Source organism: Caballeronia sp. 11_S32 (assembly GCF_056930355.1).
Window position 1 is genome coordinate 624,820 of record NZ_JBXOWH010000001.1, and the last position, 54,410, is coordinate 679,229.

The following is a 54,410-nucleotide window of genomic DNA, read 5'->3' on the forward strand; positions in this document are numbered from 1 at the left end:
AGCCTTGTTTACGGCAAGGCTGCGTGAAAGCTTGATCTCCCGCGCCGGGAATATTTGCGGGGTTTTCGCGGTACCGGGAGCATGGATTCGCTTCGGCGCCGCCAGAACATGTGTTCGCGCACGGCAGTCTTTCAGAAGTGAAAGCGTTGGCTCGCGCCCGACATTCGTCTCGCCGGCGCGTGGCTGAATTCGTGCCGAAGCTTGCCGCATAAGGGTTTCGCGAAACTGGCACGAGGCCTGCATTGTATGCCGACACCCGCCGCCTCAGCGACTCCCCGATCCAACCACGCAGCACGATCGCTCAGCCGGCATTTCACCGAACGACCCGTTGATGCAAGTGGAGCGAATCATGTTGGGATACCTAATCAATATGACGAAGGACTTTCTGTTGCCGCACCTGATCTGCCGGACTCAACTGCTGCTGGATCGCGCGGAGCATGGCCGGCGCGATGCCTGGCTCGCATCGTCCGCTGATATCGGCGAGCTCGAGCGCCGCATGCGCTCTTGCGACATCGACGCCTGATCAGCAATGAAACGGGAACGCATGATGACGACTCTCATCGACGAACACGACGCCGCGCCGGTCATCGCACTGCATTGCTCGGGCGCGGGCGCGAATCAATGGCGCCAGCTCGGCGAAACGCTCGGCGCGCTCGGCGCGGACAAGATGCGCTATACGCTCATCGCGCCGGAGCATTACGGCTGCGATAGCGTCGGCCCGTGGAGCGGCGAGCACGCCTTCACACTCGCGGACGAAGCGGCACGCACGGTCGAGATCATCGACCGTCAGCGCGGCAAGGTGCATCTCGTCGGGCATTCGTATGGCGGCGGCGTTGCGTTGCGCGCGGCGCTGGAGCGGCCGCACGGCATCGCGAGCATCACGCTCTACGAGCCGTCGGCGTTTCATTTGCTGAAGCGCATGGGCGCGCGCGGCGCGGCGGAGTTCGCCGAGATTCTCGCGATCGCGGCGCGCACGGCCGAGGGCGTCGTCGCGGGCGACCTGCGCGGCGCGGCGAGTTCGTTCGTCGATTACTGGAGCGGGCGCGGTGCGTGGTCGGCGCTGCGGCCGTCCGTGCAGGCGATGCTGACGCGCTGGGTGCCGAAGGCGCCGCTCGATTTTCGCGCGCTGATTCACGAGCCCACGCCCGCGAGCGCGTACGCGAACCTGCGCATTCCCACGCTCGTGATGCGCGGTGAGCATGCGCCCGCGCCGACACGGCTGATCGCCGAGACGCTGCCCGATCTGATGCCCGGTGCGAAGCTGATCGTCGTTCCCGAAGCGGGCCACATGGGACCGCTCACGCATGCGCCGGCGGTGAATGCGGCGATCGCGCGACATATCGCGCAGTGCGAGGAGCGCGCCGCGAGTCTAGCCGAGTAGCCCGTCGCGCGACGGCGCACTCTCGCCCTGACGCTCGATGAGCCGCGCGCGAAACCAGAAGGTCCACGCGAGCAGTCCGCCGTAGATCACGTAGCTCACGACCGGCGATATGACGAGATAGCGCTCGACGGGCCACGTCCACGCGAACCAGAAGCGCAGCATGGTTTCGAGTGAAAGCCCGACGCCCCACACGAACGTCATGAGGCGCAAGGACGCGCGCAACATCGCGCTTTCGCTCCAGTACGCCTCGAAGCGCTCGGCGCCGCTTTCCTGCTCGCGCGTGACGGTTGCGCGCGCGAGATAGAAGATGAGCGGGCGCTCGAAGAAGAGCGAGACCAGAAATACGATGCCCGTCGCGCCCGCCGCGAGCGATTCGCGCACGAGCAGGATGCGCGGGCTGCCGCCCATCGCGAGCATGACGATCGACAGCGCGATGCCGAAGAGCACGAGCGCGGAGAGCGCATCGACGCGGCGCGAGCGCGCGAATTCGGCGATGCTCCACACGAGCGGCGGCGCGGCCGACGCATAGAGCGCGCCGACATCGCCCCAATACGGCAACGCAAGGCGATACGCGAGCCAGGGCAGCAGCAGGTTGGCGGCGAGTTCGAGCACGAGACCGGGCTTGATCTTTTTCATGGACTCAGGAATGTGCGCTATGTGCGCTTGGCCGTGAGCCAAGTATAAAAGATCGGATGTGGGCGAATGTACGCGCGCGAGCGGAATCTGGAGAGGGAAGGTTGCAGGCGCGACGAAACCGCCGCCCGATGCATCAGGCGGCGGCAGGAAAGCGCTGTATCGAAGACTACTTCTTCGGGGCGGCGGCCTTTCCGGCGTTCACGGCATTCGCGTTGGCGGCGGCGTTGCCCGTGTTGGGGTTATACGTCGAGTTGGCGTTGTAGCCCGGGTTGACCGTGTTCGCGGGCGGTGGGTTCGAATAAGCCGGCTGCACGGGCTTCGGCTGCAGCGTGTTATTGATGACGCCCATCTGCCCCATCTTCTTCGCGGCCTGACTGTCCGCGCTGGCTGCCGTGGCAAAGCACAGGCCGGCAGCGCCGGCGATCAGCGCAACTTGCATGGCGCGCCGCTGCGCGCGGTTGCGGTCTCTCTTCATGAGGGCCTCCCTGGCTCATGCGCGCCGCGCGGGTGCGCAGCGAACGCTTCCATTGTGTGCAAGGAAGGTGCCTGAATGTAAGAGGGTTTTGCCTGAGTGCATTTCGCTGCAAATTCGCGACCTTTTAACGCAGCGAAGTTTTGATATTCATCTAACAAATCGGTTCTTTCGCCCGGTAATATGTAGTTCGAAGCAATTGAATTTCGACCGACCGGAGGACCACGCCATGTTTCCCGAATACCGCGATCTCATCTCTCGCCTGAAAACCGAGGACGCACATTTCTCGCGCCTCTTCGAGCGCCACAACGCGCTGGACCATCAGATCCACAACATGGAGACGGGCGTCACGTCCGCGGATTCGTTCGTCATCGAATCGCTGAAAAAGGAGAAGCTTCTGCTGAAGGACAAAATGTACGCGGTCTTGAGAAGGGCCGGCGAAGCCGCCTGAAGCGCAGAGAAATCGCAGCAAGATCGAAGAGGAATGGATGAAGTCGATATCGCCAGATGAAACTGCCGAATCCAATGACGCCGATGTCGTGGCACGCGCAATGGCGGCCTGCATCGAACAGCAGGAGACAGGGCGCGCGGTGGAGGCCGCGCACGGCCTGCTGACGAACGGCATCGATGACGTATTCAGGCAATTCGCCGCGCAAGGCGCGGAAGGAACGGAATCGCTCGTCGATGCCGTCGAAACCCTGATCGGCGGCATGTCGCCGGATGAAATCGCGATGCTGCGCGCCCGGCTTTTCGACGGCGAAGCGGTGCTGCGAACGGCGGACGGCAAGCTCCATCCCGACGACGAGTTATCGCCTTCATGGCGCGAGGGCGGCTATCCGTATCGCAACCTGATGGCACGGCGCACGTACGAGAAGCAGAAGTATCGTCTTCAGGTCGAGTTGCTGAAGCTGCAGGCGTGGGTGCGGGAGACCGGCCAGCGCGTCGTGATTCTTTTCGAAGGGCGCGACGCGGCGGGCAAGGGCGGCGCCATCAAACGCTTCATGGAGCATCTGAATCCGCGCGGGGCGCGCGTGGTCGCGCTGGAAAAGCCGTCGGAACGCGAGCGTGGGCAATGGTACTTTCAGCGTTACGTGGAGCATTTGCCGACTGCGGGCGAGATCGTCCTTTTTGACCGCTCGTGGTACAACCGCGCGGGCGTCGAGCGCGTGATGGGCTTCTGCACGCCGCGCGAATACGATGAATTCATGCAGCAGGTGCCCTCGTTCGAGCGCCATCTGTCGCAAAGCGGCACGCACGTCATCAAGCTATGGTTTTCGGTGAGCCGCACCGAGCAGCGCCGCCGTTTCAAGGAGCGCGAAATTCATCCTCTCAAGCAGTGGAAGCTGAGCCCGGTCGATCTCGCATCGCTCGACAAGTGGGACGAGTACACCGAAGCGAAGGAAGCGATGTTCGCTCATACCGATAGCGCCGACACGCCCTGGACCGTCGTGCGCTCCGATTGCAAGAAACGCGCGCGCCTCAACGCGATGCGCTATGTGTTGCACAGGCTGCCGTATGCGAATCGCGATCACAAGGCGATCGGCGCGGTGGACCCGTTCATCGTCGGGCGGCCGTTTTAGCCTGCGTCCGCGCCGTCCATCAATGCGTGGGCGAGCAGGCGCGCGTGCGGTGTGAGCGCGTCGAAATCGCGCGCGCACAGATGCAGGCGGCGCGTCGCCCACGGCTCCGAAAGCGGCACGATGGCAAGCGCCGGCCTCTCCAGCATGCGAGCCGACGCCTCCGACAGGATCACGAGCCCGATGCCCGCCTCGACGAGCATGGCGACATTGTCGATGCTGCGCATGCGAATCCGATAGCTGATCTGCCTGCCGAGCCTGGACGCGCGCTCGGCCAGATGCATTTCGAGCGCGGCATCCGACAGCCCGACGAACGCTTCCCCGACGACTTCCGCGAACGCCACCGCGCTTTCCCCCGCAAGGCGATGGGCGCGGCTCGCCACCACCACCAGTTGATCCTGCGCGAGCAGATGCGTCTTCAGGCGGCCGAGGTCCGCGGTATCCGACACGACACCGAGATCGGCGCGCCCTTCGGCAATCGCCTGCACGATATCCACGCTCGGGCGCTCGTCGAGATCGATCGAAAGATCGGGGTGGGCTGCGAGAAACCGCGTGAGGCGCGGCGGCAGAAAGGCGGCGAGGGCCGCCGTGTTCGACATCAGTCTGATGCGGCCTTTGAGCCCGGTCGCGAACGAGCGCAACTCGCCGCGCATCTGCTCGACCTGGCCGAGTATTGCTCGCGCGTGTCGCACGAAGGCGTCGCCCGCGGCGGTCGCCTGCACGCCGCGCCGGTTGCGTTCGAGCAGCGGCGCGCCGAGCGCGGCTTCCATTCCCGCGATGCGCTCGCTCGCCGAAGCCAGGGCGAGATGCATCGCCTGCGCGCCCGCCGTGATGCTGCCGCGCTCGATCACGGTCAGGAAGAGCCGCATGTCGGTGAGGTCGAAACGCATCCGCATCCTTCGGTTTTGCCGAAGCCTCGCATTGGAAATGCCAGATTGTAAGCGGCGGGCGGCGTCGTTAGCATCTGTCGCATGCAACCCTTTCTTCTCGTTATCGGCGCGGGTTTTCTCGCGGGCGCGATGAACGCGCTGGCGGGCGGCGGCTCGTTCGTGAGCCTGCCCGCGATGATCGCCGTTGGCTTGCCACCGGTTCAGGCGAACGCTTCGAGCACCGTCGCGCTGTTTCCCGGCGGCGTCGTGAGCGCATGGGCCTATCGCGATGGGCTCGGTCCTGTCGGCTCGGTGTCCATCCGCAAGATGCTCGTCACGACGCTCATCGGCGGTTTCGTCGGCGCGGCGCTTTTGCTGTCCACTTCGTCGAAGACTTTTTCCTTCGTGCTGCCCTGGCTGCTGCTGTGCGCGAGCTTCACGCTCGCGTTCGGCCGCAAGCTCGGCGAGGCGCTGCGGCGGCGCTGGCATATCGGCGCGGCGGCGGTGCTGTCGATCCAGTTCGTGCTCGGCGTGTATGGCGGATATTTCGGCGGCGCGGTCGGCATCATGATGATGGCCGTATGGGGCCTGCTCGATGCGCGCGACCTGAAGAGCCTCAATGCGCCGCGCACGCTGCTCGTGAGCGCGGCCAACTCGGTCGCGGTGCTGACCTTCGCGGCGGCGCAGGCGGTGCGCTGGCCGGAGACCATCGCGATGCTGTTCGCGGCGATCGCGGGCGGCTATGGCGGCGCTCAGTTGGGCCGGCGCGCGCCGCCGCACTGGATACGCGCGGGCACCTTGCTGGTGAGCGCCGGCATCACGATCGCATTTTTCGTGAAGACTTACGGGCCGATAATGTCGCATCGATGATGCACACGCGAAGCACATGAACGCGCACGCCGACGTTCGGAGAGACCATCATGATTCCCGCCTTGCTCGAGACCATCGGTGCGCTGTCCTTGCTGCTGAGCGTCGCGGCGAAGATTGCCTTGCTGCGCGATGACGGCCTGGACGATGAGCCCGGGCCTTCGCAAGTCCGGCATGCGTGCGCCGCGTGTTTCCGGCGCAATGCGCGATGCGACGCGCTTCGCGGCGGCCGCGAGCGCTCGCCGCTCAGCGCGCGTTGCGCTCGAGCGGTGGCAGGCCGAGCGGCTTTCGCGCGGACTCGTAGGCACGGATGAAACGCGGATCGTCGTCGAGTTCGCGCGCCATCCACTTCGACAGATCCGCACCGCACGCCGGTTCGGCGATATCGCGGAAGCACGGCGAGTTCGCGGACATCATGGTCGCCGCCCAGTAGAAACTGAAGAGCGCCTGCTTCTCGGCGGGCTCCATGGAGATGGCGAGCGGGTCGGCGCCGGAGAACCAGCGGTCGAGCTTCGTCGAAAGGGACGCTTCGGTTTCGTGGCTATCGTAGGAGAAGACATAGCCGCCGCCCGCCTGGGCCGTGTGGAAGTCGTTCATCACGACGTCGGCGACGAAGCGCGCAGCTTTCGCATTGGAGGAAAACGTTTGCGCGTGCGCGTCCCATGTGAGGAACCAAAGCGCGACGAGCAATAAGTTTGTTTTATGCCGCATGCGTGCACGGCATTTTTTCCGATCGCTTGACGAGTTCACACGAATAAGAGGAAATAATTTCGCGCTGTCGCGAACCGGTATAACCTTGAATATTAAACAGATGCTGATAATTTATTAACTGCGGGTACGTCGCGGACGATCTTCGCGCCGGAGAATCGCTCATCGCACAGAGGAATCATTTGTTCGAAGTTCCGGCCTCACCAATGCAAAACGGCCCATGCGGGCCGTTTCGTGCCATAGGGCGAGGACGCTTGACTTACAGCGGCTGGATCGTCGAAGCCTGCTTGCCCTTGGGGCCTTGCTTGACTTCGAAGCTCACCTTCTGGTTCTCCTGGAGCGACTTGAAACCCTTTGACTGGATCTCGGAGAAATGTGCAAACAAGTCTTCGCCGCCGTCATCCGGCGTGATGAAACCAAAACCCTTCGCATCGTTGAACCACTTCACGGTACCTGTTGCCATTTTTTCCAAACCCTTTGAGACGAATTTCGTTGAAGTTTGCGCTTCGAATTTTTCGAGCGACACAGAGTTTTACCATGCCAGAACGCCGAGTTCAAATAAGCGTTTTTGCTAAGAGACGCGACATATGTGCGTCATACTACGTCCCGCGCCCGCCGTTCGGGTTGAAATCTTTTTTATCGGACAATATTTGCCCGCGCCTTTGATTATCCTCGACAATTCGGTCCGGCAAACGACAAAGGGCACGCTTCCATGGCACACACGCTTCCCAACGCCGCGCAACGCGTCACGTCCGGCACCCTTCGGCTCGATGCGCCCGAAATTCTGCAGGCGCGTCGCGAGCTCGCGGCCTGCTTCCGGCTGGCGGCGTTGCATGGCTATGAAGAGGGCGTCTGCAATCACTTTTCGGCGATGGTGCCCGGCCGCGACGATCTGTTCTTCGTGAACCCATACGGCTATGCGTTCAGCGAGATCACGGCGTCGCGTCTTCTGATATGCGACTTCGAGGGCAATGTCATCGAAGGCGAGGGCGCGCCCGAAGCGACCGCGTTCTTTATCCATGCGCGCGTGCATAAGCTGCTGCCGCGCGTGAAGGCGGCATTTCATACGCATATGCCGAACGCGACGGCGCTGTGCCTGCTAGAAGGGCCGCCGCTCGTGTGGGCGGGGCAGACCGCATTGAAGTTCTACGGCCGCACGGCCGTGGACGAGGAATACAACGGCCTGGCCCTCGACAATGCCGAAGGCGACCGCATCGCCCGCGCGATGGGCGACGCCGATCTCCTCTTCCTCAAGAATCACGGCGTGATGGTTGCAGGTGCAACTATCGCTGAGGCGTGGGACGATCTCTACTATCTCGAGCGCGCGGCGGAGGTGCAACTGCGCGCGATGAGCGCGAACCGGCCGCTCAAGCCGGTGCCGCACGAGGTCGCGCAGCGCACCTACGAGCAGATGCGCGCGGGCGATGCCGAGAGTGCGCGGGCGCATCTCGCGAGCGGGATGCGGCAGTTGCGCGCGAGAAGCATCGACTTCGAAGCGTGATTACTTGCGCGTGCCAAAGCGCCTGAACCATCCCCGCTTGCCCATATCCGCCTGCTGCAGAAACACGGCGATCACGATGATCAGGCCTTTGAGCACGAGTTGCGTATTGCTGTCGATATCATTGAGCAGCAGGATATTGCTCAAGAAGCCGAAAATCAGCACGCCCGCCACCGTGCCCGACACGCGTCCGACGCCGCCCGCAAGACTCGTCCCGCCAATCACCACGGCGGCGATCGCATCGAGTTCCCAGCCCATGCCGGCATCGGCCTTGCCCTGCCGATACTGCGCCGCGTAAAGCAGGCCGACGAGCGCCGACAGCAGCCCCGAGATCGCATACGCGGCCATCTTGTGACGCGCGACATCGAGGCCCGACACCACCGCGCATTTTTCATTGCCGCCGATCGCATAGAGATACTTGCCGAACACGGTGCGATTCATCACGACGCTCACCACGATGGCAATCACCAGAAAGAAGAGGGCGGGCACCGGCACCACGTTGAAGAGCAGCGCGCGCAGCGCCTCGATATCGGTCGTCGCATTGGTGCCGCTATAGATGGAATACACGGCCGTGTCCTGGCCCGCGATCAGGCGCGCGGCGCCGAGCACGCCGACCATCGCGGCGAGCGTCACGATGAAGGGCTGCATGCGTCCGCGCGTGATGATCCAGCCGTTGAGCGCGCCGAGCGTGAAGCCCGCGAGCGGCACGATCCACATCACCGCGAGAAGCGGCATGCGATGCCCGCCGTGCAGCGCGATATACGCGCACGCCAACGCCGCGATGACCAGCGCGATGCCGGCTTCCATTGCGATGGGCGCGCGACTCGCGGCCCGCGCCGCATGCGTATCGCGGGCGCGCATGATGCCGCGCACGACGCCGAGCGCCGCGAATACGATCGCGAACACCGCGACCGCATCGAGCACGAGCGATGCGTACACCGCGCGATTCCAGCCGTCGGTGGTGAGCAGCATCGCGGTGAGCACGCTGCCGAGACCCATGATCGCGCCGACCGACAGATCGATGCCCGCCGTGATGATCACGAGCGTCATGCCGATGGAAATCACGCCGACATTGGCGACTTGCCGGAACACGTCGGAGATATTCGCGCTCGACAGGAAGATGTTGCCGCCGTCGGCCGCGTGCGGCGACGTGAGCGCGCCCACCACGAGCAGCACGATGAGCCCCAGGTAGTACTTCAGATACGTGAGGAACGTGCTCAGGTGGCGCTGGCGTGCGGTGGCCGTTGGCTCGGCGAGTTGGTCCTGCGCGTGGAGCATGATTTGCGTCTCCGTTCATCGCTCAGGGCGATGCCATCCTGATGAGTACATCGCCCGAGAATTGCTCGCGTGTCAGCACACCGCGCGCGCGTCCTTCGCACATCACGAGGATGCGGTCGGAGAGCAGCATCAGCTCGTCGATCTCCGAACTCGCGACGATCACGGTCACGCCTTCGCGTGCGGCCGCGAGTATTTGCCGATAGATCTCGGCCTTCGCCGCGACATCGACGCCGCGTGTCGGCTCGTCGAGTAGCAGTATGCGCGGCTTCGTCATCAGCCATTTGCCGATGATGAGCTTCTGCTGATTGCCGCCCGATAAGGTGCTCGCATCCTGCGCGAGATGGCGGTGCTTCACGTTCGATGCCCGCGCCCGCGATGCGGCCCAAGCCTGCATGCGGCCGCGCCGATACAACGGAAACCCCGGCGCGCGCGAAAGCGAAGGCAAGAGCAGATTCGCTTCGAGCGACTGATCGGGCACGAGCCCGTCCTTCTTGCGATCCTCGGTGACGAAAGCGAGTCCGGCGGCGACCGCGCGATCGGGCGAATCGATCGTGCGCGCATTGCCCGTTACATGAATTTCGCCTTCGCGCCGATACTGCGACACGCCGAAGATCGCCTCGAGTATTTCGGTCTTGCCCGCGCCGAGCAGCCCCGAGATGCCGAACACTTCGCCTTGCTGCACGGCGAACGACACATCCGATACGAGCGCGCGCGCCGGTCCCCATAACGTGAGGCCGCGTATGTGGACCGCGAGCGGACGTTCCTGCGGCGCTTCGGCTTCGGTGCGCTCGGGCGGCGCGAAATCCTTTCCGATCATCATCGAGACGAGCGCCGAAGACGATTCCACCTGCCGCATCTGCAAGGTCGCGATGCGCCTTCCATCGCGCAGGACAGTCACGCGATCCGCGACCGCGAAGACCTCGCCGAGCCGATGACTGATCAGCACGATGCCCATGCCGCGCTCGCGCAACTCTTTGGTGAGCGTGAGCAGCGCTTGCGTTTCCGTATCGGAGAGGGCGGACGTCGGCTCGTCCATGATGAGCACGCGCGCATCGGCGAGCAGCGCCTTCGCGATCTCGACGAGTTGCTTCTCTCCGACCCGCAAGGTGCCGACGAGCGTATCCGGTGACGCGCGAAAGCCCAGTTGCGCGAGCATCTTCGCGGCGGCCGCATACATCGCGCGCCGATCGGGAAAACCGAAGCGCGTGCATAGCTCCTTGCCGAGAAAGATGTTATCGACGGCGGAGAGCGTATCGACGAGGTTCAGCTCCTGATGAATGATCGCGATGCCCGCGCGCGTCGCGTCGTTCACGCCCGTCATGCGCGTGGTCTCGCCGCGCACACGGATACAACCTGCATCGGGCGAATAAAGGCCGCCCAATATCTTCATCAGGCTCGACTTGCCCGCGCCGTTCTCGCCGACGAGCGCGTGTATCTCGCCCGATGCGACATCGAAATCGACGCCCGACAGCGCGGCGCTGCCATTAAACGAGATCGACAGGCCCGCGGCTTCGATGAGCGGCGCGCTCACGGTTGCCATCGCGTATCTCCGCTTCGCTCAGTGGCTCGCGATGTATTGCTTCGCGTTGTCGAGGAAGATGCCCTGCGTCGGCAACGTGACCTTCTTCGGCACCTTGTCGCCATGCAGCACCTTGAGCGACTGACGGATGCCTTCCGCGCCCGGCGTCGGATACATGAAGGTGCCCGCGAGCAGGCCTTGCTCGACCCACGTCGCGCCTTCCTGCGGCAAGCCGTCGATGCCGACGAACTTGATGCTCTTCTCGCGGCCCGCATCCTTCGCGGCGAGATACGCGCCGTAAGCCATAGGATCGTTGTGCGCGTAGACCACGTCGATCTTCGGTTGCACGCGCAGCACGGTCTTCATGTAGTCGTAAGCCTTGTCCTGCTTCCAGTCGCAATCGACGCGCTCGCCCACGCGCTTGATGCCTTTCTCCTTGCCGACGACCTTGTCCGCGCCATCGTGACGATCGTGCGCGGGCTGCGCGCCGAAGCCGCCCCAATATCTCGACGAGATTGCCTTGCGCCTTGCCCGGCCCGCCCATCAGCTTGACGATGAAGTTGCCCGCTTCCTGTCCGATCTGCACGTTATCGCCGCCGATGAACTGCGTGAACTGATCTCCGTTCACTTCGCGATCGAGCACGAACACGGGAATGCCCGCCTTGAAGGCTTTTTCGACGACGCCCGTCAGTCCCGCCGATTCCTTGGGCGAGATGAAGATCGCATCCATCTTCTGCGTGATGAAGTTCTCCATGTCGGCGTTCTGCTTGTCGGTGCGATCGCCCGCATCGGCAATGATCAGTTCGACCTCGGGATGCTTCGCGGCCTCGGCTTTCATATCCTTGTTGAACTGCACGCGCCACGGCTCGACCGTGGTGACCTGAGAGAACCCGAAGCGGTATTTCTTTTGCTGCGCGAACGCCGGCTGAGCGATGAGCGCCGAGAACGTGCCGACCGCGCCCGCCAGCGGTGCGGCGATGAGGCTCGCGGTGATGATGCGTCGTTTGCTGTCCATTGCGTCTCTCCTGTTATGGTTGCCAGCTTCGGGTCTGGTTTTCGGGTCGTGCTGTTGCTCTCGCTGGTTCCGATCGATGCTGATCGTCGATAAAAAATAAAACGTTATAACTTGATGCTAGCGATCGGCGAGCACGGCTCGCTTGCGTGTGCGCGCGGCGCCATGCGGCGCGACGCCGCTTTCTTTTCCCGATGCCTTGTACGGCGGCGCGGTGCTTTCGCGCACACGCAGATCCGCTTTCATGCGCAAATGCACTGGCTCCGGCGATGATTCGCCTTGCAACTGTTTATGCAGCAGTTGCCAGATCGCGCGGCCCACGGCCTCCACCGGTTGATGAATCGAACTGATGCGCGGATGCAGCACGGACATCCACGGGGCATCGTCGAAAGAGAGCAGCGAAATTTCTTCGGGCAGGCGCAATTCGGCATCGCGTATCGCGCGTAGTGCGCCAAGCGTTGCGACGTTCGCGCCGGTGAAGAGCGCTGTGGGGCGCTCGCGCTCAGACAGCAGACCGAGCGTGGCCGCATGGCTTTCGGTATCCGTCATCCCGCATACGACCACGCGCGCATGACGCGCAAGGCTCGCGCGCTTCATCGCGTCGAGATAGCCGTCCGCGCGCTCGCGGCTGTTGACGAGATCGAGCGCGTTGACAATGAATGTGATGCGCTTGTGCCCCAGCGCGATCAGATGCTCGGTGCCATCGCTCGCGGCGCGGCGGCTGTCGGTGGTGACGGTGTTCGCGGGAAAGCTGTTGTCGACGCGATCGGCCATGACGAGCGGCACATCGCATTCGCGCAGCTCTTCTATGGCGTGATCGTAGCCGTGACAGGGAATGATGATCATGCCGGCCACTTGCCGCGAGAGGACGAAGCGTATGCGCTCGGCTTCGCGCTCGGGATCTTCCTGCGCATGCGCGAGCAACAGACGATAACCGCTTGCGAGCGCGTGATCCTCGACCACGCACAGGAGTTGAATGAAGAACGAGTTCGTCAGGTCGGGCACGACGAAACCGATGGATGTCGAGCGGCTGCTGCGCAATTCGGCCGCGAGGCTGTTGCGCCGATAGCCGAGCTTGCGCGCGGCTTCCCATACTTGCTGGCGTCGCGCGGGACTCACGCCTTCCGCGCCCGCCATGACTTTCGACGCAGTGCCGAGCGAGACGCCCGCCGCATTGGCGACATCCTTGAGGGTGCAGGCCGGTTTTTTTCTCGAGTCCAAGGCGCGGTATCGTCGATATTCTGAAACGTTTCAGAATATTAGAAAGCGCCGACACGCGGAGCAAATGAGTGTTTTTACCGAGCCGGGCGCGCCGCCTTACATCGAGATGTCGTGCAAGTCCTTGACGACGGGCGGGCCGATCCTGAAGTCTGAGAAACGCACGGTGAGGCCGCCGCGCTCGGGCGTGCAGCACATTGGGCCGACGAGCCAGCGCGCATTCGCGCTGCTCGCCGGAAAGGGCGCGAGGCGCATGAGCGTCCAGTTGCGTTCATCGGCGCTGCACTGCACTTTCAATACGCCTTGCGCGATCGTCATGCGCAGGCGGAAGCGGTTCGTATCGGCGCGCGAGCCGAGCGACCAGTCGGAGAGTTCGTTCGTGAGGACGGTGCTGAACGTGAGGGCGCCGTCGTTGTATTCGGCGCCGGCCTTGATCCAGCGCTCGGCGCTTTCGCGCACCATCAGGCCGGCCTGGTCGTAGAGCGCGGAGAAGTCGCCGTCGACCGCGACATCCGCCGTGAAATCGCCATTCACGCTCGCCGCGAAAACGTGGCCCGAATCACGCACGAAGCCGTAATGCGTCTTGCGCCAGAAGTCCGTGTTCTTGTCGGTGGTGACGAAGAGCATGTCCTTTTCGACACGCCATTGCGCGGGCTCGTTGATCCATCGGCATTGCTCGAACATGGCGTCTCCTTCGCGAGGATGGGCTGCGCAAGTATGTCATGACGCGGCGCGCATCAGGCGAGTGACGGATGATCATATGAAACGCACGCGCGTTCGATGCGGCGCCTTGCGATCAAAGATCGAGGTCTTCCGCTTCCTTGCGCGCGCGGCGCTCTTCGTTCGCGCGCCGCGCGCGCAAGCGTTGACGCGACAACTGGGCGATCACTTCGCCCGTCGACGCGCCCGCCGGAATTTCATTGCGGATAACCTTGGGAACCATCGGCAAACCCATGCGCTGACGACGCAACGCGCGGGCAATGTTGGTGCGGCATTCCTGACCGTGACAATCCCATTCGTCACGGATTCGTTCACAGTAGGGACATTTTTCCATCCGTTCAGTCTACCGCGAAACGATAAGGGCTAACGTTCGCCTCACAACGCGTCCCAGACGCCGCCGGCCGCCGTGCGCCTTGCATAGTCCTCGAACGAGCGGGCTTCGCGATGCAACGCGAGACGCACGCCTTCGGCGGGCTCTGCATTGCGGCCATCGAGCACGGTGGTGAACAGGTAGAGGATCAGATCGGTCTCCGGCTTCGATACACCCGCTTCGAGCAGCCCCGCGCGAAACGCATCGGGCGGGACTGGCATGAGACGAAGATCGCGCCGCGACGCTTGCGCGATGCATTCGAGCGCTTCGGCGAAAGAGATCGCGTGTGGGCCCGTCAGCTCGTAGAGCCTGTTCTCATGGCCTGGCTGCGTGAGTGCGGCGACAGCGGCATCGGCGATATCTTCCGCATCGACGAACGGTTCCTTGATATCACCGACGGGCAGCGCGAGCGTGCCCTCGCGGATCGGATCGAGCAGGAAGCTCTCGCTGAAGTTCTGCATGAACCAGCTGCAACGCAGAATGGTCCAGCTCGCGCCCGAGCGTTGCAGCGCTTCTTCTGCCGCTTGTGCTTCTTCCTCGCCGCGTCCGGAGAGCAGAACGATGCGCTCCGTGCCGCTGGCAAGGGCCGTATCGAAGAACGCGCTGACCGTATCGAGTGCGCCGGGTATCGCGAGATCGGGCTGATACGTGACATATGCGCGCTGCACGCCCTCGAGCGCCGCACTCCATGTCGCGCGATCGTTCCAGTCGAAGCGAGGCTGCGTGGAGCGCGCACACGCGCGAACGTTTTGCCCTCGTGCGCGCAGCCGCTCCGCCACGCGGCGTCCCGTCTTGCCGTTGGCGCCGAGAACGAGGATGGGCGCGGCATCGAAGTCCGAATGAGCCATGACAGTCTCCTGTGTTAAAAAAAGTGAGAGTTGCTCACGTTTTAAACATGATAGATACTCACATTCGACTGTCAAGAATTTTTGAGCGCGCATTCGTGCGGCAAAGGAAGAGCCATGCAAGAGAAGCCGCCGCGAGTCGCACCGAAAAGAGCCGCCGCGCGCAGGCAACCCGCGCAACAGCGCAGCCGCGAACGGCTCGATCGCATTCTGGAGATCGCGCAACGACTCATTGCGGAGAAGGGCAGCGAGCACGTGAAGATGAGCGAGATCGCAGAACTCGCGGAGATATCGATCGGCTCGCTGTATCAGTATTTCCCCGACAAGCGCGCGATCGTGCGAACGCTCGCCGAGATCTACGCGGCCGAGAGCCGCCGATGTGTGCGCGATGCGCTCGAAGCGGTGCAGAACAAGACGCAACTGCTCGACGCATTCGGCGCGCTCGTCGATCAATACTATGAGATCGTGCTGGACAAGCCCGTGATGCGCGACATATCGTCGGCGCTGCGATCGGACAAGGAATTGATGAGCATCGAAATCGCGGAGAGCAAGGCGTGCGGCGCAATGCTCGCGACGGCCATCCGGCGCGTGACGCCGCGTGCGGACAGCAAGCGCGTCAATGCGCTCGCGTTCCTCATTTGGCAAATGGGCGAAGAAACGATGCGCCTCGCCGTCGCGCACAAGCGGGGCGAGGGCGCTTTGCTGGTCGACGCCTATAAACGGATGAGTTCGCGAGCGATAGAAGAGGCCTGAAAACTACGCTCGCAGGCCTGCGTTCATCCACTCAACGGGGACGTGCCCGGGCGCCGCTCCCGCTGATGATGATCGAGGCTGCGTTTCAATAGCTTCTTCACGAGGCCTTTGAGGAAGTGGATCGAGCGATCGGCGCGCACGTTCAGATCGAAGGGCGCGAGCTCGACGACTTCGCGCCCGCTGCGCTCGGTGAGTGTCGCGCGCGTCTTGCGATGGTCCACGGCCATGGCCGTGAGCGTCTCGGATGCCTGCTTGAACGATCCGCGATCCACGCGCGCGCAAACATGGCATGCGCGGCGAAACAGCTTGTCGAAAACGGTGAGCCAGAAGTCGTCCATGTCGCTGCCGTCGCAGCGCGCGAGTGCTTCCTTGCCATTGGCACGGAGATCCTGAACGTCACGCAGCGTAGCGCGTTGCGTGATGCTGCCGTAGCGCCGGCGATAGCCGATCAACGGCTTGGGAATGCGATAGAGACTGTTCGCGCGAAGATAGGTCGAGGGCACGATCGCCGCATCCTCATAGTGCCGTCCCACCGGAAACGGCGCAGCGTCGAACAGGTCGGTGCGATAGACGCGCGCCCACGCGAACGTATGAAAGTCTTCGGCGAATTTCAGCAGCGCCGCCCGGTCCATAGGCCGGCCGCCGCCCGAAGCGTCGTCGACCAGGCTGATTTGATCGAGCTCGCGCCCGTCGTCGTCGATAATCTTGACGTTGTATTCGACCACATCCCACTTGCGCTCGGCGAGAACCGGCATAAGCGCTTCCGTGAAGCCCTTCAGATAGATGTCGTCGCCGTCGAGAAAGCCGACATAGGGCGTGCGAACCGCGGTGAGCCCCGTATTGCGCGCGGCGCTCAGCCCCTGGTTTTCCTGTTGCATCAGTTCGATGTGCACGCCGCGATCGCGTTCGACGATCGCGCGTGCCGCCGCATAGGTCTCGTCGCGAGAACCATCATCGACCACGATGATCTTCATCGCGTCGATATGTGGCTGGGACAGGAGGGACTCGAGCGCTTCCTCGATGTATCCCTCGATGTTGTAAGCCGCCACGACGATGCTGAGCAGCGGGTTCGTGTCTCGCAAAGAGTCACTCTCAAGCGGCATGGATGACGCTCCGTCGGATGATTTAGCTCTGTCTCTTCGCGCGCGGGTCGCAAAGAGCCGTCGTCGATGCCCGCCGCGCTGCACGCAAACACGCGGCACGGTGGGTCACTCAATTGGTCTGATGAATGCGGCCGGTCCGGCGACCCTTATTGTTGGAGCATTTTCACGTCACACGGCGGGCCTCGAATGCCCCAGCCTCAAGTGCATGTCGATAAGAACAAACGCTAATAGAGCGGCTTTGCTAGAGCAGGTTCCCGAAGTGCGTGCATATTAGCCTTTCAAAAACACAAAGCCGTGACACTCGAAGGTAGAAAGCGAACATGCTCCACGGCGAATACTAGTAAAAAAATCGCCGCACGGCGCTCGTGGTGCTGCATTCCGCATATTTTTCATCTCACCGGCACATCTTCGGCCGGCGGGATGAAAAAACTACTGCCCGGCTTTCACGCGGCGCCTGCACGGACACTCAGCCAGCAAGCGAAATACCACCCGCGATCTCAGTGATGCATATAAAGCTGTTGCCCGAGCGCCTGCGCGGAGGGCTGCGTCGCCCATCCGCTTTGCGCGGTGCCGTCGGTGCTTGCACCATACTCGCGGTCGTACACGCTGTCGGAGTAGTGCGTTCCGGGCTGATGCATGCTTCCGTCGTGCTCCGTCTGGGCAACTTGACTATCGGCTTCGGCGCGCGTGACGGGCGCGGTGGACTGCGCATAGGACAGCATCGGCGCCAGCGCGGCGCATGCGAGCAGGGCGGCCAATATCTTCTTCATGATCGTTCTCCTTGAATGAGTGGAACTCGAAAAGAAGACTAGGCCCGGAGAATTAGACGACGGTTAGCCGTGGCCGCCCTCACACGTTTTCCGGCGTGTAAAGCTGCGCCGGCAGCGGATACTGGCTTGCTTGCGCGGACTCGCCCGGCAGTGCCTGCAATGCTCGCAGCATCGCCTGTATGGCCGTTTCGGCGATGCGCTGAAGCGGCGTATCGATGACGAGATCGATGACGCCTTCGACGAGCGCCTCGTACCGGTCCGGCATGAGATCACTGCAAACCGTCACGATGCGACGTCCCGCCGCTTCTTCGCGCAGTGCGCGAATGACGCCGCCCACACCGCCACCAGGAATGTAGAGGCCGGCGAGATCGGCATGACGCGCGAGCATCGCGAGTGTTGCTTCATAGGCGAGTTGCTTGTCCTCCAGGTTGATCTGCGTATCGAGCACGCGCAGTCCGGGTGCATGTTCGCGCAAGTAGGAACGAAAGCTGATCTCGCAGCTTTCCTGACCCAGATAGCGAGGGGTTCCGACGAACACGCCCACCGTGCCTTCGTCGCGACGCGCGAGCCGGCTCACGGCCCACGCGGCCGTGCGTCCGCTCTTGCGCGGATCCACGCCGATATAACCCGCGCGCAATGGGGCGCTCAGATCCGAGAGCAATGTGACGGTGGGCTTTCCCTGTCCGTGGAGCGTTTCGATCGCGGCCGTCACATGGGGATGATCCACCGCGACGACGCCGAGCGCATCGGCTTGCTCGCCGAGCGAAAGCAGCGTGCGCGCGATGGAAGCCGGGTCGAGTTCGTCCATGTACTCGATGACAGCCGTGCAATGCTCGGGTTCGTGACGCGCGGCCGCGTCGGTCAGGATGCGCGCGAACGTCTGATAGAACGGATCGGCCCGCTTTTGCAAGCAGAACCCGAGCGTATGCCGCTCGTGACGCTCGCCGCGCTGCGCGCGCAAGCGGTCGCGCATCAATCCCGCGCCGTGATAGCCGATGCGTTCCGCCGCTTCGATCACGCGCAAAGCCGTGCCCTCACGCACGCTCAGACGCCCGTTGAACACGCGATCGACCGTGGCGGGGCTGACGCCCGCAGCCTCGGCCACCGATTGAAGTGTGGGACGCTTGCTCATCTCTGATGTAAATGATGGTTTTTCAATTCACGCGATGATGCCTAAAGATAGCAAATGCGTGAGAATATTGCGCGGCCAATGCGCGGCTCCTATCATCGATCCAACAAGGACGAATGATGCAATTCCAATCATCGGATGAGGTGACATGATGGGTTCTGAGCAATTCCAGGGCGTGGGTGCGCGTGATCGGCATCGTGATTACGGATTGATCGGCGGCGCGGGCGAACGCGCGAAGGCGGCCGGTCTCGTGAGCGCGGACTGGTACAAGAGCGCGGTGCCGCGTCCCGTCATGAAGAGCCTGATACAGCGCAGCGACGCGCGCGCGATCCGCGACACCTTGCTCTGGTACGCGGCGATCATCGCGAGCGGCGTGCTTGCCTGGTTTGCTTGGCACGCGCATTCGCTCTGGGCGATTCCCGCTTTTCTTCTCTATGGCACGCTCTATTGCAGCCCGGCGGATTCACGCTGGCACGAGAGCGGGCACGGGACCGCATTCAAGACCTCGTGGATGAACAAGGCGCTCTATCAGGTTGCGTCGTTTCAGGTGTTTCGGCGGCCCACGGTCTGGCGCTGGAGCCACGCGCGTCATCACACGGATACGCTCGTCGTAGGACGCGATCGTGAAATCGCCGTGCCGTTGCCCACCGACTGGCTGAGCATCGCGCTCAATGTGTTTGCGTTGAAGCATGCGGCGGGCGAAGTGCCGAAGATCGTTACATCGGCGTTCGGCAATATCGGCGAAGAAGAAAAGACCTACGTGCCCGAGTCCGAATGGCCGAAGGTGATTCTGGAGGCGCGCGTGACGCTCGCGATCCATGCGGTGGTGATCGCCGCGTGCTTCTTCTTTCATTCGATCTTGCCGCTGCTCTATATCGGCTTGCCGAGCCTCTACGGCGCGTGGCTCTATCTCTTCTTCGGCCTCACGCAGCATGCGGGCATGCCCGAGAACGTACTCGATCATCGCAAGAACTGCCGCACCGTGATGATGAATCCCGTGTTCCGGTTTCTATATCTGAACATGAACTATCACGTCGAGCATCATATGTTTCCGATGGTGCCGTATCACGCGCTGCCGCGTCTTTACGACACGGTGAAGCACGACATGCCGCCGCCCTACGCAAGCACCTTCGCGGCCTATGCGGAAATCATCCCGGCGCTCGTGCGGCAGACGCGCGATCCGTCGTATTACGTCGAGCGGCCCATGCCCGCGGCGACGCAAGCATGAAAGCAACTCAACGATAAGGAGACGACTCGCCATGACGCAATGGATCGACGCAGCCTCGATGGACGATATCGATGACGAAGACGTGATGCGTTTCGATCACGATGGCCGCACCTTCGCAATCTACCGCGTGAACGATGCGGTGTACGCCAGCGACGGCCTCTGCACCCACGAGCACGTTCATCTCAGCGACGGGTTCGTGATGGATCACGTGATCGAATGTCCGAAGCACAACGGACGCTTCGACATCCGCGACGGCCGGCCGCTGTGCGCGCCCGTATGCGAAAAGTTGAGGACATACCCCGCGAAAGTCGAGGGCGGGCGTATTTTCATCGAGGTCTGAAACCATGACTCGGGATGCGCGCGAACGCGCGGTGGCGGTCGTCGGCGCGGGACATGTCGGCGAGCGCGCGCACGGCAAGCGCGTCGGTGCGAGCAGCTTCGGCGCGGTGAGTGCGATCGCAAAAGAGATGAAGCTCGCGCGCATGCTCGTCGAGCGTGGACTGCCGCCGGCGGCGGAATGCTTAGCGATGCAACTATCAAGCTGAAGGCCTTGCTCGAGCGGCAGGCGAAGAGGCGAGGAGAACAACGATGAGCCAGTTCGAAGGCAAGGTCGCCGTCATCACGGGCGGGGCGCAAGGTCTGGGCGCGGCGGTGGCCGCGCTCTTTGCGGAGCGCGGCGCGCATGGCATCGTGATTTGCGCGCGCTCGAAGGACAAGGGCGAGAAGAAGGCGCGCGAGCTTGCCGAAGCGAGCGGGGCGCAAGTGCGTTTCGTCGCCGCGGACCTTTCGCGCATGGAGGATTGCCGTGCGGTGATTGCCGCTGCGGACGAGCAGTTCGGGCGCGTCGACGTGCTCGTCAACGCGGCCGCGACGACCGATCGCGGCACGATTCTCGACACCGATCCCGAGCTCTTCGACCGCATGTTCGCGACGAACGTGCGCGCGCCGTTCTTTCTGATGCAAGACACGTTCCGCATCATGAAGCGCGAGCAGACGGAGGGCGCGATCGTCAACATCTGCTCGATGTCGGCGATGGCGGGGCAGCCGTTCATCGCCGCATATTGCGCGTCGAAGGGCGCGCTCGCGACGCTCACACAAAACACGGCCTATGCGCTCTTGCGCAACCGTATTCGCGTGAACGGTTTGAATCTGGGCTGGATGGCGAGTGAAGGTGAGGACCGTATCCAGCGCACACATCATGGCGCGGACGATGACTGGCTCGAACGCGCCGCAGCCGCGCAACCCTTCGGGCGATTGATCAACACGAACGAAGCGGCGCGTGCGGTCGCTTATCTCGCGAGCGCGGAGTCCGGCCTCATGACGGGCTCGATGATCAACTTCGATCAATCGGTATGGGGCGCGTATGACGACGCGCCCCATCCGCAGGAACCCCTCTGAGCGAACGGTGAATCAAACGCGGAACATGCTGACAGCGCGCGCGAGACGCTCGGCCTGATCGCGCAGTTCGGCGGTGGAGTGCTCGGCTTCACCAACGAGCGTCGCGTTCTGCTGGGTCGCTTCGCCGATCAGCATGACCGCGCTGTTCACCTGCTCGATGCCGCTCGCCTGCTCGCGCGACGCAACGCCGATCTCGTCGACGATCGCATTCACGCGCGAGACCCGCTCGACGATGCCGCTCATCGTGTCGCTCGCTTCCTCGGCGATCTTGTAGCCGTGCGAGACTTTCTGCGCGGACTCGGCGATCAATGCCTCGATCTCCTTGACGGCGTCCGCGCTGCGTTGCGCGAGCGCGCGCACTTCGGATGCGACCACCGCGAAGCCCTTGCCGTGCTCGCCCGCGCGCGCCGCTTCGACGGCTGCATTCAACGCGAGAATGTTGGTCTGGAACGCGATGCCTTCGATGGTCGCGGTGATGTCCGCGATACGTCGCGCAGATGCATCGATCTCGCCCATCGTTTCGACCACGCGTCCGACGGCGTCACCGCCCGCGCGTGCCGCATCCGATGCCGAGGCGACGAGCGTGCCCGCCTGCGCGGTATTCGCCGCGTTCTGCTGCACGGTCGACGTGATCTCTTCCATGCTTGCCGCGGTTTCCTCGACGCTCGCCGCCTGCGTGGCGATGCGCGTCGCGATATCGCTGCTGCCCGAAGCGATGCGCGCGGTGCCTTCGTTCATGTCGGCCGACGCGCTGCGCACTTGCGCGACGATACCCGCGAGCCCGTGCGCGATGCCGTCGATCGCACGCATCAGGCGACCGATATCGTCCTTGCGCGCACTGTCGATGCGCACCGTGAGATCGCCGGCGGCGATGCGCTCGGAGGCGCGCGTCACGTCGTCGATAGGGCGGCCGACGAGCTTCGTGACCGCATAGAGCAGCACGCCGACGAGCAGTGCGACGACGACCAGCCCGAGAACGAGAAAGCGGTTGCGGCTCTGGTGGACACCGGCGAGCAGTTCGTCGCGATACGCGATGCCGCCGATCATCCATTGCCATTGCGGCACCGTCATGTAGACGATCTCCTTCGTGCCGCCGTGCACGCGCGCGTCCGCGCCGGAGATGTCCGCGCCGTCGAACACGAGCGCGCCTTCGTGCGCGTCGAGCATCTGCCTGAATGGGGCCACGCGTTCATCGGCCAGTTGGCCTTTCGAGCCGGGATGCACCAGCAGCTTGCCGCGATTCGCGCCGCCCGATGCATCGATCACGAAGTGATAGCCGCTCGCGCCGATCACGAGCTTCGCGATCGTGTCCTGCAGCGCGGCGAATTCGGACGTCACGTCGACGCCCACGAAAAGCGCGCCGATCACGCGTCCCGATGCATCCTTGACCGGCTTGTACTCGGTGATGTACTGCTTGCCGAATAGCGCCGCGATACCGATATACGGCTTTCCCGCGATCATTGGCGCGTACGCGGGGCCTTTGCGATCGAGCAGCGTGCCGATCGCGCGCGTACCGTCCTGCTTCTTGAGCGATGTGGTCACGCGCACGAAATCGTCGCCGGTGCGGGCGAAGATCGTCGCGATCGCGCCGCTTTCCTCGAGGAACGCATCGGGGATCGTGAAGTCGTTGTTCAGCGGCGTGTCGCCCGCGAGAAAGGTCGGCGTCGCCACGCCGCCGATGTCCACGGTGCGCGTCTCGTCGAGCGCGAAAGTGGACGGCAGGCGATGCGCGAAGATCGTCATGAAGCGCATGACTTCCGCGCTCACGGCCTTGTCGAAGAGGCCGATCATCGTCGCGATCGAGCGATTCTCGCTTTCGACGCGTGCCAGCGCATGCGTGTCCACTTGCTCGCCCGCGCTTTTCGTGACGGCGATGGTGAAGAAGGCAACGACGGCTGCTGTGAGCGCGCACGCGAGCACGGCGAACTTGGTCCCGACATTCATGCGGGCCAGGGTATTACGAAGCATGGAGTATGACTGGTCGATAAAAGAGTTGTAGCGACTCTTATCGGCAGATACTTAAAAGATCTTTAATTCTTCCCACGGCGAGGCGTCATCGACGTTGCCTCATCGCCAGGGCGACGCCCGAGAGCGTGAGGGCCATCGCGACCGCTTCGCGTGCGCCGAGCGGCTCGCCCAGCGCGAGCGCCGCCGCGACGATGCCCATGATCGGCACGAGCAGCATGCCGATGGACGCGACATCGGCGGGCAGATGGCGCAGCGTCGCAAACCACGCGAGATAGCAGACGGCCATCGGCACGAGGCTCATGTACACGAGCACGGCCCAGCCATCGAGTTTGAGCGCGGAAAACACCGGATGCTCGATGAAGAGGCCGAGCACGATCATCGGCGCGCAACCGATGCCGACTTGCCAGGCGACGAGCGTGATCGGGGCGATGGGCATCGGCCCGTGCGTGATGACGGTGCCGAGTGCGAACAACACCGCGGCCGAGAGCGCGAATGCGATGCCGGCGATCTTGCCGGCATCGAAGGAAAGCCCGTGCGCCGAGAGCAGCACGACGACGCCCGCAAGACCGAGCGCGAGCGCGCAAAAGCCCGCGATCGACGGCTTGCGCTTCGCGATAGGCCATGCGAGCAGCATCGCCCAGATCGGCATCGTGTAGACGAGCAGCGCGCCTTCGCCGACCGAGAGCCATTTCATCGATAGCGTGGAGAAGCCCATCCACGCGAAGACGTTGATCGCCGACGCGAGCAGCAGCCGCGGCACGAGCGCGAGCGGCACGCGCGTGTTCTCGCCGGCGAAGCGTGCGATGACGCCGAGCAGCACGGCGGCGGCGATGCCCGCGACGCCGCGCGAAAAGAGCGGCGGCCACTCGCGGAGCAGAACCTTCATGGCGGGCCAGTTCAGCGCCCAGCCGGTGGCGGTGACGAGCAGATAGACGAACCCCGTCAGACGAGCTGGCATGAGAAGGCGGTTTGTTGTTGTTTGTGGGGGTTCGATCATACAGGCGCGCCCGCACGCAAAACGCCAAATGGCATGCAAAAGGCGTAATGCAAAGAACCACGAGTCGCACGGATCGGGCGGCCGAAGGAAACTGGGCAGAAAACGATTAACTTTCGTCTGTACTGGGAAAGTCGTGGCTCGAAGAAGCCTTGTGACCCGCTCTGACACTGTCTGCGGCTTCATTAGGGCAAACACTAGGATAGCCACTTGGCAACAAACGCACTATCCTTCGAAAAACGTTTTCCAAAACCAGGCCGGCATTGCGGCTTCACCTCAAGGCCACGCCCACGGCGCTCGTCGCCGTTTCACGCAACAAAGAACGCGGCACGACGAGCGCCGCCGCGTCCGGAGACTTTCATGAACACTGTCGTTGCCGGCGTCGTGCGTACCGCCAGCCGTTATCGCTGGACCGTGTGCGCGCTGCTCTTCTTCGCCACGGTCATCAACTACATGGACCGGCAGATCCTCGGTCTGCTCGCCCCGATGCTGCAGCACGACATCGGCTGGACGCAGGTGCAGTACGGCCGCATCGTGATCGCGTTCTCGGCGTTCTACGCGATCGGTCTCCTTTGCTTCGGGCGCATCGTCGACTGGCTCGGCACGCGCATCTCCTACGCGCTCGCGATGTTCGTGTGGAGCATCGCCGCGATGCTGCACGCGGCCGTCGGCTCGGTGATGGGCTTCGCGATGGTCCGCGCGCTGCTCGGCATCGGCGAGGGCGGCAACTTCCCGGCCGCGATCAAGACGACCGCCGAATGGTTCCCGCGCCGTGAGCGCGCGCTCGCGACGGGCATCTTCAACTCCGGCGCGAACATCGGCGCGGTGTTCGCACCGGCGCTCATCCCGGCGCTCGCGGTGGCCTTCGGCTGGCGCTCGGCGTTCGTGATGGTCGGCGCGATCGGCCTCGTGTGGCTCGTCGTGTGGTTCGTGATGTATCGCCAGCCCGACGGACGCGCGCATGACGACGAGATCGCCGACGAAGGCGACGAAACCAACGCCGCCGACGCCGCCGCTCACGCGAAAGCGGGCGCGCCGGGCTTCAAGGAGCTCATCAAGAAGCGCGAGACGTGGGCGTTCATCGTCGGCAAGTTCCTGACCGATCCGGTGTGGTGGTTCTACCTGTTCTGGCTGCCGAAGTGGCTCAATGAATCGCGCGGTATGGACATGCAGCACATCGGCTTGCCGCTCGTCGTGATCTATGCGATCACCACCATCGGCAGTATCGGCGGCGGCTGGATTTCGTCGGCGCTGCTGCGTGCGGGCTGGACCGTGAATGCAGCGCGCAAGACCGCGATGCTGATCTGCGCATGCGCCGTGCTGCCGATCGCGTTCGTATCGCAAGCCGAGAATCTGTGGGTCGCCGTGGCGATCGTCGGCCTCGCGGCAGCGGCGCATCAGGGCTGGTCGGCGAACCTCTTCACGACGGCATCTGATCTGTTCCCGCGCCGTGCGGTGGGCGCGGTGGTCGGTATCGGCGGCATGGCCGGCTCGATCGGCGGCGTGCTGTTCTCGGAAGTGATCGGCCAGGTGCTGCAACGCACGGGCCACTACTGGGTGCTGTTCGCGATCGGCGCATCGGCGTATCTCATCGCCTTCGCGATCATGCATATGCTCACGCCGAAGATGAAGCCGGCGAAGCTCGCCGCGTAATTCGTATCAACGGGTAATACGCATCGCCATGCGCCGCGCCGCCAGCACTCGCAACATGCAGGCGGCGCGGCGCGCGTCATGCGGCGGCAGCAGTCGATTCGCGCACGATCAGCCGCGGCTCGAACATGGAGTTGCCCGGGTCCGGATGACCGTTGAGGGCGTCGATGAGTTTCTGCATGGCGAGTTCGCCCATCTTCTCGCTTTGAATGTCGACGGTTGTGAGGCCCGGTGCCGCATACGCGCCGTAAGGCACGTTGTCGATGCCGGTCACCGACACGTCCTGCGGCACGCGAATGCCGAGCGACGCGGCTTCCTTCATGAAGCCGAGCGCGATCAGGTCGTTGTAGCAGATCACCGCTTGCGGCCGCTTCGGCCCGAGCATCACGCGCGAACAAGCCTGTTCGCCGGCGAGAGAAGTCGGCGCGTGGGCTTCGTAGATGTCGAGCTCGAGGCCCGCTTCGGCAAGACATTCGCGTGCACCGCGAATCCGTTCGTCGTTGATGCGCGCGTGCTCGAAACCGAGATACGCGATGCGGCGATGCCCGAGATCGAGCAGGTGCCGCGCGAGCATGTAGGTAGCAAGACGGCTGTTGATGCCGACGCTCGGAATGGGCAGTTCGGCATTGCGCAGCAGGACGACGGGCTTGTCGAGATCGAGCATCCACTTGGCGTTTTCGTCGGCGAGGCGCGAGCTCACGAGCAGGCCGTCCACGCGCTGCGCGAGCGCTTCGATGAGGGGACGTTCGCGCGCCTGGTTCTCGTCGATATCGACGAGCAGGAGCGTGTAGTCGTGCCGCAGCGCGATGCGGTTCGCACCCTTCACGACGTGCGTGAAGTGCGGATTGCTGATGTCGAGGATCGTGAGTCCGATGGTGCGCGTCTTGCCTGTGATCATCGAGCGCGCGAGCGGGTTCGAACGATAGCCGAGCGAATCGATTGCTTCCTTGAGCTTCGCTTCGACGGGCGCGGAGAAGCGCTGCGCACCGTTGATGTACTTGGATACCGTCGCGACCGATACGCCCGCTGCGGCGGCGACGTCGCGAATGGTCGGGGAAATTTTCTTCATTCGGAGGGTAACGTTTTCGCAGTGTTAACGGATTGTCGCAGAAAATCGGGAAACAATGACAGTGCATTACGCATTTTGCATGCGGCCTTTTGCATGCCAAACGTCGATTGACGGCTCATGCAGCCGGTCGCTATAGTCCCGAAAACGTTTTCTTCCTTTTTGCTTTCAACGCATTACCACGAATTCGACAGGAGTCTCCATGAATCAGCCAAACGCAGCGGGCAAGCCATTCAAGCGCCTGCTTCTGACCGGCGCGGCCGGCAATCTCGGCCGCCAGTTGCGCGGCGCGCTCGCGCAATGGGCCGATGTCGTGCGTCTCTCCGACATCGCACCGCTCGACGATGCAGCGAGCCATGAAGAAGTGAGCGCCGTCGATCTCGCGGATCGCGAGAAGGTGATGCGTCTCGTCGAGGGCGTCGATGCGATCGTCCATCTCGGCGGCATCTCGATCGACGCGCCCTTCGACGATCTGATCGAAGCGAATATCCGCGGCACGTACAACATCTACGAAGCGGCGCGCCGCTACGGCGTGAAGCGCATCGTGTTCGCGAGCTCGAACCATGCAATCGGCTTTCATCCCGTCACTGAAGTGCTCGACGCGGACTCGCCGCATCGGCCGGACAGCCTCTATGGCGTGACGAAGTGCTTCGGCGAATCGCTGTCGCGCTATTACTTCGACCGCTTCGGCATCGAGACGGTGAACCTGCGTATCGGCTCGTCGTTCGAGGAGCCCAAGAATCCGCGCATGCTCGTCACGTATCTGAGCTTCCGCGATTTCATCGAACTGGTGCGTTGCTCGCTGTTCGCGAACCGTGTCGGCCATGCGGTGGTGTATGGCGTCTCGGACAATCCGGTGAAGTGGTGGGACAACTCGAAGGCGGGCTTCATCGGCTTCAATCCGCAGGACAGCTCCACGCAGTTCAACGGACTCTTTCCGGTCACCGCGCCCACTGCCGATCGCGACGATCCCGCGCAGTGCTTCCAGGGCGGCCCGTTCGTGCTCGGCGAGCCGATGGAGCGCAAGCGATGAGCGCGGCGATTCGCGCGGAGCGAATCGAGGCGGGCGGGCGCGCGACGGTCGGCGAATGTCCGGTATGGCGTGCGCAGGAGGGCGCGCTCTATTGGGTCGACATTCCGGCGCGGCGCATCGTGCGGCTCGATATCGCAAGCGCGCGCCGTACGGAATGGGCGTTCGCCGAACAGGTCGCGTGCTTCGCGTTCGATGGGGCGGGGCGCGTCGTCGCCGGCATGGAGAGCGGGATGTTCGGCATGACGCTCTCCGATGCGAGCGAGCCGCGCGCCGTCAAGCTCGCCGCGCCTGCGTTTCCCGCAAAAGGCATGCGCTTCAACGATGGCCGTTGCGACAGGCAAGGGCGTTTCTGGGCGGGCACGATGGTGCAGGACATGTCGCTCGCAAGTTCGGTCGGCGCGCTCTATCGTTTCGATGAGAACGGCGTGCTGTCCGCGCCCGTCGTCGAGGGTTTGATCACCCAGAACGGCCTCGCGTGGTCGCCCGATGGCAGGACGATGTATCTGTCCGACTCGCATCCGCAACGGCGTCTTGTCTGGGCATTCGACTTCGACCCCGAGAGCGGCACGCCAAGCGCGCAACGCGTGTTCGCCGATCTCCACGACTACGCGGGCCGCCCCGATGGCGCCGCGGTCGATGCCGACGGCTGCTACTGGACTTGCGCGAACGACGCGGGACGCCTGCTGCGCTTCACGCCGCAAGGCAAGCTCGATCGCGAGATCGCACTCCCCGCGAGCAAGCCGTCGATGTGCGCGTTCGGCGGCAGCGACCTGAAGACGCTCTATGTCACGACAATTCGTCCGGCAACGAATGCCACTGACGACGACGGTTATGTGTTCGCATTGAACCCCGGTGTGCAAGGCTTACCGGAACCAGAATACGCAGGTGTGTTACCGGTCGCATAATCTTCACTGAACGGGGCGAATTGTTCGCCCCGTTCGCGATTTTTTCGCACAGTTTGGGATTCACGCGGGTCGATGCACCGTGTTGGCGTGCATCGAAAAGATGGACACGTACCGCTCCGGAACCGATACCAAGGTCAAACACCAATGCTGTAGTTCCTCCTTAAAGAGTAGTCTCCGCAAGTACCTCAAGTACTAGCGATCTACCGATTCTCTAATCCGGAGGAGACATAGATGGACCTTGAAGCTCGCACCATGAAACGCGTGATGGTTCGCCTCGTGCCGTTCCTGATCTTGTGTTACTTCATCGCGTATCTGGACCGCGTGAACGTCGGCTTTGCGGCCTTGCAGATGAACAAGGCGCTCGGTTTCACCGCAAGCATGTTCGGCTTCGGCGCCGGCATTTTCTTTATCGCCTATTTCTTTTTCGAGGTTCCGTCCAACCTGCTGCTCGAACGATTCGGCGCGCGCCGCTGGATCGCGCGCATCATGTTCACATGGGGCATTCTCGCAGCGGCGATGGCCTACATTCCGCACATCGCGCAAGCGACCGGACTGTCGAACGCCTATGTGTTCTATGGCCTGCGCATTCTGCTCGGCGTGGCGGAAGCGGGCTTCTTTCCCGGCATCATCTTTCTGCTGACCTTGTGGTTCCCGGCGAAGTATCGCGGCCGCGTCGTCGGCTACTTCATGGCGGCCATTCCGCTGTCCACGGTGATCGGCGGACCGATCTCCGGCGCGCTGCTGCAGATGGACGGCCTGGGCGGCATGCAGGGCTGGCAATGGCTCTATTTGATCGAAGCATTGCCTGCGCTGTTGCTCGCGTTCGTCGTGTACTTCTATCTGACCGACAAGCCGACGGACGCGCACTGGCTCGCGAAGGAAGAGCGCGACTGGCTCGTGAATCGTCAGGCGCACGAGCGGGCGCATCGCGAATCCGTGCATTCGTTCAGCGTGAAGGAAGCCATTTTCAATCCGCGCGTGCTGGCGATCGCGTTGATTTATTTCGGCGCGAATGCAACCAACTATGGCTTGAGCTTCTTCCTGCCGCAAATCGTGAAAGCATTCGGCCTGACCAACCTGCAGACGGGCTTCGTCACGTCGTTGCCTTATGCCGTGGGCGTGATCGGCATGGTGCTATGGGGCCGTCATTCGGACCGCAAGCTCGAGCGCCGCTGGCACGTCGCGATCGCGTTGATGGTCGCGGCGGGCGGCATCGCGGCATCGGCGGGTCTCGACAACCCGGTGCTGAAGATGATCGCGCTTTCGATCGCGGGCTTCGGCATCTTCGGCTGCCTGCCGGTGATCTGGACGTTGCCGTCGTCGTTCCTGTCGGGCGCGGCCGCGGCCGGCGGTATCGCCGCGATCAATTCGCTCGGCAATCTCGCGGGCTTCTTCGGTCCTTATGTGATGGGCTGGATCAAGGACAGCACGGGCGGCTTCGGCGCGGGCCTGCTGTGTCTCGCGGGCGCGGGCATGGTGGGCGTGGCGGCGGTGTTGCTGCTGCATCATGATTCCGCCCTGGAGACGATTCCCGGCGCGCATGATATCGATGGGGATGGGGAGCCGAACATGGCGGCCCGTTGAAGACGTAAGCATCATCGTGGCAAGGACCGTGTCGATACGCGGTCCTTGCCACGCATTCAGCCTTCAACATTCACTCGGACGCAGCCTGCGCCCTGCGCAATCTCTCCCGGCTGTTGATCAGATGCAGCCGCATCGCGGTGCGTGCCGAATCGGCATCGCCGCGCTCGATCGCATCCGCGATCTGCTCATGCTCGCGGTTTACGCGCATCAGATACTCTGCGTATCGATCGCGTGGAATCGGCGTCGCCGTGAGGCGCGTGCGCGGGATCATGCGCGTCCCGAGATGCTCCATGATCTCGACGAAATAGCGATTACCGGTTGCATGCGCGATCTCCATGTGAAAGCGCAGATCGGGCGATACGGTGTCGGCTGCGTCGTCCACGCTGTGCGCGAAGTCGGCGAGCGCGGAGCGCATGGTTGCGAGGCGGGCGGCGTCGCAACGCATGGCGGCGAGTCCCGCGCTCTCCGTCTCCAGGCTGATGCGCAATTCGAGGATGGCCAACGCATCGAGGGAGCCCGCCACATCGGCAGGATCGAGCTGCAATAGCGACGATGCACCCGCTTCGCACACGAACGTGCCTATGCCATGCCGCGTCTCCACGAGCCCCGCGGCTTGCAGACGCGATAGCGCTTCCCTGACCACCGTGCGGCTCACGCCGAAACGCTGCACCATTTCCGCTTCGGTCGGAAGACGGCCGCCGGCCTTCAGTTCCTTCGAATCGATTTGCGCGCGCAACGCATCCACGAGTTGCGCGGTGAGGCTGCGTCGCGTTCCCGGCAACGCGATGGATGCGTCCGTGGAAAAGGCGGGGAGCGTGTCGGCATGAAGATCGGGCGATAGCGTCACGGCGTTCTCGTTGGAGTGGGTTTTACACACATTGACAAATCGTTCGGCAAATGATGATATGCGTGATGCGGTGATATGACAACGTACAAGAAGATGCGTGCAGGGTAATCCCTAGCCACGACAGCTTCGAACGAGACCGGAATTCAAAGCACCGGTCGACAGGAGACACAACTCGATGGAACAACAAAACAGCACGCCGTCCTCCGATGACATCGCGCAATTCGATCGCCTGCTGCTGACGGGCGCCGCGGGCGGAATCGGGCGGGCGATCCGGCATCGCGTCGCCGAGTTCGCGCGGCATGTGCGCATCTCCGATCTGCCGGGCGTCTTGCCCGGCGATGCCGTGCCCCATGAAGAAATCGGGCCTTGCGATCTCGCGGACCGCCTTGCAGTCGACGCGCTCGCGAAGGATTGCGATGCGATCATCCATCTCGGCGGCGTGTCGGTCGAGCGCCCGTTCGAGGAGATTCTCGAGGCGAACATCAAGGGCGTGTTCAACCTCTACGAAGCGGCGCGGCGTCAGGGCGTGAAGCGCATCGTGTTCGCGAGCTCGAATCACGTGACGGGCTTCTATCGGCAGGACGAACGAATCGATGCCACCGCACGCAAGCGTCCCGATGGTTACTACGGCTTGTCGAAATCGTTCGGCGAAGACATGGCACAGATGTACTTCGACCGTTATGGCATCGAGACCGTGAGCATTCGCATCGGCTCGGTGTTTCCGGAGCCGAAGGATCGCCGCATGATGGCGAGCTGGATGAGCTACGACGATTTTCACGATCTGTTGCGCCGCAGCCTCTTCACGCCGGACGTGGGACACACGATCGTGTTCGGCATGTCCGCAAACGCTCACACGTGGTGGGACAACCGCTGCGCCGCGCATCTCGGCTTCGTGCCGCGCGACTCGTCCGAGCCGTTCCGCGAAAAGGTCGAAGCGACGCCGCCGCCCGCGCCCACCGACCCGGTGGCCGTATTGCAAGGCGGCACGTTCACGACGACAGGCCCGTTCGACCCGGTTTAATGCATGCAGAATGCAGTACACGGGATTTGTAGTATGTCGTCATACATCCCGTGCCGGCTGCATTGAGTAGGGCGCCCACACTTCAGGGGACATTCGCCGCCATGTTTTCTCTCGATTTTTCACCGCTGTTACCGTACTGGCCGACGTTTCTGCTGGGCGCGTGGCTCACGCTCAAGATGACGTGCGTGGCTGTGTTCTTCGGGCTGATTCTCGGCATGCTGGTCGCGTTCGCCAAGCGCGCGAAGGTGCCGGTGCTCACGCGTATCTGCATCATCTATATCGAGGCCGTGCGCAATACGCCGTTTCTCGTGCAGATCTTTCTGTTGTACTTCGGTCTCGCGAGCATCGGCTTGCGCATGCCGACCTTCGCGGCCGCCGCGCTCGCGATGACCATCAACATCGGCGCATACGCGGCCGAGATCATTCGCGCCGGGCTGGAATCGGTGCCGCGCGGACAGATCGAAGCTGCCGAATGCCTCGGGCTTTCGAAGTGGCGCATCGGCTGGCACGTGATGTTGCAGCCGTCGATCGAAAAGGTGTATCCCGCGTTGACGAGCCAGTTTCTTTTGATGATGCAGGCTTCCGCGATTGCCTCGCAGATCTCGGCGGAAGAGCTCACGGCGGTTGCGAACACGGTGCAGTCCGATACGTACCGCTCGCTCGAAACATACATCGTGGTCGCTGCGCTGTATCTCGCTTTGTCGCTGATCATCAAGCTCATTGCGTGGGCAGTGGGCGAGCATCTCTTCAAGCGCCGCCGCGCGATTCGTCTCGCCGCCAAACGCGCGGGCAAGACGCCGCCCGATCCGCAGCGCATCGATACCGTCATTCCCGGAGGTGCGGCATGAACGCCGGATTCACGTCATCGCACCTGGTTTATCTGACGCAATCGATCGGCTGGACGCTGGTGCTTTCCGCGCTAGCATTCGTGCTCGGCGGCATCGGCGGATTCGGCGTGATGCTCGCGCGCATCTCGCCGCGCGCATGGCTCGCGCGCGCGGCGCTCGTCTATATCGAAGCGATTCAGGGCATTCCGCTGCTGATTCTGCTGTTCATCGTGTACTTCGGCTTGTCGGTCTATGGCTTTCAGGTGCCCGCGCTCGTCGCGGCGGGGCTTGCTTTGATGGTGTATTCGAGCGCTTATCTCGGCGATATCTGGCGCGGCTGTATCGAAGCGATGCCGAAGCCTCAATGGGAAGCCTCGGAGTGTCTTTCGCTTACGCGCTGGCAAACGCTGCGCCTCGTGATCATCCCGCAGGCGATGCGTCTCGCGTTGCCGCCGACAGTCGGCTTTCTCGTGCAGCTCATCAAGATGACATCGCTTGCTTCGGTGATCGGCTTTGTCGAACTGACGCGCGCGGGCCAGATCATCAACAACTCGATCTTCCAGCCGTTCCTCATCTTCGGACTGGTCGGCGCTTTCTATTTCGTACTGTGCTATCCGCTTTCGCGCTGGAGCCAATCGATGGAGAACAAGCTCAATGTCAGCAATCGTTAAGGTCGGCGATATTCACAAGAGCTTCGGCTCCAATCACGTTCTGAAGGGCGTGTCCTTCGAAGTCAAAAAGGGCGAAATGATCGCGGTGATCGGCGCGAGCGGCTCGGGCAAGAGCACGGCGTTGCGCTGCATCGACAGACTCGAGACGATCGATCAAGGGCAGATCGAAGTATGCGGGATTCGCGTCGATGATCCGAAGGTCGATCTGCATCTGTTGCGCCGTGAAGTGGGCATCGTGTTTCAAAGCTATAACCTCTTTCCGCATCTGACGGTGGAAGAGAACATCATGCTCGCGCTGCGCCACGTGAAGAAGATGTCGCGCGACGAAGCGCGGCGCATTGCGACGAACGTGCTGGAGCAGGTCGGTCTCGGGCAGAAGGCCGGCGCGTATCCCGAGCAGCTATCCGGCGGACAACAGCAGCGCGTGGCGATTGCGCGCTCGCTCGCGATGTCGCCGAAGGTGATGCTGTTCGACGAAGTGACCTCGGCGCTCGATCCGCAACTGACGGGCGAGGTGCTGCGCGTGATGGAAGATCTCGCAGCGGACGGCATGACGATGCTGCTCGTCACGCACGAGATGGCCTTCGCGAAGCGCGTGGCGGATCGCATCATTTACATGCATCAGGGCAAGGTATGGGAAGTGGGCGACGGCAGCATGCTCGACGCGCCTCGCACGCCCGAACTGCGCGCATTTCTCGATAACGGACTTTGATAGCCGCGACATCGATCCATTGCAACATCAATAACGACGGAGACTTAAATGAAAGCGAAAACAATCCTTGCACGCGCGGCCCTCGCAACCCTGATGATGGCCGGCGTGGCTCATAGCGCCCTGGCCGATGAGTTCGATGACATCAAGAAGGCGGGCGTCGTGCGCGTCGCGGTCGCGATCGGCACGCCGCTCTTCAGCTATGCGGATCAGAACCTGAAGCCCGCGGGCTCCGATGTCGATACCGCCACGGCGCTCGCGAAGGATCTCGGCGTGAAGCTCGAACTCGTGCAGATCACCAACGCCGCACGCATTCCGACGCTGCAGGCCAAGCGCGCGGACCTCGTTATTTCTTCCTTGTCGGTGACGCCGGAGCGCGCGAAAGTGGTCGATTTCTCGAACCCGTATGCGGTGATCTCGATCATCGTCGGCGGCGTGAAGACGGCCAGCGTGAAGAATTACGCGGATCTCGACGGCAAGACCATCGGCCTCACGCGCGCCACGGTGAACGACACGCTCACGACGCAACAGGCGAAGGGCGCGCAAATCCAGCGCTATGAGGACGACGCGACGCTTATCACGTCCATGGTCACGGGCCAGGTCGATATCTTCTCGAGCACGCCTTCGAACCTGAAGGAGATGCAGGATCGTGCACCCCAGCGCAACATCGAGATGAAGTTCGAGCAGAAGACCTTCGATCTCGGCATTGCTATGAACAAGGATCAGCCGCGCCTGAAGGAATGGGTGAACAACTGGGTCGGCACGAACATGAAGAACGGCAATCTGAACACGATCTACAAGAAGTACCACGGACGTGATCTGCCGGAGAACGTGCGCAAGGGCGTTTGAGCGTCCTGCCTGCCGAGCATCGAGCGGGCGCTTCGGGCGCCCGCTCGACGTGATCGCTTCAGACCATCGGAATGCGTGGCCCGTCGAGCGGCCGGAGCTTTCCGGGATGCGTCACGCGGCACAGCGCCTCGACGAAGTAGAAGTCGCCGAACATCGTCGCGCCATCGACGCCTATGTTATGCGGCTTCGAATAACACGAGTTGTGCAACAGTCCGTGCTGGCCATCCTTCGTGAATTCGTCACGGCAGAGCGCTTCGAGCATCGCGATGCCGTGACGGCGCCATTTCGCGGCGGCTTGCGTATCGGGATGCAGTCGCGCCATCTCCACGAGCGCAGAAGCGACGATCGCAGCCGCCGCCGTGTCCTTGATCTCCGCGTCCTTGCCGGTCGCGTCGAAATCCCATGGCGGCACGTGGCGCCCCTCGAGCCGATGCAGATAGTAGTCGGCGAGACGCTCCGCGAGATCCAGATACGCGCGCTTGCCGGTCTCGCGCGCGGAATGCACATAACCGTAGATCGCCCACGCCTGGCCGCGGCTCCACGCTGATTCGTCGAACGCGCCCTGGAACGTGTAGCCGCGCTTGCGCGCGCCGCTTTCGACGTCGTATTCGACCGCGTGATACGTCGAATCGTCTTCGCGCACGAACGCGCGTGCGGTCATTTCCGCGTGCGCATCGGCCGCGTGGCGATAGCTGCCGTCATCGGCATGATTCGCGGCCCAGTAGAGCAAGGACAGGTTCGCCATCGTATCGATCGCCGATGCGCTGCGGCCGCGCGGGTCGGAGAGCGGGCCCCACGAAGCGATATAGGCGCCGTCTCGTGTGGTCACTAGGCGTGCGCGCAATTTATCGGCGGCTTCGAGTGCGATGTTCGCGAACCATGGGTCGCCCGTCACGTGATGGCCGGGTACCGCGCTGCTGTCGAAGATGAAGCCGATGTCATGCGTGTTCGGATCGTGCGCGCGCTGCTCGACGAGACGCATGCGTGCGCGAGCCCAGTCGAGAAAGCGCGCTTCGCCGGTGTGCAGATAGGACGTCAGCAAGAGCCCGACCCAGAAGCCGCAGAACCAGTTGCCGTGACTCCACGCATCGCCGTCATAGCCGGCGGAAAGCGAGGAGGGCAGACGCACCCAGTTGCCGTCGGGGCCCGTGACTTGCGGGAATTCGACGCCGAAGCTCAGTTCGTCGGCGGCGACTTTTTCAGCGGTGCGGTCGAGCGTCTTGCGAAAGAGCTGTTCTTGTTCCGGGGTGATTGCAGACACAGTGTCTCCTTTGAATCGTCGCTGGAACCGGCGGTGCCGGCATCGTTTGACTGATTCTATGAAGGCGCTCTGTCGCTGCGTTAGGATGAAACGCGGGTTAAGTTGGACATTTTCGCCTGGCTTCCGAATCGATGTAGTTAGATATGCAACTTGTCCAGACTGCGACGATAGTCGATCGGCGATCGTCCCGTATGCTTGCGAAAGCATCGGCTGAAGTAGGCCGGATCATCGAAGGACAATTGCGCGGCGATCTCGGCGACATTCACTTCGGAATGCAGTAGCAGGCGCTTGGCTTCGAGCATCACGCGTTCGCGGATCAGCTTTGCCGCGGTGCTGCCGAGCGCCTGACGCGTCGCTTCATTGAGCGCGCGCTCGGTCACGTTGAGCAAACGCGCGTAGTCCGCGGCATCGTTCATCGAACGGAAATGCTTTTCCAGCAGACTCCTGAAACGCCGCGACAGGAGCACCGCGCGTGATGAGCCGGCTTCCGACAGCGCCGCCGCACTGCTCATGCGCGCCGCCTTGATCAGAAAGATGCGCAGATAAGCCCAGATTGCATCCTGATGGCCGAGCGGCTCTTCGTTGTACTCGTCCATGATGCCTTCGACGAGCCGCATCAACTCGCGCGCCTGTGCATCGGTGAGATAGACGGCTGCGGCGAGATGATCGAAGTCGTAGACCGGCACTTCGGTTTCCGAGTGGCGGTTTTTCACGCGAAACGAAAAGAACTCGGACGAGAAACTGATCGACCAGCCCACGGTATCGCTCGACAGAACGAAGTCGTGAATCTGTCCCGGCGCCATGAAGAAGAGCGATTGCGGCCGCACTTCATGGCGCACGGAATCGATCACGTGATGGCCCGTGCCCGATACGACCCAGGCGATGTGATAGAAGTCATGCCGATGCGGATAAGGCAATGTGGACTTCATCACTTCGAGCGGTGCGAAGTGAAAATCCATCGACTTGACGTGCGCGCCGTACTCGTAGTTCTCGATCTTGATGACCGGAACATGGCAGCCACATGCGGTACTCACCTGTCGTCTCCGTTTCGCGCCCACGGGGCGCTTTGGTCGGAGTTTAACGGAACGATTACAACGTGCGAAACTGGCGGTTTCCCCCAGCTTCGCATGGCGCCTGTCGCATGGCGCGTTACTCGAACTTCAGCTCCTTGAGCGCCGAAAGCCCGCTCAGCACGACCTTGCCGCGTTGATTGCGCACCATCGTGTCCATTACGAGAATGCGCTTCGCGGGCTTCTTTTCGACCACGGTGACATTGATCGTCACGGTATCGTCTATATAGACCGGACCAAGAAAGCGCAACTCTTGTCCGACATAAGCGAAGCCGGGGCCGGTCAGCTCCGTATGCGCCGCCGATACGAGCGCAGCCGTCAAAAGGCCATGGACGACGCGCCGGCCGAAAGGCGAGCGCTCGGCGAACGCCTGTTCCATATGCAAGGGATTCAAATCGCCCGACAGATGGCCGAATGCATTCACCTCCGATTCGAGCATTGTGTGAACGATCACTTGCATGCGGCCGATTTCGACATCATCGAAACGCAGCAGGTCCGGCACCGCTTGCGTTGCTTGCAGTTGGGCGCTCATGCATCTCTCCTCGAAGTCAGCGCTACGCCGGCATCGACGAGTTCGTCGATGCGTTCCTGTTCATAACCCAGTTCGACGAGCACCTCGCGCGTGTGCTCGCCCTGACGCGGCGGGTGACGGCGCAATGGCGGCGCCTCCCCGTCATAGCGCACGGGATGCGCGAGCAGGCGTATCGGGCCGGCTTCCTCGTGTTCGAAGGACATGATCATCTCGTTGTGCGCCACTTGCGGGTCCGCTTCGACCTGTTCGTAATCGTTGACCGGCGCGAACCAGATGTCGTGTTCCTCGAATATGCGCATCCAGTCTTCGGTGGTGCGCGTTCTCAGCACGTCGTAGACGAGCCGGTTGATTTCCTCTCGCCGCCTGACGTTGTCCTTCGGATGCGCGTATTCCGCGAGTGCGGGGCAGGAGAGCGCGCCCGCGAGCTTTTGCGTCGGCGTGAGGGACATCGCGATATAGCCATCGAGCGTTCGATATACGCCATAGGGCGCCGGATGGAATCGGCTGCCGGTCGGGGGCTCGGTGCGCGGCCAGAGTGGCCCCTTGTTCATGTAATACGTGAACGGCTCGATTTGCAGATCGAGTGCTGCATTGAGCAGATTGCTTTCGACGCGCGTGCCCACGCCTGTTCGCTCGCGTGCCTGCAATGCCGCCACCACGCCGAATGCGGCGAGCACGGCCGCATGTTGATCGACGATCGCGGAACCGACCGGAGTCGGCGGCGAATCGGCTTCGCCCGATAACATCGTCATGCCGCTCATCGCCTGCAGCAGCAAATCCTGCCCGGGGCGCTTCAGATACGGGCCGGAAGATCCATAACCCGTGCACGAGCAATAGACGAGCCGCGGATTCACTTCATGCACTTGCGCATAGCCGAAGCCCATCTTGTCGAGCACGCCCGGGCGATAGTTCTCGATCAAGACGTCCGCTTCGCGTATCAGACGCCACACGATCTCGCGCGCGGCTTCCTCGCGCAGATCCAGTGAGATGCTGCGCTGATTGCGATTTCCGAGCAGGAAGAAAACGCTCACGCCTTCGACGAACGCATCCGCGCCGGTCCAGCTTCGCTCGAACGCGCCACCGGGCGGTTCGATCTTGATGACATCGGCGCCGACGTCCGCGAGCATTTGCACGGCCGCCGGCCCTTGCAGAAAATGGGTGAAACTCAAGACCTTGATCCCTTCCAGCATGGACTCCCCCTTCGTTCAGCGCGCGTTCATGACAACATTGCGCGCGCGATGATCATGCGTTGTATTTCGGATGTGCCTTCGACGATCTCGAGCACCTTTGCGTCGCCGAACGCGCGCGCGACGGGAAACTCGGCCATCACACCGTAGCCGCCGTGGATTTGAAGCGCCTGATGGGCCGCGTGCATTGCTTGCTCAGACGCGAAGAGCTTGGCTTGCGATGCTTGTGCATCGAATGACTCGCCCGCGTCTTTCAATGCTGCGGCGTCATAGAGCATCAGGCGCGCGGCGTGAGCATGTGTCGCCATGTCCGCCACCTTGAATTGCAGGCCTTGAAACTCCGCAATCGCCCGGCCGAACGCGCGGCGCTCTTTCATATAGGCGATGGAGCGTTCGAGCGAACCCTGCAGAATGCCGAGCGCCAGCGCGCCGATGAGAATGCGCCCCGTGCTGATTTGCGCGAGTGTCTGGCGCAGGCCCGCGCCGCGCTCGCCCAACAGATGATCGGCGGGGATCGCGCAATGCTCGAAGAAGAGCTCGTGCGTGATCGATGCGCGCCACCCGATCTTGCGCAGTTTGCGGCCCGTCTGATAACCCGGCGTGCCGGAAGGAACGATGAAGTTCGATATCTCCTTGCGACCGTCCGCGCGCGTGCCCGTGACCGCTGCAATGACGACCGGGCCGCCTATTTCCGTGCCCGAATTGCTGATGAAGGTCTTCGCGCCGTCGATGATCCAGTGCTCGCCGTCGAAGACCGCGCGCGTGCCGATGTTGGCCGCGTCGGATCCGGCATCCGGTTCGGAGAGACCAATCGAGCCGATCTGCCGTCCTTCGAGAATAGGCCTTAAAAAGCGGTCTTTTTGCGCGGGCGTGCCGTAATTCGACAAGAGACTCGCGACTGTCGAATTCGCCATCAATGCATTGGCGACCGCGCAATCCACGCGCGCAAGTTCCTCGAGCACGATCACGAAGGAGAGCCAGTCGCCGCCACCGCCATTCCATTCCTCGGCATAAGGCACGCCGATGAAACCGAGCGCGCCCGCCTGACGCCAGATGTCATAGGGGAAGGCTTCCTGTTCCCAGAGGCGCTCGGAGATCGGCGCGATCTCGTTTTCCGCGAAGCGGCGCACCGCCTCGCGAATCATCGTGTGCTGGTCGGTCAGCCAGTGAGGCACTCGAGCGGCATTCATCATTCGCTTACCGATACGGTGGTCGAGGCGCGCCTTGCCGAACGTCGCGCGATGAACTGCTGCAAACCTGCGCGTGCGCCATCGCTGCCAAAGTTGACGGCGTATTGCGCCGCTTCGAAATCGAGCCCTGCCGACAAGGGCAATTCACTCGCGCGATTCAATGCGCGCTTGGCCATTTCCATCGCGAAGGGATCGTAGGCGCCCAGCGCCGCCGCGAACTCGCGAGTCACGCCCAAAATCGCATCATGCGCGACGACCTCGTGAATGAAGCCGAACGCCGCGCACTCATCCGCGCGATAACGCCGGCCGCTCAGCACGAAGCGCTTTGCACACGCAAGTCCGAGCTTCGCGACGGCCAACTGGGTCCCGCCCCAGCCGGGCATCGTGTTGAGCGTGATCTCCGGAAAACCGAAGCTCGCGTCCTGCGATGCAATCACGAAGTCGCAGGCAAGCGCGAGTTCGAAGCCGCCGCCGAGCGCGAATCCGTTGACCATGGCGATCGTCGGCTTGGCGCTTTCGTGCAGGCGCTGCAATACACGCTGACCCGCCACCATGTCGCGGTACGCGCTCACGCTGTCGAGCGATGCGAGACGTTCGATATCGTTGCCCGCGGCGAAGGCCTTGGGCCCGCTGCCGGTGATCGCGATGACGCGCGTGGCGGAATCGGCGAGAGCGTTATCCAGTTCCGCGTCGAGCGCGGCGAGCATCTCCGGCGTGAAGGCGTTGAGCTTGTCGGCGCGATTGAGCGTCAGAAGCCTGAGTCCGTCGAATTGCGTGACGAGCACCGGCAGCATGTCCTCGGGGATATCCTTGCGCATGACGTCACAGCACCTTGAGATACGTCTTGCCCGATGCGACCACGACGCCGTCCTGCCGTGTCACATCCGCCGCGAAGACACACACGTTGCGTTCTTCGTCCTTTTCCTCGAGCGTGAGGCGCGCGGTCACCGTATCGCCGATGAAGACCGGCGCATTGAACGTGATGTCGTAGCGATAAGACACCGCGCCCGGGCTTGGCGCCTTTGCGGCCATGTGACCCATGACCGTCGACAGAAAGCCCACGGAGAGACAACCCTGCGCGATGCGCTTCTCGAAGCGCGTGCCCTTTGCGTACTCCTCGTTGAGATGCACGGCATAGAAGTCGCCGACGATGCCGGCGAAGCCGTAGATATCGTATTCGGAGACCGTCTTGGCGAAATCGGCAGTGTCGCCGATTGCATAGCAATCCATATGCGGGCGTTTGGCCATGTTCGAAGCGCTCATGTCATCGGGTGGGAGAAACACGGCACAGGCTTGTCCATGCAGCGTGCCGTCAACGTGGAAATCACTTTAAAGACGGGCCGCGGTCAACCGGTAGGACGGTTCACGCGATCTTTTGGACTTTTTTGCAGTGCGCTCTGCTTATCGCCAGGCGAGCGTGAAAAAGTCCAAGAAATTCGAAGACTGGTCCTAACGCACCATCGCCGCGATCACAAATACTTGCGTCAACCCGCCGGCCCAACCATGCGCGACGAAGCGCGAGGCATAAGAGAGGCGGTGTCCATATCGTGGCAAGGAGACAACATGAATTCGCTTTTCAAAGCGCAGAGCATGCTGCGCGTGGCGATGGGCGCCGCGCTCACCGCGTTGTGTGTAGGCGCATCGAGCGGTGCGCTTGCGCAGGACAAGATCGTCATGAAGCTAGGTCATACGCTTGCGCCTGATAACCACTACCAGTTGACCGCGCAGGTATTCGCGAAGGAAGTCGCGCAACGCACGCACGGTCACGTCGAGATTCAACTGTTCCCGCAATCGCAGCTCGGCGGCGAGGTGCAAATGGCTCAGGCGCTACGCACTGGCACGCAGGAGTTGATGATTTCCGCGCAGGCACCGATCGATAACACGATCAAGCAATGGCAGATCTTCGACATGCCTTATCTGTTCTCCAACATGGATGAGGCGAACCGCGTGCTGCAGGGTCCGGTGGGACGCAAGTATCTGGACATGATGCAGCCCGTGAACATGATCGGTCTCACGTGGCTCGCGGTGGGCGAGCGCAATCTCTTCACGACGAAACGCCCCGTCACGTCACTCGCCGACATGAAGGATCTCAAGGTGCGCGTTATGCAGAGCCCGGGCTATATCGCCGGCTATAAGGCGCTGGGGGCGAACCCCACGCCGCTCGCGTACAACCAGTTGTTTCTCGCGCTTTCGCAAGGTCTGGTCGATGGCGCCGATACATCGCCCGAGCAGTTCGTGCAGGACAAGTTTTCGGATGTCGCCAAGCATTTCTATGTGACGCACGTGAACTATCTGCCTGTGGTGCTCGCGATGAGCAAGGCCGCATGGACGAAGTTGTCGCCCGCCGATCAAAAGGCGTTTCAGGAGTCCGCCGCGATCGCCGCGCAATTCGATTTGAAGGAATACAAGCGCGAATACGATGCCGCCATCGCGACGATGAAGGAGAAGGGCATTCAGGTGACGGTAGTCGATACCGCGCCGTGGGCCGAAGCGACCAAGGCCGCGCGCGAGGAACTGATCGCGAAGATTCCCGACGGTCCGGCGCTCTATCAGGAGATGAACGCGGCGAAGCAGGCCTCGGCGGTCGCGTCGAAATGACGGAAGCGAAAGACAGCCCAGGCACAACGAAGGCGACGGAGGATACCCGTATGGAAAAGCTCGCGCGCGGCTTGATGTTCGTCGACGATATCGTGTTGAAGATCAACCTGTTCGTCTGCAGTTGTCTGCTGCTGGCGGCGGTGATCGTCGCCGGTCTCGGGGTCGTGTTCCGCTTCCTGCTGCACGACTCGCTGTCATGGTCCGACGAGGTTGCGGCGTATCTCTTCGTGTGGCTCACGTGTCTGGGCGCCGCGGCAGGCGTAAAGCTGCGCGCGCATCCCGAGGTGCGCGTGCTCGCCGATCGCGTGCCGGCCGCGCTCGCGCCGCTGCTCAAGGACTTCACAGATTGCGCGATCCTCGCGCTCGGCGCGGTGTTCGTCACGTGGGGCTCGGACATGCTCGCGCTGATGGGCACCGAGACGGCCGCTTCGATTCCGATCTCGATGGTCTATCCGTATCTGTCGATCCCCGTGTGCGGCGCGCTGCTCGCGTTTCATTCGCTCGTGCGCATCGTCGTGTCGCATCTCGCGCCGCAGGCGCAAACGAACGCCACGATGGTCGAGGGCGTCTCCGAACACCTCTAGGATAAACATCATGTGGGCAATCGCTTTGGGAGCGGGGCTGCTCGGCCTCGGCGTGCCGGTGGCCATCTGCATCGGCATCGCGGCGACGATCGCGCTGTCGATCAACGGCACGCCGCTGCTCGTCATTCCGCAGCAGCTGTTCTCCAACCTCAACAACGTGGGTCTGCTCGCGATTCCGTTCTTCATGCTGACGGGCGCGATCATGGATTCGGGCGGCGTGTCGAAACGCATCATCGAGTTCTCGCAGGCGCTCGTCGGTTTCATGCGCGGCGGCATCGGGCAGGTGACGATCGTCGCGAGCATGTTCTTCGCGGATCTCTCCGGCTCCGCTACGGCCGATACCGCCGCAATCGGCTCGGTGATGATTCCCGGCATGGTGAAGAAAGGCTATTCGCGCCCGTTCGCGGTGGCGTTGCAATCGGCGGCGGGTTCGCTCGGGCTGCTTTCGCCCGTGTCGATGAGCATGCTCGTCTATGCGTACACCGCGAACGTATCGGTGGGCACGATGTTCATCGCCGGCATTTTGCCGATGTTGCTCGTGGTCGCGTCGTTCATGATCGTGAATTACGTGACTGCGGTGCGCAACGACTATAGCGCCGTCGAGCCGTTCGATATCCGGGTGCTGTGGAAGACCTTCCGAGAAGCGTTCTGGGCGCTGCTTACGCCGGTCATCATCCTGGGCGGCATTCTCGGCGGCATCTTCACCCCGGTGGAGGCGGGCGTGATCGCGGCGGTGTATGTGACGCTCGTGAGCGCGTTCATCTTCCGCACGCTCAAGCTCTCGCATTTCAAGGACATTCTCGTGCGCACTGCGGTGAACACGACGCGCGTGTCCTTCCTGCTCGGGCTTGCGTTCGTGCTCGGCCGCTATCTGATCGAGGCGCAGATACCGCTGCACGTCGCGAACAGCTTCCTTGCGATCACGACGAGCGCGATCGTGCTGCTCATCCTCATCAACCTGTTCCTCATCGCGGCGCATACAGTGCTGGAAACGATCTCGAGCATCGCTGTGATCATCCCGGTGTTTCTGCCGCTCGTCGTGCAGATGCACATCGATCCGGTCGTGTTCGGCGTGATCGTGCTGATCAACTCGGCCATCGGCATCAATCTTCCGCCGATCGGCTTCTGTCTTTTCACGGCCGCCTCGATAGGCGGGGTGTCGGTCGAGAAGGCGACGCGCGCGATTCTGCCGTTCATCCTCGCGCTCGTGATCGATCTGCTGCTCATCATTTTCTTTCCGCATATCCCGCGTTTCCTGCCGGATCTGCTGTCGGTCAAATAGGCGGACAAACTCGTGCAAGCGGGGCCGGGTCGAAAGACCTGGCCCCGCTTGTCGTTTGCATGCCGCATACCAGATTCCATCCGGAATAATGCATTCGAAATGCCTGTAATGGCGCCCGCGCGGACGCCATGTTGCGAGCGCGCCCGGCATTCCGCCAAGCGCCTTCGGCATGGTTTAGGACACGCCTCGATACCCCGGCGTACACTGCCTCTGCGTTTTGAATTCTGCATGCATTGAACCATCGCGCGTGCGCTGTATGACTCTCTGCCGCACGAATCCGCCATTTACTGGACTCCCTCTCTTCAGCGCAGGAACCATCATGGCCAAGAACACGATTGCGGATTATCTGGCGAAGACGCTTGCGGCAGCGGGCGTCGAGCGCATCTGGGGCGTCACCGGAGACAGCCTGAACGGGCTGGCTTTCAGCCTCGATCGCGTGGGCTCGATCCGCTGGATGCACACGCGCCACGAAGAGGCCGCCGCTTTTGCGGCCGGTGCGGACGCCGCCGCGACAGGCAAGCTCGCCGTGTGCGCGGGCAGTTGCGGGCCGGGCAATCTGCATCTGATCAACGGCCTCTACGATTGCCACCGCAATCATCAACCGGTGCTCGCCATCGCCGCGCACATTCCGTCGACGGAGATCGGTCTCGGCTACTTCCAGGAAACGCATCCGCAGGAATTGTTCAGGGAGTGCAGCCATTTCGTGGAGCTGGTGTCGAATGCATCGCAGTTTCCGCGTGTGCTCGAACGCGCGATGCGCGCGGCGATCGATCAACGTGGCGTCGCGGTGATCGTCTTGCCGGGCGATGTGGCATTGAGCGAGGGCCCGAGCGTGGAGCCGCGCTGGACCGCGAGCGCACCGGGCGCGATCGTGCCGTCCGACGCGGATCTCGACAAGCTCGCGGCGCTGCTCAACGGCTGCGAAGCGGTGACGATCATGTGCGGCAGCGGCGTCGCGGGTTCGCACGGCGAAGTGGTCACGCTCGCCGATACGCTCGGCGCACCCGTCGTGCATGCGCTGCGCGGCAAGCAGTTCATCGAGTATGACAATCCGTTCGATGTCGGCATGACCGGGCTCATCGGCTTCAGTTCGGGCTATCACGCGATGATGTCCTGCGATACGCTGCTCCTGCTCGGTTGCGACTTTCCATATCGGCCGTTCTATCCGCCGCAGGCGAAGATCGTGCAGATCGACTGGCGCGGCTCGCAACTGGGACGCCGCGCGCCCCTCGAAATGGGGCTCGTCGGCACGATCAAGGAAACCCTGGCCGCGCTGTTGCCGAAGCTTCAGCGCAAGGACGAGCGGCGCTTCCTCGACAACGCGCTCAAGCATTACGCAAGCGCGCGCAAGGACCTGGATGATCTCGCGACGCCATCCGCGCCGGGACGTCCCATTCATCCGCAATACCTGACGAAGCTCGTCGATGAAATCGCCGCCGAGGATGCGATCTTCACGGTGGACGTCGGCACGCCGACGCTCTGGGCTGCGCGCTATCTGACGATGAACGGCAAGCGCCAGTTGCACGGCTCGTTCAATCATGGATCGATGGCAAACGCGATGCCGCAGGCGCTCGGCGCGCAAGCGGCGCATCCGCAGCGGCAGGTGGTGTCGCTATCGGGCGATGGCGGTCTGTCCATGCTGCTCGGCGATCTGCTCTCCGCCGTGCAGCTCGACTTGCCGATCAAGGTCGTCGTGTTCAATAACAGCCTGCTCGGCTTCGTATCGATGGAGCTTAAGGCGGGCGGCTATCTGGACACCAACGTCGATCTCAGCAAGACCGACTTCTCGCAGATCGCGAAGGGCGCGGGCATCTGGTCGGTGCGCGTGGAGGAGTCGGAGCAACTCGAGAACGCGCTGCGGGAAGCATTCGCGCACGAGGGGCCGGCGGTCGTCGATGTCGTCACGTCGAAGCATGAACTCGCGATGCCGCCGACCATCGAGCTGTCGCAGGCGAAGGGCTTCAGCCTCTACATGCTGCGAGCCGTTCTGAGCGGGCGCGGCGATGAGATCGTCGAACTCGCGCGCACGAATCTGCGTTGAGCAGGCGAGCGCGGCGCTTTACGCGCCGCGCAGGAAACCGGCGAGTTGATCGAGTGTCCCGCCATAACCTTGTTCGAGCGATGGGCGCAATTCATCGAAATAGCGTTGCTCCTGCTCGCTCGCGCCGAACGGCGTGGCACGCAGCGCGACCATCGTCTTGCCGTTCTCGTCGCTGAACGTCACGACGTTCTCGATTTCCAGCGGGCACACCTCGCTGAACGGCGCGCGTGCGATGCCGCAATTTTCGTTCGAGAACGAGTTGAGCCAGACGATGCGCTCGCGCGCCACGATATCGCGGTAGTTGAAGCGGCCCCACATGGCGGGCGCGCCGGCGAAGTTCATCGCGTAGTGAAAGAAGCCGCCCGGACGGAACTCGAAGCGATGCAGGTCCAACGTGCAGCCTTTCGGCCCCCACCATCGCGCAATCTGATCCGGCTCGCTCCATGCTTGCCACACGCGTTCGCGAGGCGCGTCGAATACGCGGTTCATTTCGAAGGCCGCGCTGCTGGCGGCCGTTGCGTTATTTTGCGGCATGTTTTTTTCCTTTCGATATCGATGGCTTCTTCGGCTTCGTCTTCGCGCTCGTTTTCAGGAGCGCATCGAGCCTGTCGAAACTGGCATCCCACAACGACCGATACGCTTCGAACCAGTTCGCGACTTCGCTCAGCGCTGCAGGCTCGAGACGGCAAGGGCGCGTTTGTGCGGCGCGCGAGCGCGAGATCAGGCCCGCGCGCTCCAGCACCTTGAGATGCTTGGAGATGGAAGGCTGCGTCATCTCGAACGGCTCGGCCAGTTCATTCACGGTGGCTTCGCCGCTTGCGAGACGCGCGACGATCGCGCGGCGCGTGGGATCGGCGAGGGCCGCAAACACCTGATTCAAGTCGTCTTCGCGCATGCGATTCAATGACTGTATGGTTATATAGCCAATGAGGAATATAGTAAATCGAACCGCGACGGTCAAGTGCGGCCTTCGTCGACGTGCCTTATCCTCACGTATCGACATTCAAGGGATACGCCATGAGCGAAACGAAAGATGCATTGCCCCTCGATCATGTGTTCGACTTCGAAGATCAATCGATACGTTATGGCGTGATCGGCGAGGGCGCGCCGCTCGTGATGGTGCACGGCACGCCGTTTTCATCGCAGGTATGGCGGCGCATCGCGCCGATTGCGGCAGGTTCGCGGCGCGTGCATTACTTCGATCTTCTCGGCTACGGCGCATCGGACATGCGCGATGGACAGGACGTGTCGCTCGGCGTTCAGAATCGCGTGCTGGCAGCGCTGATCGCGCACTGGAGCGCCGACTGGAACGGCGCACTGCCCGATGTGCTCGCGCATGACTTCGGCGGCGCGACATCGCTCAGAGCCGCGCTGCTGAACGACTGCGCGTATCGTTCGCTGATGCTCGTCGATCCGGTCGCTGTCGCGCCGTGGGGATCGCCCTTCGTGCGCCATGTGCGGCAGCATGAAGCCGCGTTCGCGGGTGTGCCGCCATATATGCATGAGGCGATGCTCGATGCCTATCTGCAAGGCGCGGCGCATCGGCGCCTGACGGAGGAGACGTTGCGCATCTACACGCAGCCGTGGACGGGCGAACGAGGGCAGGCCGCGTTCTATCGGCAGATCGCGCAGATGGATCAGCGATACACGGATGAAGTTCAACCGCGCTATGACGAATTGGCGTGCCCCGTGTCGATCCTTTGGGGCGAGGAAGATGAATGGATACCGGTCGCGCGCGGTGTCGAACTGGCGTCGCTGATGCCGGGTTCACGCTTCACGCGCGTGCCCGGTTCGGGACATCTGATGCAGGAGGACGCGCCCGAGGCGATCGTCGGCGAATGGCTGACGTTCATGGCGGTGGTCAGCGGCGCTAGGTCCTGAACGAAAACACGCGACGCGGATCGCCCTCGGATCACAAGCGATCCCGCGTCGATCACGCGATCTCACGTCTTACTTTTCGCACTCTCGGCCCGGAAGGCCGCCTCGCCCGCGTCCGACACCTCGACCCACTTCTTGTCGGGCGGCGCATCCGCGATATAGCTGTCATGCCAGTTCCACCATTTATAGGTCGGCGTCTGAGGATAGCCTTCGGGCGAGTCCTCCCAAAGCTCTTGCCTGCCGAGCGGTGTGATGTCGAGATAGTTCCAGGTATTGCCCATCTGTTCATCGCCGCGATTGTTGAGGAAGTACGTGCGGAACACACGGTCGCCATCGCGGAAGAACACATTCGTGCCGTGCCATTCGTCGACGCCGAAGTCGGCATCGAAGCGATCCGTCAGCGTGAACCACGGAATGTCCCAGCCCATGCGTTGCTTCAGTTGCGCGATGTCCTGCTGCGGCGCACGCGAGACGAACACGAGCGTGGTGTCGCGCGCGTTCAGGTGCGAGACATGCGCGACCTGATCGGCGACCATCGAGCAACCCCGACACGCATGCTCCGGCCATCCGAACACGCCGGGCTCGTAGAACGCGCGATAGACGATCAATTGACGCCGGCCTTCGAACAGATCGAGCAAGCCGATCTTGCCGTCAGGGCCCTCGAACACATAGTCCGTTTTCACGGCCATCCACGGCATGCGGCGGCGCTCGGCGGCGAGCGCGTCGCGGGCGCGGGTGTGAGCCTTCTCCTTCACGAGCAACTTCTCGCGCGCCGCATCCCATTCCTCTTTCGACACGACCGGCGGTGTGCGCATTTCGTCTGATGTAGTCATGGCTTTTGCAACCTCCTGAGTGTGGACTCTCGAATGATGTTTGCCGTGAGTTAGTCTGGACCCGAAAGCGGACGAATGGGAGTAACAAGTGTGACGGCATTTCGGCATCCATGCCCGCCGCCTCGCGTTCAGGCCCACGACGCACGAAGCGCGTGCATCGTCTTCCAGTAGGTGAAGAAGCGGCCGGCGAACATGCCCGCGACGATGCCGGACACAGCGGCATCGATCACGGCGTACATGGCGAGTGCGGACATATTCGCCACGGTCGCCATCTCGAAGCCGAGCCAGAACTTCGCGATGAAGATGGCGGCGATCAGCAGCAGAGGCACGAAAGAGCCGGGCAGCATCACGGTGCGCGCAATCGGATCGACGATGAAGCGCGTGCGGCTCGCCGTGAAGACGCCGCCCACGACGCCGACGCCAAGCGCGACGACCCACGCGGCGGTGGCGGCCCAGCCCGCGAGCGGCGCCGATGCCAGATGCGCGATGCCCATGCCCGCAAAAATCAGCGGCACGATCGCGAGTTTGGAAAGCGGCGTCGTGCTGGCCTGCAACGACTTGTATCCACGATAGGCAAGAAATGCGAGCAGCACCCAGACCCACGTCGGCGTGCCTTGAATGATGGCGATCGGCGTCATGATCATCTCCTTGGTTCGGTTATTTGATGCGCATCTTGACGCCGCAGAATTAGCTGCGAATGAGTCATGAACCGGAACATCGCGTTTCATAAAAATTAAGCGCGTTCCGAATTGTGTTGCCGCAGCGGGTAAAATGCCGCGCCAGCCCGCCGTACGGCCGGAAACGCGCGTGACCCGCGCGCTCCAGCACGCGCGCCGGCATCCGCCCCACGAAGGCAAGCTTCAGTCGTCCGCGACCGTCCGGTCATCCCGCGCCGCCGCTTTCGCCGAAACACACGACACGCTACGACATTCGAGGATTGCCTTTCATGCTTGCCCGCATCACCCGCTTATTCCCGCTCTGGGCCGTGCTGGCCTCCATCGCCGCCTATTGCGCGCCCTCATCCGTGACGGGCATTGCGCCGCACGTCACGACGCTCCTGACGATCATCATGCTGTCGATGGGCGTCACACTCTCCATCGACGATTTCCGGCGCGTCTTCACGCGGCCCGCACCGGTGGTCGCGGGCATCGTGCTGCATTATCTGGTGATGCCGCTCGCCGCATGGGTCATCGCGAAGGCATTGCGCATGCCGCCCGATCTGACGGCGGGCATGGTGCTCGTCGGCAGCGTCGCGAGCGGCACGGCGTCGAACGTGATGATCTATCTGGCGCGCGGCGATGTCGCGCTGTCGGTGACGATCAGCGCGCTGTCGACGCTCGTCGGCGTGTTCGCGACGCCGCTGCTCACGCGCCTTTACGTCGATGCGTCGATCGCCGTCGATGTGCACGGCATGCTGATGAGCATCGTGCAGATCGTCGCGCTGCCGATCGTCATCGGCCTCGTCGTGAATCATTTCTTCGGCAAGCTCGTGCGCAAGATCGAATGGGCGCTGCCGCTCGTGTCGATGGTGTCGATCCTGCTGATCATCGCGGCGGTCGTGGGCGGGACCCAGAAGAGCATCGCGTCCGTCGGCGTGGTGGTCGCGATCGGCGTGGTGCTGCACAACGGCATCGGCTTGCTGGGCGGATACTGGGGCGGACGTCTGCTCGGCTTCGATGAAGCGGTGTGCCGCACGCTCGCGATCGAAGTCGGCATGCAGAACTCCGGCCTCGCGGCCACGCTCGGCAAGCTGTACTTCACGCCGATCGCCGCGCTGCCGGGCGCGCTGTTCTCGGTGTGGCACAACCTGTCTGGATCGATGCTCGCGGGCCACTGGGCGGGGCGCCCGGCGAAAGGCTCGACGCGCGATGCCGACACGCACGGCGCTGTCGTGCGGCAAGGTTGAGCGGTCGCATCGAGCGATCGAACGAAAGCGCGCCCACAGCGGGCGCGCTTTTTTTTTCAACGCTCGGTTCCACTTAAACGGAGCAGGCCACGAATCGCTTCCTCCGTCTGCGCATATCGCCCTTCGCCGAAGTGGCTATATACGATCTTCCCGTTCTGATCGATGAGATAGAACGCGGGCCAGTATTGATTGTTGTACGCGTTCCACGTCGCGTATCGATTATCCTGCGCCACCGGATATTCGATTCCATATTTCGCGACCGCCTTCTTCAGATTGCCGATATCCCGTTCGAACGTGTACTCGGGCGTATGTACGCCGACGACCACGAGTCCCTTGTCGCGATAGCGCGCATACCAGTCCTTCACATGCGGCAGCGTATGCGCGCAGTTGATGCAATCGAACGTCCAGAAATCGACGAGCACGACCTTGCCGCGCAACTGCTTGAGATCCAGCGGCGCGCTGTTGATCCAGTTATCGATGCCCGCGAAATCCGGCGCCTGCATGCCGGTCTGCTGCGCCGTAGCCGCACTCGGCGCATTCCCGGTTGAAGTAAAAGCCGCAAGCCCTGCAACGGCGCCTGACGCTGCAACCATTGCAGTGACGACGGCCGCGATCTTGAGTCGATCGAACATGACGGGTTCTCCCTTTGAGTCGACATTGGAGCGTATTGAAACGCGCCGATGTATCGCGCGCGTGTCCCGCATCGGCCCAATGTGAATCGTTCTTTATCGGCACGCGGGCCAGATACATGGCGATACAAAACCGGCCGTTCGTATCGCCATGTATCCGCCGGCGCCGTCGATACACGGCGTTGCACGTGTCGCCGTTCCGGAAATTTCTGCGATACACGCGTGCGCTGAAATGCGCACATCCCCCGGCATCCGATGCCGGTCCGGTCAACGACATTCATGGAAGACCCATCTCATGTCACTCATCGTCATCGCATTTCTCGGCGGCGTGTTCACCGTGCTGAGTCCCTGCATCCTGCCGGTCGTGCCGTTCGTGTTCGCGCGCTCGGACAAGCCTTTCGTCACTGATCGTCTGCCGCTTCTCGCCGGCCTCGCGGGCACGTTCGCGCTCGTGACCGGCATCGGTGTCGCCGGCCTCGCGGGCGCCGCGCAATTGAGCCAGTACGGCCGCTTTTTCGCGCTTGCCACGCTCGCGCTGTTCGGCGCGGCGCTGCTGTTTCCGTCGATCGCCGAGCGCTTCACGCGTCCGTTGTCGGCGCTCGCTGATCGGATCGTCGCGCGTTCGCAGGCGCACGGCACGACGCGGCGTATCGCCTCATCGATGCTGCTGGGCGCGGCGACCGGTCTCCTGTGGGCGCCGTGCGCCGGCCCGATCCTCGGCGTGATTCTGACGGGCGCAGCCTTGCATGGCGCGAGCTGGCACACGGCAGCGGCGCTTGCCGCGTATGCCGCGGGTGCCGCGAGTTCGCTCGCGGTGGCGTCGAGTCTCGGCAAGCGCGCGCTGGATATGCTCAAGCGTTCGCTCGGCGTGGGCGAGCATCTGCGCCGCGCATTGGGCGCGCTCATCGTGCTGAGCGTGGCCGCGATCGCGACAGGTCTCGATACCCAAATCCTCGCCTACGTGCCAAGCGCGCCGACGAACGGCATCGAGAGCCGGCTTGTCGGGGTACTGAAACAGAAGCAGGCTTCGGCCGATGAGCGGCAGGGTGCGAGCATCACGCGTCCGCAGGGCCTGTAATCGCCTCGTCGACCGCTGCGTCTGCGCTCGTCCATAACCAAAAGTACTGGCTTGTTCCAAGAAAATATCGTTGGCGACAGAATTTGCAGTTCGATATCGTTTGGAACACGATGCCTCGCCTGGAAGGTGTGAACGTGTCGATCCATTTCTGACTTCGAGAGCGGCCGTGTCGTGCGGTTGGTCTCGAAAACTTATATCAACGGAGACCGTATGACCGATTTTCTGTCCGCGAGCGAGTATCACAGGATCGCTCACGACCTGAAACTGCCGACCTCTGCGATCATCGACGGCAAGCTTTGCAGTGCGCTGTCAGGCGAGACGTTCACGACCACCAATCCCGCCACGGGCGAGCGCCTCGCAGACCTGCCGGCCTGTTCCAAGGCCGATGTCGATGTGGCTGTCGCAAGCGCACGCACTGCATTCAACGACGGCCGCTGGTCGAAGCTGCATCCCGCTGAGCGCAAGCACGCCATTCTCCGTCTCGCGGACCTCATCGAGAAAAGCGCGCTCGAGTTATCGGTCATGGAAAGCCTCGATGCGGGCAAGACCATCTTCGACTGTCAGACGGTCGATGTTCCCGAAACGGTGAATGTGCTCCGCTGGCATGCCGAGGCAATCGACAAGATCTACGACCAGGTTTCCCCGGCATCCGACAATCACATCTCGATGATCGTGCGTGAACCGGTCGGCGTCGTGGGGCTGGTGCTGCCGTGGAATTTTCCGCTGCTGATGCTGGCATGGAAAATCGGCCCGTCTCTCGCGGCAGGTTGCTCCCTCGTCGTGAAGCCCGCCGTCGAAACCTCTCTTACTACGATGCGAGTCGCCGAACTCGCGCTCGAAGCAGGCATTCCTGCCGGCGTGTTCAA

The 54,410-nt window shown here is 62.7% G+C and carries 59 protein-coding genes and 1 pseudogene (1 of these 60 running past the window's edge); 28 read left to right on the forward strand and 32 right to left on the reverse strand.

The features are described 5' to 3' along the window. Positions 1-349: 349 nt before the first annotated feature. Positions 350-523, forward strand: coding sequence for a DUF3563 family protein (locus AC1Z32_RS02865; RefSeq protein ID WP_483477193.1), 174 nt, complete (start codon positions 350-352; stop codon positions 521-523). A gap of 24 nt (positions 524-547) precedes the next feature. Then, positions 548-1,381, forward strand: a complete 834-nt coding sequence (locus AC1Z32_RS02870; RefSeq protein WP_483478191.1) for an alpha/beta fold hydrolase — start codon at positions 548-550, stop codon at positions 1,379-1,381. Here AC1Z32_RS02870 and AC1Z32_RS02875 read toward each other — a convergent pair. Next, positions 1,370-2,017 carry a VC0807 family protein gene (locus AC1Z32_RS02875; RefSeq protein ID WP_483477194.1) on the reverse strand — a complete coding sequence of 216 codons (648 nt, stop codon included), beginning with the start codon at positions 2,015-2,017 and terminating at the stop codon, positions 1,370-1,372. The genes AC1Z32_RS02870 and AC1Z32_RS02875 overlap by 12 nt on opposite strands. Before the next feature lie 166 nt (positions 2,018-2,183). Next, positions 2,184-2,492, reverse strand: coding sequence for a hypothetical protein (locus AC1Z32_RS02880; RefSeq protein WP_483477195.1), 309 nt, complete (start codon positions 2,490-2,492; stop codon positions 2,184-2,186). A 226-nt stretch (positions 2,493-2,718) separates the two neighbouring features. On the opposite strand from AC1Z32_RS02880, the gene AC1Z32_RS02885 reads away from it, so the two are divergent. Both AC1Z32_RS02885 and ppk2 read left to right on the forward strand, forming a co-directional pair. Then, complete coding sequence (locus AC1Z32_RS02885; RefSeq protein WP_483477196.1) at positions 2,719-2,940, forward strand: HP1242/YdcH family protein; 222 nt, start codon at positions 2,719-2,721, stop codon at positions 2,938-2,940. Between the two features lie 37 nt (positions 2,941-2,977). Beyond that, positions 2,978-4,069, forward strand: coding sequence for a polyphosphate kinase 2 (gene ppk2 / locus AC1Z32_RS02890; protein WP_483477197.1), 1,092 nt, complete (start codon positions 2,978-2,980; stop codon positions 4,067-4,069). Here ppk2 and AC1Z32_RS02895 read toward each other — a convergent pair. Continuing rightward, positions 4,066-4,956 carry a LysR substrate-binding domain-containing protein gene (locus AC1Z32_RS02895; RefSeq protein WP_483477198.1) on the reverse strand — a complete coding sequence of 297 codons (891 nt, stop codon included), beginning with the start codon at positions 4,954-4,956 and terminating at the stop codon, positions 4,066-4,068. The two genes, ppk2 and AC1Z32_RS02895, sit on opposite strands and share 4 nt — an antisense overlap. Before the next feature lie 81 nt (positions 4,957-5,037). Between AC1Z32_RS02895 and AC1Z32_RS02900 the strand changes: the two genes are divergently transcribed. After that, positions 5,038-5,805, forward strand: coding sequence for a sulfite exporter TauE/SafE family protein (locus AC1Z32_RS02900; protein WP_483477199.1), 768 nt, complete (start codon positions 5,038-5,040; stop codon positions 5,803-5,805). A 243-nt stretch (positions 5,806-6,048) separates the two neighbouring features. Here the strand turns inward: AC1Z32_RS02900 and AC1Z32_RS02905 are convergent, their stop codons facing one another. Both AC1Z32_RS02905 and AC1Z32_RS02910 read right to left on the reverse strand, forming a co-directional pair. Further along, positions 6,049-6,513 (reverse strand): hypothetical protein, encoded by a 465-nt coding sequence (locus AC1Z32_RS02905; protein ID WP_483477200.1) that lies wholly within the window; start codon positions 6,511-6,513, stop codon positions 6,049-6,051. A gap of 256 nt (positions 6,514-6,769) precedes the next feature. Further along, the gene (locus AC1Z32_RS02910) at positions 6,770-6,973 is read right to left on the reverse strand and encodes a cold-shock protein (RefSeq protein ID WP_008347993.1); all 204 of its coding nucleotides are present in this window, start codon (positions 6,971-6,973) and stop codon (positions 6,770-6,772) included. A 249-nt stretch (positions 6,974-7,222) separates the two neighbouring features. Between AC1Z32_RS02910 and AC1Z32_RS02915 the strand changes: the two genes are divergently transcribed. Further along, entirely contained in the window at positions 7,223-8,011 is a 789-nt protein-coding gene (locus tag AC1Z32_RS02915) for an aldolase (protein WP_483477201.1), read from the forward strand. Here AC1Z32_RS02915 and AC1Z32_RS02920 read toward each other — a convergent pair whose 3' ends face one another. The 8 genes and pseudogenes from AC1Z32_RS02920 to AC1Z32_RS02955 form a co-directional block, all read right to left on the reverse strand. Next, entirely contained in the window at positions 8,012-9,286 is a 1,275-nt protein-coding gene (locus tag AC1Z32_RS02920; RefSeq protein ID WP_483477202.1) for an ABC transporter permease, read from the reverse strand. It lies immediately after the preceding gene. Between the two features lie 22 nt (positions 9,287-9,308). After that, complete coding sequence (locus AC1Z32_RS02925) at positions 9,309-10,826, reverse strand: sugar ABC transporter ATP-binding protein (RefSeq protein ID WP_483477203.1); 1,518 nt, start codon at positions 10,824-10,826, stop codon at positions 9,309-9,311. A gap of 18 nt (positions 10,827-10,844) precedes the next feature. Beyond that, on the reverse strand, positions 10,845-11,321 hold the full coding sequence (locus AC1Z32_RS02930) for a substrate-binding domain-containing protein (RefSeq protein WP_483478192.1): 477 nt from the start codon (positions 11,319-11,321) through the stop codon (positions 10,845-10,847). Positions 11,322-11,364: 43 nt separating this feature from the next. Next, positions 11,365-11,820 (reverse strand): annotated as a pseudogene (locus AC1Z32_RS02935) (substrate-binding domain-containing protein); the annotation flags it as partial. Between the two features lie 117 nt (positions 11,821-11,937). Further along, positions 11,938-13,038, reverse strand: coding sequence for a LacI family DNA-binding transcriptional regulator (locus tag AC1Z32_RS02940; protein ID WP_483477204.1), 1,101 nt, complete (start codon positions 13,036-13,038; stop codon positions 11,938-11,940). A 96-nt stretch (positions 13,039-13,134) separates the two neighbouring features. Next, a complete protein-coding gene (locus tag AC1Z32_RS02945; protein ID WP_483477205.1) occupies positions 13,135-13,719 on the reverse strand; it encodes a DUF1349 domain-containing protein in 585 nt (194 codons plus the stop codon). A gap of 112 nt (positions 13,720-13,831) precedes the next feature. Then, positions 13,832-14,089, reverse strand: coding sequence for a hypothetical protein (locus AC1Z32_RS02950; RefSeq protein WP_062605053.1), 258 nt, complete (start codon positions 14,087-14,089; stop codon positions 13,832-13,834). Between the two features lie 41 nt (positions 14,090-14,130). After that, positions 14,131-14,973 carry an NAD(P)H-binding protein gene (locus tag AC1Z32_RS02955; protein ID WP_483477206.1) on the reverse strand — a complete coding sequence of 281 codons (843 nt, stop codon included), beginning with the start codon at positions 14,971-14,973 and terminating at the stop codon, positions 14,131-14,133. 114 nt (positions 14,974-15,087) lie between these two features. On the opposite strand from AC1Z32_RS02955, the gene AC1Z32_RS02960 reads away from it, so the two are divergent. Then, complete coding sequence (locus AC1Z32_RS02960) at positions 15,088-15,723, forward strand: TetR/AcrR family transcriptional regulator (protein ID WP_483477207.1); 636 nt, start codon at positions 15,088-15,090, stop codon at positions 15,721-15,723. Between the two features lie 23 nt (positions 15,724-15,746). On the opposite strand, the gene AC1Z32_RS02965 is transcribed toward AC1Z32_RS02960, so the two are convergent. From AC1Z32_RS02965 to AC1Z32_RS02975, 3 genes are all read right to left on the reverse strand, one after another. Next, entirely contained in the window at positions 15,747-16,826 is a 1,080-nt protein-coding gene (locus AC1Z32_RS02965) for a glycosyltransferase family 2 protein (protein WP_483477208.1), read from the reverse strand. Between the two features lie 497 nt (positions 16,827-17,323). Further along, complete coding sequence (locus AC1Z32_RS02970; RefSeq protein ID WP_483477209.1) at positions 17,324-17,596, reverse strand: DUF4148 domain-containing protein; 273 nt, start codon at positions 17,594-17,596, stop codon at positions 17,324-17,326. 79 nt (positions 17,597-17,675) lie between these two features. Continuing rightward, on the reverse strand, positions 17,676-18,728 hold the full coding sequence (locus AC1Z32_RS02975; RefSeq protein WP_483477210.1) for a LacI family DNA-binding transcriptional regulator: 1,053 nt from the start codon (positions 18,726-18,728) through the stop codon (positions 17,676-17,678). 145 nt (positions 18,729-18,873) lie between these two features. Between AC1Z32_RS02975 and AC1Z32_RS02980 the strand changes: the two genes are divergently transcribed. The 4 genes from AC1Z32_RS02980 to AC1Z32_RS02995 are packed head-to-tail and all read left to right on the forward strand — an operon-like array spanning position 18,874 to position 21,351. Then, the gene (locus AC1Z32_RS02980) at positions 18,874-19,953 is read left to right on the forward strand and encodes a fatty acid desaturase family protein (RefSeq protein WP_483477211.1); all 1,080 of its coding nucleotides are present in this window, start codon (positions 18,874-18,876) and stop codon (positions 19,951-19,953) included. A gap of 31 nt (positions 19,954-19,984) precedes the next feature. Next, positions 19,985-20,293 (forward strand): non-heme iron oxygenase ferredoxin subunit, encoded by a 309-nt coding sequence (locus tag AC1Z32_RS02985; protein WP_483477212.1) that lies wholly within the window; start codon positions 19,985-19,987, stop codon positions 20,291-20,293. Between the two features lie 4 nt (positions 20,294-20,297). Beyond that, positions 20,298-20,498, forward strand: coding sequence for a hypothetical protein (locus AC1Z32_RS02990; protein WP_483477213.1), 201 nt, complete (start codon positions 20,298-20,300; stop codon positions 20,496-20,498). Between the two features lie 43 nt (positions 20,499-20,541). Then, positions 20,542-21,351, forward strand: coding sequence for an SDR family oxidoreductase (locus AC1Z32_RS02995; RefSeq protein WP_483477214.1), 810 nt, complete (start codon positions 20,542-20,544; stop codon positions 21,349-21,351). Positions 21,352-21,363: 12 nt separating this feature from the next. Here the strand turns inward: AC1Z32_RS02995 and AC1Z32_RS03000 are convergent, their stop codons facing one another. Beyond that, complete coding sequence (locus AC1Z32_RS03000; RefSeq protein ID WP_483477215.1) at positions 21,364-23,319, reverse strand: methyl-accepting chemotaxis protein; 1,956 nt, start codon at positions 23,317-23,319, stop codon at positions 21,364-21,366. Between the two features lie 85 nt (positions 23,320-23,404). Continuing rightward, positions 23,405-24,277 carry a DMT family transporter gene (locus tag AC1Z32_RS03005; protein ID WP_483477216.1) on the reverse strand — a complete coding sequence of 291 codons (873 nt, stop codon included), beginning with the start codon at positions 24,275-24,277 and terminating at the stop codon, positions 23,405-23,407. 396 nt (positions 24,278-24,673) lie between these two features. Here AC1Z32_RS03005 and AC1Z32_RS03010 point away from each other — a divergent pair, with 396 nt between their 5' ends. Beyond that, positions 24,674-25,966 (forward strand): MFS transporter, encoded by a 1,293-nt coding sequence (locus tag AC1Z32_RS03010; RefSeq protein WP_483477217.1) that lies wholly within the window; start codon positions 24,674-24,676, stop codon positions 25,964-25,966. 76 nt (positions 25,967-26,042) lie between these two features. Here the strand turns inward: AC1Z32_RS03010 and AC1Z32_RS03015 are convergent, their stop codons facing one another. Next, positions 26,043-27,032, reverse strand: a complete 990-nt coding sequence (locus AC1Z32_RS03015; RefSeq protein WP_483477218.1) for a LacI family DNA-binding transcriptional regulator — start codon at positions 27,030-27,032, stop codon at positions 26,043-26,045. 199 nt (positions 27,033-27,231) lie between these two features. On the opposite strand from AC1Z32_RS03015, the gene AC1Z32_RS03020 reads away from it, so the two are divergent. From AC1Z32_RS03020 to AC1Z32_RS03030, 3 genes are all read left to right on the forward strand, one after another. Next, positions 27,232-28,062 carry an NAD-dependent epimerase/dehydratase family protein gene (locus AC1Z32_RS03020; protein WP_483477219.1) on the forward strand — a complete coding sequence of 277 codons (831 nt, stop codon included), beginning with the start codon at positions 27,232-27,234 and terminating at the stop codon, positions 28,060-28,062. Next, complete coding sequence (locus tag AC1Z32_RS03025; RefSeq protein WP_483477220.1) at positions 28,059-28,967, forward strand: SMP-30/gluconolactonase/LRE family protein; 909 nt, start codon at positions 28,059-28,061, stop codon at positions 28,965-28,967. The genes AC1Z32_RS03020 and AC1Z32_RS03025 overlap by 4 nt, the downstream gene beginning before the upstream one ends. Positions 28,968-29,198: 231 nt before the next feature. Beyond that, positions 29,199-30,551: an MFS transporter gene (locus AC1Z32_RS03030; protein ID WP_483477221.1), complete on the forward strand. Its 1,353-nt coding sequence runs from the start codon at positions 29,199-29,201 to the stop codon at positions 30,549-30,551. Positions 30,552-30,621: 70 nt separating this feature from the next. On the opposite strand, the gene AC1Z32_RS03035 is transcribed toward AC1Z32_RS03030, so the two are convergent. Continuing rightward, positions 30,622-31,398 carry a FadR/GntR family transcriptional regulator gene (locus AC1Z32_RS03035; protein ID WP_483477222.1) on the reverse strand — a complete coding sequence of 259 codons (777 nt, stop codon included), beginning with the start codon at positions 31,396-31,398 and terminating at the stop codon, positions 30,622-30,624. 175 nt (positions 31,399-31,573) lie between these two features. On the opposite strand from AC1Z32_RS03035, the gene AC1Z32_RS03040 reads away from it, so the two are divergent. From AC1Z32_RS03040 to AC1Z32_RS03060, 5 genes are all read left to right on the forward strand, one after another. Continuing rightward, positions 31,574-32,419, forward strand: a complete 846-nt coding sequence (locus tag AC1Z32_RS03040) for an NAD-dependent epimerase/dehydratase family protein (protein ID WP_483477223.1) — start codon at positions 31,574-31,576, stop codon at positions 32,417-32,419. 101 nt (positions 32,420-32,520) lie between these two features. Then, positions 32,521-33,267 (forward strand): amino acid ABC transporter permease, encoded by a 747-nt coding sequence (locus AC1Z32_RS03045; protein WP_483477224.1) that lies wholly within the window; start codon positions 32,521-32,523, stop codon positions 33,265-33,267. Next, positions 33,264-33,917: an amino acid ABC transporter permease gene (locus tag AC1Z32_RS03050; RefSeq protein WP_483477225.1), complete on the forward strand. Its 654-nt coding sequence runs from the start codon at positions 33,264-33,266 to the stop codon at positions 33,915-33,917. The genes AC1Z32_RS03045 and AC1Z32_RS03050 overlap by 4 nt, the downstream gene beginning before the upstream one ends. Then, positions 33,901-34,629 carry an amino acid ABC transporter ATP-binding protein gene (locus AC1Z32_RS03055; protein ID WP_483477226.1) on the forward strand — a complete coding sequence of 243 codons (729 nt, stop codon included), beginning with the start codon at positions 33,901-33,903 and terminating at the stop codon, positions 34,627-34,629. Before AC1Z32_RS03050 ends, AC1Z32_RS03055 begins: the two co-directional genes overlap by 17 nt. A 48-nt stretch (positions 34,630-34,677) precedes the next feature. Beyond that, complete coding sequence (locus tag AC1Z32_RS03060; protein WP_483477227.1) at positions 34,678-35,475, forward strand: transporter substrate-binding domain-containing protein; 798 nt, start codon at positions 34,678-34,680, stop codon at positions 35,473-35,475. 58 nt (positions 35,476-35,533) lie between these two features. Here the strand turns inward: AC1Z32_RS03060 and AC1Z32_RS03065 are convergent, their stop codons facing one another. From AC1Z32_RS03065 to AC1Z32_RS03095, 7 genes are all read right to left on the reverse strand, one after another. Further along, positions 35,534-36,736 (reverse strand): glycoside hydrolase family 88 protein, encoded by a 1,203-nt coding sequence (locus tag AC1Z32_RS03065; RefSeq protein ID WP_483477228.1) that lies wholly within the window; start codon positions 36,734-36,736, stop codon positions 35,534-35,536. A gap of 137 nt (positions 36,737-36,873) precedes the next feature. Further along, a complete protein-coding gene (locus tag AC1Z32_RS03070; protein ID WP_483477229.1) occupies positions 36,874-37,770 on the reverse strand; it encodes a helix-turn-helix domain-containing protein in 897 nt (298 codons plus the stop codon). A 115-nt stretch (positions 37,771-37,885) separates the two neighbouring features. Continuing rightward, entirely contained in the window at positions 37,886-38,338 is a 453-nt protein-coding gene (locus AC1Z32_RS03075; RefSeq protein WP_483477230.1) for a MaoC family dehydratase, read from the reverse strand. Then, a complete protein-coding gene (locus tag AC1Z32_RS03080) occupies positions 38,335-39,528 on the reverse strand; it encodes a CaiB/BaiF CoA transferase family protein (protein WP_483477231.1) in 1,194 nt (397 codons plus the stop codon). Before AC1Z32_RS03080 ends, AC1Z32_RS03075 begins: the two co-directional genes overlap by 4 nt. A gap of 26 nt (positions 39,529-39,554) precedes the next feature. Next, entirely contained in the window at positions 39,555-40,715 is a 1,161-nt protein-coding gene (locus AC1Z32_RS03085; RefSeq protein WP_483477232.1) for an acyl-CoA dehydrogenase family protein, read from the reverse strand. Then, a complete protein-coding gene (locus tag AC1Z32_RS03090; protein ID WP_483477233.1) occupies positions 40,715-41,533 on the reverse strand; it encodes an enoyl-CoA hydratase/isomerase family protein in 819 nt (272 codons plus the stop codon). The genes AC1Z32_RS03085 and AC1Z32_RS03090 overlap by 1 nt, the downstream gene beginning before the upstream one ends. Before the next feature lie 4 nt (positions 41,534-41,537). After that, complete coding sequence (locus tag AC1Z32_RS03095) at positions 41,538-41,963, reverse strand: MaoC family dehydratase (protein WP_483477234.1); 426 nt, start codon at positions 41,961-41,963, stop codon at positions 41,538-41,540. Positions 41,964-42,278: 315 nt separating this feature from the next. On the opposite strand from AC1Z32_RS03095, the gene AC1Z32_RS03100 reads away from it, so the two are divergent. The 4 genes from AC1Z32_RS03100 to poxB all read left to right on the forward strand — a co-directional run bounded on the left by AC1Z32_RS03100 (position 42,279) and on the right by poxB (position 47,220). After that, positions 42,279-43,313, forward strand: a complete 1,035-nt coding sequence (locus AC1Z32_RS03100; protein ID WP_483477235.1) for a TRAP transporter substrate-binding protein — start codon at positions 42,279-42,281, stop codon at positions 43,311-43,313. Between the two features lie 50 nt (positions 43,314-43,363). Further along, positions 43,364-43,897, forward strand: coding sequence for a TRAP transporter small permease (locus tag AC1Z32_RS03105; protein ID WP_483477236.1), 534 nt, complete (start codon positions 43,364-43,366; stop codon positions 43,895-43,897). Between the two features lie 10 nt (positions 43,898-43,907). Beyond that, entirely contained in the window at positions 43,908-45,179 is a 1,272-nt protein-coding gene (locus AC1Z32_RS03110) for a TRAP transporter large permease (protein WP_483477237.1), read from the forward strand. A 319-nt stretch (positions 45,180-45,498) separates the two neighbouring features. After that, positions 45,499-47,220 (forward strand): ubiquinone-dependent pyruvate dehydrogenase, encoded by a 1,722-nt coding sequence (gene poxB, locus AC1Z32_RS03115; protein WP_483477238.1) that lies wholly within the window; start codon positions 45,499-45,501, stop codon positions 47,218-47,220. A gap of 18 nt (positions 47,221-47,238) precedes the next feature. Here the strand turns inward: poxB and AC1Z32_RS03120 are convergent, their stop codons facing one another. Both AC1Z32_RS03120 and AC1Z32_RS03125 read right to left on the reverse strand, forming a co-directional pair. Beyond that, positions 47,239-47,754 (reverse strand): SRPBCC family protein, encoded by a 516-nt coding sequence (locus tag AC1Z32_RS03120; RefSeq protein ID WP_483477239.1) that lies wholly within the window; start codon positions 47,752-47,754, stop codon positions 47,239-47,241. Then, positions 47,741-48,115 carry an ArsR/SmtB family transcription factor gene (locus tag AC1Z32_RS03125; protein ID WP_483478193.1) on the reverse strand — a complete coding sequence of 125 codons (375 nt, stop codon included), beginning with the start codon at positions 48,113-48,115 and terminating at the stop codon, positions 47,741-47,743. Before AC1Z32_RS03125 ends, AC1Z32_RS03120 begins: the two co-directional genes overlap by 14 nt. 122 nt (positions 48,116-48,237) lie before the next feature. Between AC1Z32_RS03125 and AC1Z32_RS03130 the strand changes: the two genes are divergently transcribed. After that, on the forward strand, positions 48,238-49,101 hold the full coding sequence (locus AC1Z32_RS03130) for an alpha/beta fold hydrolase (RefSeq protein WP_483477240.1): 864 nt from the start codon (positions 48,238-48,240) through the stop codon (positions 49,099-49,101). A gap of 62 nt (positions 49,102-49,163) precedes the next feature. Here the strand turns inward: AC1Z32_RS03130 and AC1Z32_RS03135 are convergent, their stop codons facing one another. Both AC1Z32_RS03135 and AC1Z32_RS03140 read right to left on the reverse strand, forming a co-directional pair. Then, positions 49,164-49,931, reverse strand: a complete 768-nt coding sequence (locus AC1Z32_RS03135) for a DUF899 domain-containing protein (protein WP_483477241.1) — start codon at positions 49,929-49,931, stop codon at positions 49,164-49,166. A 128-nt stretch (positions 49,932-50,059) separates the two neighbouring features. Further along, a complete protein-coding gene (locus AC1Z32_RS03140) occupies positions 50,060-50,569 on the reverse strand; it encodes a DUF6622 family protein (protein ID WP_483477242.1) in 510 nt (169 codons plus the stop codon). A 308-nt stretch (positions 50,570-50,877) separates the two neighbouring features. On the opposite strand from AC1Z32_RS03140, the gene panS reads away from it, so the two are divergent. Beyond that, positions 50,878-51,837 carry a ketopantoate/pantoate/pantothenate transporter PanS gene (panS, locus tag AC1Z32_RS03145; protein WP_483477243.1) on the forward strand — a complete coding sequence of 320 codons (960 nt, stop codon included), beginning with the start codon at positions 50,878-50,880 and terminating at the stop codon, positions 51,835-51,837. A 56-nt stretch (positions 51,838-51,893) separates the two neighbouring features. On the opposite strand, the gene AC1Z32_RS03150 is transcribed toward panS, so the two are convergent. Continuing rightward, positions 51,894-52,469, reverse strand: a complete 576-nt coding sequence (locus AC1Z32_RS03150; RefSeq protein ID WP_483477244.1) for a thioredoxin family protein — start codon at positions 52,467-52,469, stop codon at positions 51,894-51,896. Between the two features lie 292 nt (positions 52,470-52,761). Here AC1Z32_RS03150 and AC1Z32_RS03155 point away from each other — a divergent pair, with 292 nt between their 5' ends. Then, positions 52,762-53,544, forward strand: a complete 783-nt coding sequence (locus AC1Z32_RS03155; protein ID WP_483477245.1) for a cytochrome c biogenesis CcdA family protein — start codon at positions 52,762-52,764, stop codon at positions 53,542-53,544. A gap of 210 nt (positions 53,545-53,754) precedes the next feature. Then, positions 53,755-54,410, forward strand: partial view of an aldehyde dehydrogenase gene (locus AC1Z32_RS03160; RefSeq protein WP_483477246.1) — the beginning only. It continues 844 nt past the right edge of the window; 656 of the gene's 1,500 nt are visible here — the first part of the coding sequence; it begins with the start codon at positions 53,755-53,757; the stop codon falls past the right edge of the window.

What these genes read in the sequence shown, in the direction of transcription:
- AC1Z32_RS02865 (WP_483477193.1), top strand. Translation starts at nt 350, where the DNA reads ATGTTGGGATACCTAATCAATATGACGAAGGACTTTCTGTTGCCGCAC.
- AC1Z32_RS02870 (WP_483478191.1), top strand. Translation starts at nt 548, where the DNA reads ATGACGACTCTCATCGACGAACACGACGCCGCGCCGGTCATCGCACTG.
- AC1Z32_RS02875 (WP_483477194.1), bottom strand. Translation starts at nt 2,017, where the DNA reads ATGAAAAAGATCAAGCCCGGTCTCGTGCTCGAACTCGCCGCCAACCTG.
- AC1Z32_RS02880 (WP_483477195.1), bottom strand. Translation starts at nt 2,492, where the DNA reads ATGAAGAGAGACCGCAACCGCGCGCAGCGGCGCGCCATGCAAGTTGCG.
- AC1Z32_RS02885 (WP_483477196.1), top strand. Translation starts at nt 2,719, where the DNA reads ATGTTTCCCGAATACCGCGATCTCATCTCTCGCCTGAAAACCGAGGAC.
- ppk2 (WP_483477197.1), top strand. Translation starts at nt 2,978, where the DNA reads ATGAAGTCGATATCGCCAGATGAAACTGCCGAATCCAATGACGCCGAT.
- AC1Z32_RS02895 (WP_483477198.1), bottom strand. Translation starts at nt 4,956, where the DNA reads ATGCGTTTCGACCTCACCGACATGCGGCTCTTCCTGACCGTGATCGAG.
- AC1Z32_RS02900 (WP_483477199.1), top strand. Translation starts at nt 5,038, where the DNA reads ATGCAACCCTTTCTTCTCGTTATCGGCGCGGGTTTTCTCGCGGGCGCG.
- AC1Z32_RS02905 (WP_483477200.1), bottom strand. Translation starts at nt 6,513, where the DNA reads ATGCGGCATAAAACAAACTTATTGCTCGTCGCGCTTTGGTTCCTCACA.
- AC1Z32_RS02910 (WP_008347993.1), bottom strand. Translation starts at nt 6,973, where the DNA reads ATGGCAACAGGTACCGTGAAGTGGTTCAACGATGCGAAGGGTTTTGGT.
- AC1Z32_RS02915 (WP_483477201.1), top strand. Translation starts at nt 7,223, where the DNA reads ATGGCACACACGCTTCCCAACGCCGCGCAACGCGTCACGTCCGGCACC.
- AC1Z32_RS02920 (WP_483477202.1), bottom strand. Translation starts at nt 9,286, where the DNA reads ATGCTCCACGCGCAGGACCAACTCGCCGAGCCAACGGCCACCGCACGC.
- AC1Z32_RS02925 (WP_483477203.1), bottom strand. Translation starts at nt 10,826, where the DNA reads ATGGCAACCGTGAGCGCGCCGCTCATCGAAGCCGCGGGCCTGTCGATC.
- AC1Z32_RS02945 (WP_483477205.1), bottom strand. Translation starts at nt 13,719, where the DNA reads ATGTTCGAGCAATGCCGATGGATCAACGAGCCCGCGCAATGGCGTGTC.
- AC1Z32_RS02950 (WP_062605053.1), bottom strand. Translation starts at nt 14,089, where the DNA reads ATGGAAAAATGTCCCTACTGTGAACGAATCCGTGACGAATGGGATTGT.
- AC1Z32_RS02955 (WP_483477206.1), bottom strand. Translation starts at nt 14,973, where the DNA reads ATGGCTCATTCGGACTTCGATGCCGCGCCCATCCTCGTTCTCGGCGCC.
- AC1Z32_RS02960 (WP_483477207.1), top strand. Translation starts at nt 15,088, where the DNA reads ATGCAAGAGAAGCCGCCGCGAGTCGCACCGAAAAGAGCCGCCGCGCGC.
- AC1Z32_RS02965 (WP_483477208.1), bottom strand. Translation starts at nt 16,826, where the DNA reads ATGCCGCTTGAGAGTGACTCTTTGCGAGACACGAACCCGCTGCTCAGC.
- AC1Z32_RS02970 (WP_483477209.1), bottom strand. Translation starts at nt 17,596, where the DNA reads ATGAAGAAGATATTGGCCGCCCTGCTCGCATGCGCCGCGCTGGCGCCG.
- AC1Z32_RS02975 (WP_483477210.1), bottom strand. Translation starts at nt 18,728, where the DNA reads ATGAGCAAGCGTCCCACACTTCAATCGGTGGCCGAGGCTGCGGGCGTC.
- AC1Z32_RS02980 (WP_483477211.1), top strand. Translation starts at nt 18,874, where the DNA reads ATGATGGGTTCTGAGCAATTCCAGGGCGTGGGTGCGCGTGATCGGCAT.
- AC1Z32_RS02985 (WP_483477212.1), top strand. Translation starts at nt 19,985, where the DNA reads ATGACGCAATGGATCGACGCAGCCTCGATGGACGATATCGATGACGAA.
- AC1Z32_RS02990 (WP_483477213.1), top strand. Translation starts at nt 20,298, where the DNA reads ATGACTCGGGATGCGCGCGAACGCGCGGTGGCGGTCGTCGGCGCGGGA.
- AC1Z32_RS02995 (WP_483477214.1), top strand. Translation starts at nt 20,542, where the DNA reads ATGAGCCAGTTCGAAGGCAAGGTCGCCGTCATCACGGGCGGGGCGCAA.
- AC1Z32_RS03000 (WP_483477215.1), bottom strand. Translation starts at nt 23,319, where the DNA reads ATGCTTCGTAATACCCTGGCCCGCATGAATGTCGGGACCAAGTTCGCC.
- AC1Z32_RS03005 (WP_483477216.1), bottom strand. Translation starts at nt 24,277, where the DNA reads ATGCCAGCTCGTCTGACGGGGTTCGTCTATCTGCTCGTCACCGCCACC.
- AC1Z32_RS03010 (WP_483477217.1), top strand. Translation starts at nt 24,674, where the DNA reads ATGAACACTGTCGTTGCCGGCGTCGTGCGTACCGCCAGCCGTTATCGC.
- AC1Z32_RS03015 (WP_483477218.1), bottom strand. Translation starts at nt 27,032, where the DNA reads ATGAAGAAAATTTCCCCGACCATTCGCGACGTCGCCGCCGCAGCGGGC.
- AC1Z32_RS03020 (WP_483477219.1), top strand. Translation starts at nt 27,232, where the DNA reads ATGAATCAGCCAAACGCAGCGGGCAAGCCATTCAAGCGCCTGCTTCTG.
- AC1Z32_RS03025 (WP_483477220.1), top strand. Translation starts at nt 28,059, where the DNA reads ATGAGCGCGGCGATTCGCGCGGAGCGAATCGAGGCGGGCGGGCGCGCG.
- AC1Z32_RS03030 (WP_483477221.1), top strand. Translation starts at nt 29,199, where the DNA reads ATGGACCTTGAAGCTCGCACCATGAAACGCGTGATGGTTCGCCTCGTG.
- AC1Z32_RS03040 (WP_483477223.1), top strand. Translation starts at nt 31,574, where the DNA reads ATGGAACAACAAAACAGCACGCCGTCCTCCGATGACATCGCGCAATTC.
- AC1Z32_RS03045 (WP_483477224.1), top strand. Translation starts at nt 32,521, where the DNA reads ATGTTTTCTCTCGATTTTTCACCGCTGTTACCGTACTGGCCGACGTTT.
- AC1Z32_RS03050 (WP_483477225.1), top strand. Translation starts at nt 33,264, where the DNA reads ATGAACGCCGGATTCACGTCATCGCACCTGGTTTATCTGACGCAATCG.
- AC1Z32_RS03055 (WP_483477226.1), top strand. Translation starts at nt 33,901, where the DNA reads ATGTCAGCAATCGTTAAGGTCGGCGATATTCACAAGAGCTTCGGCTCC.
- AC1Z32_RS03060 (WP_483477227.1), top strand. Translation starts at nt 34,678, where the DNA reads ATGAAAGCGAAAACAATCCTTGCACGCGCGGCCCTCGCAACCCTGATG.
- AC1Z32_RS03075 (WP_483477230.1), bottom strand. Translation starts at nt 38,338, where the DNA reads ATGAGCGCCCAACTGCAAGCAACGCAAGCGGTGCCGGACCTGCTGCGT.
- AC1Z32_RS03080 (WP_483477231.1), bottom strand. Translation starts at nt 39,528, where the DNA reads ATGCTGGAAGGGATCAAGGTCTTGAGTTTCACCCATTTTCTGCAAGGG.
- AC1Z32_RS03085 (WP_483477232.1), bottom strand. Translation starts at nt 40,715, where the DNA reads ATGAATGCCGCTCGAGTGCCTCACTGGCTGACCGACCAGCACACGATG.
- AC1Z32_RS03090 (WP_483477233.1), bottom strand. Translation starts at nt 41,533, where the DNA reads ATGCGCAAGGATATCCCCGAGGACATGCTGCCGGTGCTCGTCACGCAA.
- AC1Z32_RS03095 (WP_483477234.1), bottom strand. Translation starts at nt 41,963, where the DNA reads ATGGCCAAACGCCCGCATATGGATTGCTATGCAATCGGCGACACTGCC.
- AC1Z32_RS03100 (WP_483477235.1), top strand. Translation starts at nt 42,279, where the DNA reads ATGAATTCGCTTTTCAAAGCGCAGAGCATGCTGCGCGTGGCGATGGGC.
- AC1Z32_RS03105 (WP_483477236.1), top strand. Translation starts at nt 43,364, where the DNA reads ATGGAAAAGCTCGCGCGCGGCTTGATGTTCGTCGACGATATCGTGTTG.
- AC1Z32_RS03110 (WP_483477237.1), top strand. Translation starts at nt 43,908, where the DNA reads ATGTGGGCAATCGCTTTGGGAGCGGGGCTGCTCGGCCTCGGCGTGCCG.
- poxB (WP_483477238.1), top strand. Translation starts at nt 45,499, where the DNA reads ATGGCCAAGAACACGATTGCGGATTATCTGGCGAAGACGCTTGCGGCA.
- AC1Z32_RS03120 (WP_483477239.1), bottom strand. Translation starts at nt 47,754, where the DNA reads ATGCCGCAAAATAACGCAACGGCCGCCAGCAGCGCGGCCTTCGAAATG.
- AC1Z32_RS03125 (WP_483478193.1), bottom strand. Translation starts at nt 48,115, where the DNA reads ATGCGCGAAGACGACTTGAATCAGGTGTTTGCGGCCCTCGCCGATCCC.
- AC1Z32_RS03130 (WP_483477240.1), top strand. Translation starts at nt 48,238, where the DNA reads ATGAGCGAAACGAAAGATGCATTGCCCCTCGATCATGTGTTCGACTTC.
- AC1Z32_RS03135 (WP_483477241.1), bottom strand. Translation starts at nt 49,931, where the DNA reads ATGACTACATCAGACGAAATGCGCACACCGCCGGTCGTGTCGAAAGAG.
- AC1Z32_RS03140 (WP_483477242.1), bottom strand. Translation starts at nt 50,569, where the DNA reads ATGACGCCGATCGCCATCATTCAAGGCACGCCGACGTGGGTCTGGGTG.
- panS (WP_483477243.1), top strand. Translation starts at nt 50,878, where the DNA reads ATGCTTGCCCGCATCACCCGCTTATTCCCGCTCTGGGCCGTGCTGGCC.
- AC1Z32_RS03150 (WP_483477244.1), bottom strand. Translation starts at nt 52,469, where the DNA reads ATGTTCGATCGACTCAAGATCGCGGCCGTCGTCACTGCAATGGTTGCA.
- AC1Z32_RS03155 (WP_483477245.1), top strand. Translation starts at nt 52,762, where the DNA reads ATGTCACTCATCGTCATCGCATTTCTCGGCGGCGTGTTCACCGTGCTG.